This is a genomic window from Nonomuraea montanisoli (assembly GCF_013363975.1).
Classification (GTDB): Bacteria; Actinomycetota; Actinomycetes; order Streptosporangiales; family Streptosporangiaceae; genus Nonomuraea; species Nonomuraea montanisoli.
In genome coordinates this window covers 1-51,625 of sequence record NZ_JABWGN010000013.1, presented here as the reverse complement: position 1 = coordinate 51,625, position 51,625 = coordinate 1, and the positions used below count along the sequence as shown (strand labels likewise).

Below are 51,625 nucleotides of genomic sequence, written 5' to 3'. Positions count from 1 at the left end.
CGCACCTCGGAGGTGCGGGCCCGTCGCTCGTCCGGCTCACTCGGCGGGCAGCTCGTCGGTCCACTCGGCGTCGATCGTCGCCCTCTCACCGGTGGTGGTGGACGCGATGCCTCCCGTGAGGGGCGCCCAGACGGGCGTGTTGCGCACCCGTGCCGTCTCAGGGTCCACGACCACCTCGCGGTTCTCGCCGAACATCGGGACCCGCAGGCGCCGCCCGCCGTCGGTCTCGCCGAGGTCGGTGACGTCCGGCCGGGCGGCGAGCGCCCGATAGGCGGCGGCGCGGACCTGGGGTGAGACGGGCGCCTCGCTGACCAGCGAGATCAACGTCACCACGGCGAAGCCGTCCAGCTCGGCCTCGCTGGGCGAGCCCGCGCTGGTGCGGACGTCGCTCGCGGCGACGGCCGACCGCAGCCGCGTGTAGAGGGCCTCCTCGTCGGTGGGCAGCCCGCGCAGCTCGTCGAAGCTCAACCGCAGCGGCCCGACGTTGAAGGGCTGGGACTCCGTGGGGAAGCGGAAGAGCTTTCCCTCGCCCTTCAGGTGCTCGCCCTTGATCCAGAACTGCCCGTCCTTCCGGTACCAGTACTCCTCCGGTGGCCGCTCGCCCACGGTGACCGTGATGTGCCAGTACGTCCCCGAGCCCTCCGGGGTGCGCTCCGCGGTGGTGGCGGCGACGAGCAGCACGTCGCGCGCGGTCGCCACCGCGGGCGACTGCCCGCCGGGGCGGGCGACGGCGACCACGACCGCGGCGGCGACGGCCGCCGCGGTCACCGGGACCAGCAGCCAGCGCGCCCGCCGCCGGGGGACACGACCGCCCATCCGGGCGTGGAGCTGCTGCCGCCGCCGGGCGACCGTCTCGGGGGACGGCTCGGGCTTGGCGAGCAGGGTGCGGATCTCGCGCAGGTCATCCATGGTCGTCCTCCTTGGCCGTCGTGGCCATCGCCTGATGGATCTTCTTGCGGGCACGGTTGAGCCGGGAGCCGACGGTTCCGTAGGAGACGCCGAGCGCGTCGGCCACCTCCTGATGGGTCAGCTCCGCCAGGTAGACCAGCGTCACCACGTCACGCTGGCCCCGGTTGAGCGTGGCCAGGGCGCCGGCCAGGCGGGGCGCCATGCGCTGCGCCGCCACGGACTCCACGACCCGGCCCTCGTGGCTGTCGGCGGGAGGCTCGGCGGCCGTACGGGCCAGTGCCCGGTAGTGGCGCGCCTCCTTGCGCCGGTGGCGGGCGATCAGGTTCGTGGCGATCCCGAACAGCCAGGGCCGCAGCCCCCCGCGCGCCGGGTCGAAGCGCCCGCGGTCGCGGAAGGCCAGGCAGAACGTCTCCGCCGCGATGTCCTCACCGGCCTGCACGTCCACGCGGCCGGCCGCGTACAGGTACACCTCGCGGAAGTACCGGTCGTAGACGGCCGTGAACTCCTCCGCGTCCAGCCGGAAGCGGGCGACCAGATCATGGTCGTCCACCTCCGCGCGCGTCTCGGTCGACACACTCTCACCCTCCTGTGAACGGTTGTCATCCTCCCTTCACCGAACCCCGGCGGAGCTTTCCCGCCGGCGCCGAAACCCCGCTGCCTCGTCCGGCGCGGGGTGGGAGGATCCCGGCATGTGGTTCTTCACGACGGACGTCGCCGAGTACGCCGCGGCCGCGGAGCCCTTCCTGCTGTGCGATCCCGTGCGCAACACCGTCCCGCTGACCGTGCTCGCCAACATCCGCGACGGGATGCCGGCCCGGGGCGCGGTCTTCGGCTGGTACACGTCCTGGGGCGAGGTGTGCGGCGCCGCGTTCCGCACGCCGCCCCGCGCGCTGGTGCTCGCCGACATGCCGGTCGACGCGGCGGCCGCGCTGGTCGAGGAGTACGAAGGAGAGATCCCCGGGCTCGTGGGACCGCGGGCGGCGGTCGACGCGGCCTGCGCGCGGCTCGGCCGCTCCGGTGACGTCCGCGCCGAGCGCCTCTACCGGCTCGGCACGCTCAAACCGCCCGGGACGCCGGGACGGGGCCGGGTGGCCACGGCCGGCGACCTGCCGCTGATGGTGGCCTGGCTGGACGCGTTCGGCGCCGAGGTGGGCATGGACCTGGGTGACACGGTCGAGGTCGCCACCCGGCGGCTGGCCCGGCGTGAGCTCGTGGTGTGGGAGGCGGACGGCGTGCCCGTCTCGATGGCCGGGGTGTCGCCCGCGATGGGCGGGGTGTGCCGGATCGGGCCCGTCTACACGCCCCCCGCCTGCCGGGGGCGCGGCCACGGCTCGGCCGTAACCGCGTACGCCAGCCGCCTGGCCCTCGACGAGCGGGGCGACGAGGTGGTGCTGTTCACCGACCTGGCCAATCCGACGAGCAACGCCATCTACCAGGCCGTCGGCTACGAGCCGGTGTCCGACTACGCGCACGTGACGCTGGCCGGCGCGTCGTAATCTGTGCTCATGCCACGCTACGAGTTCCGCTGCCGTGCCTGCGGCTCCACCTTCGAGGTGTCCCGTCCCATGTCCGCCTCCGGCGACCCCGCGTCCTGCCCGGAGGGCCACGACGACACGGTCAAGCTGCTGTCGACCGTGGCCATGACCGGCGGCGGCTCCGCCCCGCGCCCGGCGGGCGGAGGCGGCGGCTGCTGCGGGGGCGGCTGCTGCTCCTGACCCGGGCGCCGCGCACAGTACGGCGGGAGGAGGGCCGACCTGTCGGGCGGCCACACGTCGCGCCCTTCCCCGCTCGCCCTCCGGCTCGCCTGCCGCGTCCTCCTCCCCTGAGTCCGGGAACGCCTGGACTGAGTCCGGGAACGCCTGGACGACCGTCCAGACGAACGCCTAGACGGTCGCGGGGCCGTACCCGCCGCCGCCTCCCGACTCGCAGCGCAGCACGTCCCCCGCCGTCACCGGCAGCGCGTTCACCTTGAGCATCCGGCGCTCGTCCGTCCTGCCCGGGTTGAGCGTGACGCGCGGCGGGGCGCCCGCCTCGCCGCCCGCCAGCCCCCACGCCGGGGTGACCGACCGCTCGAACCACAGCGACAGCGAGGTGTCGGAGCAGAACTCGTACTCGCGGACCACGCCGTCACCGCCCCGCCAGCGCCCCGCGCCGCCGCTGCCGGGCCGCACCTCGTAGCGGGTGACCCGGACGGGGAACAGCGTCTCCAGCACCTCGATCGGCATGTCGCGCAGCGAGCCGTTGACGTTGTTGATCAGGCAGGTCTCGCCGTCGCCGCCCTCCCAGGCGCCCCAGCCGCCGACCGTGGCCTCCTGGGAGACGTACAGCTTGCCGGTGCGCGGGTCGGTGCCCGTGAACTGGACGATCATGGAGTCTCCGTACGAGGCCGCGGCGGCCCGCTCCGGCATCACCGGCGCCAGCGCCCTGACCACGAGGTCGATGAGCAGGCCGAGGTGCGAGTAGTAGTACTGGCAGGCGGCGGGGGAGCGGGCGGCCAGCATGGAGCCGGGCCGGGTCTCCACCGACAGCGGCCGGAACGAGCCGCCGTTGAGCGGCACGTCGCCCGACACGAGCAGCTTGTAGCCCACCCGCACGGCGGCCACCGCCTGGGCGGCGCCGCAGTTGACCGGGCCGAGCGCCTGGTCGGCGCAGTCGGTCAGGTCCACGTGCATCGCGTCGCCGGACACCGTGATCGCGACGTTCACCGGGAGGGGCGTCGCGAGGTCGATGCCGTCGTTGTCGAGGTGGCCGCCGGCCCGGTACACGCCGTCGGGGATGGCGGCGATCGCGGCCCGCTCCATGCGCTCGGTCTGGGCGAAGATCTCGTCGCGGGCGGCCATGACCGTGTCGAGGCCCCACCGGCTGACGATCTCGGTCAGCCGCCGCTGCCCCATGAGGACGCAGCTCACCTGGGCGCGCAGGTCGCCGAGCGTGGCGTGCGGGAAGCGGACGTTGGCCCCGATCACCTCGTGCAGGTCCACGCAGGGCCGACCGCCCTCGTACGCCTTCACCGGGCCGAGCCGCAGCCCCTCCTGGAAGATGGAGGTGGAGTCCATGGAGCCGCCGGGGTCCTTCGAGCCGACGTCCAGCCAGTGCGCCCGCGACGCCGCGAACCCGGCCAGGTCGCCGCCCACGAAGATCGGCCCGTACACGGTGACGTCGTTGAGGTGCGTGCCGCCGATGTAGGAGTCGTTCAGCACCCACACGTCGCCCTCGCGCCAGACCTCCGGCCCGTGGCGGCGCTCGGTCTCGCGGGTGCACACCTCCAGGTTGCCCAGGAAGATCGGCAGGCCGGACGACTGCCCGAGCACGTTGTGGTCGCGGTCGAGCAGCGCGACCGCGCAGTCCTTGGCCTCGTAGATGACGGGCGTGTAGGAGCTGCGGATGAGCGTGGTGTTCATGTCCTCCGCCGCCTGCACGAGCGCGCAGCGGATGATCTCCGTGGTCACGGGGTCGATCACTGGTCCACCTTCACGATGAGGAAGCCGTTGTCGTCGACCGTGGCCAGGCACCCGGGCGGGACGACCGTCGTCGCGGTCTCCTCCACCACGATGGCCGGCCCGGCCAGCTCGCCGTCGAGGTGCGCGCGGCGCAGCACCGGCGTGCGGTGCACGGCGCCGTCGAACACCACATCCCGTACGGCCGGCGCCGCCTCCCCGGTGACGTCCGGGGCGCCGGCCGCGGCGCGGGGGAAGGAGCCGAGCCCGGTGCTGCGCAGCATGACGAACTCCACCGGCGCCTCAGGCGTGGCGTGGCCGTAGCGGCTGGTGTGGGCCTCGGCGAAGCGGGCCGCGATCTCCGCCGGGAAGCCGGGCCCGGCCGGTTCGCCGGCCTCGCGCAGCGGGATGGTCAGCGTGTAGTCCTGGCCCTCGTAGCGCACGTCCACGGCGTGCTCGACCCGGCGCCGCTCCGCCGGCACGCCCTGCTCGGCCAGCGCCTCCAGGACCTCGGCCTCCAGGGCGGCGAGGCGCCGCGCCATGTCGGCCCCGTCGAGGACGTCCTGCGGCCGGAAGTACGGGTGCGTCAGGTCCCGCCGCACCTCGGCCTCCAGCATGCCCCAGGCGGAGAACGCGCCGGGGAAGCGCGGGACGACGACCTCCGAGATGCCCAGCTCGCGGGCGATGAACACGGCGTGCATGGCGCCCGCCCCGCCGAAGGCGACCAGCGAGAACTCCCGCGGCTCCACCCCGTGCTCCACGGTGAGCGTGCGGATGGCCTGGGCCATCTTGGCGTTGGCCACGGCGCAGATCCCCTCGGCCAGGTCCAGCGGGTCGAGGGCCAGCTCCTCCCCGAGCGCGGCGACGGCGGCGCCCGCCGCCTCCACGTCGAGGTCCATGAGCCCGCCCGCGAACCACTCCGGGTCCACCCGGCCCAGCACCACGTTCGCGTCGGTGACCGTGGGCCGGGTGCCGCCCCGGCCGTAGCAGGCGGGCCCGGGAACGGCGCCGGCCGACTCGGGGCCGACCCGCAGCGCGCCCGCCTCCGCGTACGCGATGGAGCCGCCGCCCGCGCCGATCGTGTGCAGGTTGACGATGGGCATCAGCACGGGATGGCCCTCGATGCGCGCCTCGGCGCTGACGTCGGGACGGCCGTCGACGACCAGCGACACGTCGAACGACGTGCCGCCCATGTCCACGCAGATCGCGTTGCGGCGGCCGAGCAGCCGGGCCGCGGCGACCCCGCCCATGGTGCCGCCCACCGGCCCGGACAGCAGCGTCTGCAACGGCCGGCGCATGGCGTAGGCGGCGTTGACCAGCCCGCCGGAGGATTGCATCACGTGGACGGGCACGCCCAGCCCGCGCTCGGCGAAACGCCGCTCGATCTCGGCCAGGTAGCCGCGGACGACGGGCCCGGTGTACGCCTCCAGCACGGCCGAGGAGGTGCGCTCGTACTCGCGCCACTCGCGGGCCACCTCGTGCGACAGCACGACGAGGACGTCGTCGTGCTGTCGCACGCGTTGGGCGTCGTCGTGCTGTCGCACGCGTTGGGCGTCGTCGTGCTGTCGCGCGCATGGGGCGCCGCCCAGCTCCTCCCGCAGGATCTCCCCGGCGCGTACCTCGTGGCGCGGGTCGGCGTACGAGAACAGCAGGCACACGGCGACCGCGTCGAACCCCTCCTCGCGCACCCGGCGGGCCGCCCGCCGCACGCCCTCCTCGTCCAGCGGGACGAGCTCCTCGCCGCGCCAGTCGAGCCGGCCGTCCACCTCGGCCACGTCCTCGCCGGGGACCAGCGGGGCGGGCTTGCGGTAGCGCAGGTCGAACATGCGATCGCGGTTGCCGCGGGCGATCCGGTAGACGTCGCCGGCTCCCGTGCTCGCCAGCAGCAGCACCCGCGCGCCCTTGCGCTCCAGCAGGGCGTTGAGCCCCTGGGTGGTGCCGTGCACGAAGTACGAGATCCGGGAGGGGTCGTCGACGACCCGGCCGAGGGCGGCGAACACGCCCTCGGCCAGGTCGTGGGGGGTGGTGGACGCCTTCGACGCGACGACGGACCCGGTCGTCTCGTCGTAGCGGACGACGTCGGTGAAGGTGCCTCCGATGTCCATGGCGACGCGATAGCTCATGCCGTGAACGGTATGCGCTCGGCGCCGCGCGGGTGCGACGCGTCGGTGTCTACGCCGCCCTGGCGCGCTTGCGGCGCTGGAACGGCAGGAAGCGGTCGGCCAGGTGGGGGCGGGACGGGGTCAGCGTCGGTTCGACCGCGAGGACGCGGTCGAACCGGAACGCCCGGATGGCCCCACGCATCCGGCACACCCCGACGAGATACCAGTATTCGCGGTGGACCAGGCACGTCACCGGCTCGACGTCGCGGACCGTGACGTGGCCCCCGGCGTCGCAGTAGTGGAGGCGGATCATCATGCGGCTGGTGATGGCGTCGGCGATGAGCCGGGCCCGGGAGGCGACCTCCACGGGCAGCGGGTCGGTGAGCGTCGAAAGCGTGGTGGCGATGACGTCGTCGTCGAGCTCCAGGTGCTCGAGAGCGTGCTGCAGGCCGCGCCTGGCGGTGACGGCCTGGGGGCCCGTGCCGAGGTGGGCCAGGGAGAGAGCGAGGGCGGCGATCTCGGCGGTCGTCAGCGGGCGGGTGGTGGGCTTCACGACTCTAGCCATACCCCCACGATAGAGACCGCCACCGACAATTTTCGAAAGCGTGTACGTAAGGAAGGGGACACTGACCCCGGGGACAGCCGCGCCCGGCACCCCTCGGACGGGGGCGCCGGGCGGCGGGAAGGCGGAGGTCAGCGGGAGAGCTGGGTGAGGTCGCGCGAGGCGCCGGTCGAGGCGGACGTGGTCATCGCCGCGTACGCCTGGAGCGCCACGCTGACCGGGCGGTTGCGATCGCGCGGACGGTAGCCGCCGAGGTCGGCCAGCAGCTTCTCGCGCCGCGCCGCCAGCTCGGCCTCCGGCACCCGCAGCTCCATCGAGCGCGCCGGGATGTCGATGTCGATGATGTCGCCGTCCTCGACGAGCGCGATCGCGCCGCCCTCGGCGGCCTCCGGCGAGGCGTGGCCGATCGACAGGCCGGACGTGCCGCCGGAGAAGCGCCCGTCGGTCACCAGCGCGCACGCCTTGCCGAGCCCCCTGCCCTTGAGGAACGAGGTCGGGTAGAGCATCTCCTGCATGCCGGGGCCGCCCTTCGGGCCCTCGTAGCGGATGACCACCACGTCGCCCTCGCGCACCCGCCCGCCGAGGATGCCCTCGACGGCCTGCTCCTGCGACTCGAACACGACGGCCGGCCCGCTGAAGCGCCAGATCGACTCGTCGACCCCGGCGGTCTTGACCACGGCGCCGTCGCGGGAGATGTTGCCGTAGAGCACGGCCAGGCCGCCGTCGGCGGAGTAGGCGTGCTCGCGGTCGCGCACGCAGCCCTCGGCGCGGTCGAGGTCGAGGGAGTCCCAGCGGTTGTCCTGGGAGTACGGCTTGACCGTGCGGACGTTGCCCGGCGCGGCGTGCCACAGCTCGATCGCCTCGGGCCGCACCTCGGGCGAGCACGGGTCCCACTGGGCCAGGAGCTCGCCCAGCTTGAGCCCGTTGACCGTGGGCAGGTCGCGGTGGAGCAGCCCGGCGCGGTCGAGCTCGCCCAGGATGGCCGGGATGCCGCCGGCGCGGTGGACGTCCTCGACGTGGTACTTGCTCGTGGCGGGCGCCACCTTGCACAGGCACGGCACGCGCAGCGAGATCTCGTTGATCTCCTTGAGGCTGAAGTCGACCTCGGCCTCGCGGGCCGCGGCCAGGATGTGCAGGATCGTGTTGGTCGAGCCGCCCATGGCCACGTCGAGCGCCATCGCGTTCTCGAAGGCCTCGCGCGTGGCGATCGAGCGCGGCAGCACCGACGCGTCGTCGTCCTCGTAGTAGCGCCGGGTGATCTCGACGAGCTGCCGGCCGGCGTCCTCGAAGAGCTTCTTGCGCGCCCGGTGGGTGGCCAGGATCGTGCCGTTGCCGGGCAGCGCCAGGCCGATGGCCTCGGCCAGGCAGTTCATCGAGTTGGCGGTGAACATGCCGGAGCACGAGCCGCAGGTCGGGCAGGCCTGCTCCTCCATCTCCAGCAGCTCGGCGTCGGAGACGGAGTCGTCGGCCGCGGCGATCATGGGGTCGACCAGGTCGAGCTTGCGGCCGGGCGTCTTGCCGGCCTCCATCGGGCCGCCCGAGACGAAGATCGTCGGGATGTTCAGCCGGAACGCGGCCAGCAGCATGCCGGGCGTGATCTTGTCACAGTTGGAGACGCAGATGAGCGCGTCGGCGCAGTGGGCGTTGACCATGTACTCGACCGCGTCGGCGATCAGCTCGCGCGAGGGCAGGGAGTAGAGCATGCCGCCGTGGCCCATGGCGATGCCGTCGTCGACGGCGATCGTGTTGAACTCGCGCGGGATCGCCCCGGCCTCGCGGATCGCGGCGGAGACCACGTCGCCGACCTCGCGCAGGTGCACGTGACCCGGCACGAACTGGGTGAAGCTGTTGGCCACGGCGATGATGGGCTTGCCGAAGTCGCCCCCGGCTACACCGGTGGCGCGGAGCAGGGCCCGCGCGCCGACCATGTTCCTGCCGTGGGTGACCGTTCGTGACCTGAGGGCGGGCATTGTGCTTCTCCCATCGCTTTCCGATCCTCACATCGTACGGCCATCGCCCGGCTGCTGAGACAGCGCGTCCAGCACTCGGACATTCCCCGCTCGCCTCCTGGGACGCGGCGGAGGTAGCGCCACCGCACCCCCAAATCAGTCCAAAGGAGGCGTAAGCTACTCTTTGTACTGACTGGTCAGTTCAAAGAGAGAGGAGTCGTCGTGATCGTCGCCAAGGGCCTGTCCGTGGAGGGGGTCTACGCCGGCGTCTCCCTCGAGGCCGGGGCCGGCGCCCTCACCGCCGTCGCCGGTCCCGCCGGCAGCGGCCGCACCAGCCTGCTCCTCACGCTGGCCGGGCGGATGAAGCCCACGGCGGGCACTCTTGCCGTGGCCGGGCACGTCAAACCCCGCGCCATCCGCAAGGTGGCCGCTCTCGCCCTCGTGGACGGCGTGACCGACCTCGACCGGTCGCTGACGGTGGGGGAGCACCTGCGCGAACGCGGGCGCGGCCCGTACCCGAAGCTGATCGAGAAGGCCGGCCTGGACGCGGGCGAGCGGACCCTCGTCCGCGAGCTCGACCGGGAAGGACAGGTGCGGCTCGGCGTGGCCCTCGCCCTGCTCGACGACCCGAAGGTCATCGTCGCCGACAACGTCGACGCCGGCCTGCCGCCCGACCGGCAGGAGGCGCTCTGGACCCTGCTCGCCGGGCTCGACCGCGCCGTGGTCGCCTCGTGCGTGACCCCGCCCGCCCGCTACGACCACCTCGTGGAGCTGTGATGAGAGGAATGCTGCGGTCGCGACTGCCCCGGATGGCGCTGGCGGCGGTCATCGTGCTGCCGCTGCTGTACGCGGGCCTGTACCTGTGGTCGTTCTGGGACCCGCAGGGCAACCTGGACCGCGTGCCCGTCGCGCTGGTCATGGAGGACCGGCCCGCCACGGCCGGGGACAAGAACCTGCACGCCGGCCAGGACCTGGCCGAGGAGCTGCGCGAGCGGCACGTCTTCAACTGGCACGAGGCGACGCCCCGGCAGGCGGCCGACGGCGTCAGGGACGGCAGCTACTACCTGTCGCTGACCATCCCCGCCGACTTCAGCTCCCGCCTCGCCTCGCCGTCGGACGACGCCGCCACGCCCGCGCCCGCCCAGCTCGGCGTCCGCGTCGACACCGGCCGCAGCTACATCATCGGCAGCATCTCCGACGCCGTGTTCAACGAGGTGCGGGCCGCCGCCGAGCGCACCGCCGTCCACGACTACTTCGACCGGGTGTTCATCTCCATCGGCGACATCCACGACAAGACCACCGAGGCCGCCGACGGCGCCGACAAGCTGCACGCGGGCACGGTCAAGGCCGGCGACGGCGTCTCCAGGCTCAACTCCGGCCTCGGCACCGCCGAGGGCGGCGCCCGGCAGCTCTCGACCGGCCTCGACACCGCCGGGAGCGCCACCGCCCGGCTGCGCGACGGCTCCGCCAAGATCACCGACGGCATCACCCAGGCGCAGCGCGGCATCGGCGCGCTGCGCGGCGGCCTGACCAAGCTGCGCAGCCAGGGCACCGCTCCGCTGCGGCAGGGCGCCCGCGAGGCGGCCGGCAAGGTCCACGCCCAGACCCGCACGGTCGACCAGCTCGCCGACAGGTACGTCCCCCTCCTCAACCAGTACGGCCCCGAGGTGGCCCGCGCCGCCGAGCGGGTCGCCGACCAGGCCGACAAGCTCCAGGACCCCGAGGCCGCCGAGCTGAGCGCCGCCGCGCGCGAGCTGGCGACCACCGCCCGCAAGATCGCCCAGGTCGCCCCGCAGCTCGGCCCGCGGGTGAGCCAGGTCAGGAAGCAGGTCGACCAGCTCGACGCGGGCCTCGCCAAGCTCGCCGCCGGAGCCGCCAAGATCGACAGCAGCGTCGGCAAGGCCGGTCAGGGCGCCGACAAGCTGTACCAGGGCGCCACCCGGCTGCGCTCCGGCTCGGCCCAGGTCACGAGCGGCCTCACACAGCTCGGCGGCGGCCTGACCCGGCTCGGCGACGGCGCCGACCGGCTCACCTCCGGCGTGGACCGGCTGCACGACGGCGCCGGCCGGGTCGACAAGGGCCTGTCGAAGCTGGCCGAGGGCTCCAAGGACCTCGCCACCGGCCTCGGCGACGGCGCCAGGAAGATCCCCGACTACGACGCCCAGGAGCGCGACGCCCGCGCCGACATGATGAGCGACCCCGTGCGCCTGGACAAGGACGTGGACAACGAGGTGCCCAACTACGGCACCGGCTTCGCCCCGTTCTTCCTGCCCCTGGCGCTCTGGGTGGGTGCGATGATCGCGTACATGGTGCTCAAGCCCCTCAACCAGCGGCGGCTGGCCGGCACGACGGGCGCGGTGCGGATCGCGCTGTCCGGCTGGTTCCCGGCGCTCGCGCTCGGCGCGGCGCAGGTCGGCGTGCTGGCGGCCGTGCTGCGGTTCGGCCTCGGCCTGGAAGCGGCGAACTGGGCCGGCGTGATCGGCCTGCTCCTGCTGGCCGCCGCGGCCTTCCTCGCGGTGGTGCAGGCGGTCAACGCGCTGATCGGCCCGCCCGGCCGGGTCGTCGCGCTGGCGCTGCTCATGCTCCAGCTCACCTCCGCGGCGGGCACGTACCCGATCGAGACCTCGCCCGGCTTCTTCCAGACCATCTCGCCGTGGCTGCCGATGAGCTGGGTCGTGGCGGCGCTGCGCCGGCTGATCAGCGGCGGCGACCCGACCGTGGTCTGGCAGGCGTGCGGCGTGCTCACCGCCTTCCTCGTGCTGGGGCTCGCGCTCACCACGCTCGCCGTCGAGCGGGGCCGCACCTGGACGCTCAAGCGGCTGCACCCGGAGCTGTCGCTGTGAGCCGGCAGGACACCCGGTCGAAGGTGTTCGCGGCGGCCGTCGACCTCATCGCCGAGCAGGGCTACACCGCCACGACGGTCGAGGCCATCGCCGAGCGCGCCGGGGTGGCCAAGGGCACCGTCTTCTACAACTTCGGCAGCAAGGAGGCGCTGTTCGGCGCGCTGCTGGAGCACTCGATCGGGCGGCTGGCCGACGCCCTGGCCGCCGCCGACACCGGCGCGACCGCCCTGGAGGCGCTCGACTCGGTCGTCCTCGGCCAGCTCCGCTTCTTCGAGGAGCACGGCCCGCTCGCGCGGGTGCTGCTGGCCGAGATGTGGCGGACCGCCTGGCAGCAGGCCGTGGCGCAGCTGCGCGACCAGGCGCTCGGCGTCTACGCGGGCGTGCTGCGCCGGGCCGTGCAGGGCGGGGAGGTCAGGGCCGACCTCGACGTGGAGACCGCGGCCACCGCGGTGTTCGGCATGGTGCTCACGGTCTCCATCGAACGGCGCGCGCTCTACCCCGACCGGCCCGTGGAGCGCACCCACGCCACGCTGGTGGAGCTGCTGCACGGCCGGATCAGGTGACTGAGGCTCCCGGGAGGGTCAGTCCTCGCCGTAGCGGGCCGGCAGGACCTCGGCGGCGATCTCGTACAGGCGCTGGATCTCCTCGTCGGTCAGCGCCCGCTCGCGCTTGGTGATCCACTTACGGGCGCGCCCGCCCTCGTAGACGTCCACCCCGCGGATCGTCATGATCTTCCAGGGCACGGCCGGGCCGTAGATGGCCAGGGAGGGCACGACCTGCACGTCGCGGCCGTACGCCTTGCTGATCAGCTCGCTGGCCGCCGACGCCTCCATCTTCGCCTCGGCGAGACGGGCCTTCTTGTCGAACGGGCCGTGGAAGAGCTTCTTGCCCATCTGCACGCGGACGGGCAGCTGCTTGTCCCACTTCTCGGAGTCGACCGCGTACACGCCCGTCGGCCCGACCACGAGGTGGTCGATCTGCGCCTCGGTGTCGGGGATCGCCCGCGCGTGCAGGGTGCGGTAGCCGTTGCGCTCCAGCTTGCGCAGCTGGGCCTCGGTGCGCCGCTCCGCGACGGACGAGCGCCGCCAGGCCGGCACGGTCGAATGGGACCGGGCCCGGTAGACCGCGTCGGCGATGGCCGCGAGGATGCCCGCGGTGACGCCCAGCCGCCAGTCGTTCAGCAGGAAGCCCGCGACCAGCGCCACGGCCACCGCCAGCAGCGCGCGGTTGCGCAGGTTGCGGTAGCGGGGCTGCTCGATCAGGCTGCGCACGGACACGCGCACGACCGGCACGGAGGCGGGGTCCGCCTGCGCGGCACCGGTCTGCGCGGCACCGGCCGGCTCGGCGTCGGTGTCGGTGTCGGGTCGGTCGCTCACCCAGATGGGCGACGTGCTGTGACCGTCATCACGCTGGTGGTCGGAGTCCACGCGACTCACCGTAGCCGGTGGCGATCGTCGATTCCTAGTGTTGCCCCGTCCATAGTTTTATGGCTCAGGTCACCGTGTCCTGCGCCGGATTTCCGGGTATCTATTACGTTCTTCGCCGGAGATCCCTAGTGTGCGTAACGTGCGAGACCTTCACGAGCTCTCCGCGCTCGAGCAGGCGCAGGCCGTCCGCGACCAGGTCATCTCGCCGGTCGAGCTGACCCGCCACTACCTCGACCGGATCGAGCGCCTCGACCCCCGCGTGGGCGCCTACGTGACCGTGACCGCCGAGCGAGCCCTCGAACAGGCGCGTCACCTGGAGAAGGAGCTGCCCGCCGGGCCGCTCGCCGGGGTGCCGATCCCGATCAAGGACCTCAACCTGGTCAAGGACGTGCCGATCATGTTCGGCTCGGCGACGTACCGGGAGTTCGTCTCGCCCGTGGACGACACGGTCGTCGAGCGGCTGCGCGACGCCGGGACCGTCATGCTGGGCAAGACCGCCACGCCCGAGTTCGGCCTGCCGTGTTACACCGAGACCGCGCTCTCGCCGCCCGCGCGTTCGCCGTGGGACCCCGCCACCTCCGCCGGCGGGTCGAGCGGCGGCGCGGCGGCCGCGGTGGCGGCCGGCCTCGCCCCCGCCGCGCAGGGCAGCGACGGCGCCGGCTCCATCCGCATCCCCGCCTCCGTCTGCGGCCTGTACGGCATCAAGCCGACGCGCGGGCGCATCAGCTTCGCGCCGATCATCCCCGACCTCGCGGGCCTGTCCACGAACGGGCCCATCGCCAGGACCGTCGCCGACGCCGCCGCGCTGCTCGACGTCATGGCGCACAACACCCCCGGCGACCACTACCTCGCGCCGCCGCACGAGGGCACGTTCCTGGAGGCCGCCCGCCGCGAGCCGGGCCGGCTGCGCATCGCCCGCCACGCCGACCCGGTCGTGCCCGGCGCGGTCGTGGAGCCCGAGGTGCTGGCCGCGTACGAGGAGGCCAGTGCCACGCTCGCGGCGCTGGGCCACGAGATCGTCGACATCGTCCCGTCGTACGGGCCCGACCTGGTGCCGCACTTCGTCACCCTGTGGTGCACCTTCGCGTGCATGCACCCGGTCGCCGACGACAAGACCGGGATGCTGCGGCCGCTCACCGCCTGGCTGCGCGAGCGCGGCTTCGCCACCCCCGCGCCCGCCTTCCTGCAGGCGCAGGCGGCGCTCCAGCTCGCCACCCGCGCGGCCCTGGCCGCCACGGCCGGCTACGACGCGATCCTCACCCCGACGGTCACCCAGCCGCCCCGGCCGGTGGGCTGGTTCGAGGACGTGGACGGGCCCGAGGAGACGTTCGAGCGGATGAGCCGGTTCGCGGCCTTCCCGGCCCTGTACAACGTCACCGGGCAGCCGGCCGTGAACCTGCCGCTGCACTGGACGGACGGCGGGCTGCCGATCGGCGTCATGCTGGCCGGGCGCGTCGGCGGGGAGGACACCCTGATCTCGCTGTCGGCCCAGGTCGAGGCCGCGCGCGGCGGCTTCTGGGGAGAGCGCCGCCCGGCCGTGTGGTAGGCGGCCCAGGAGGGGGCTGGCCGGGGCCGGGAAGCCGGTCTACGTTCGAGGGGTGAACAGCGCGCTGGCAAGCATGGGCGCACTCCTCGGGGTGTCGCTGGGGCTGTTCGTCCTGATCAGCATGATCGTGATGACGGCGGGGCGTGGCGCGCCGCGCCGGGAGGAGCCCGGGCCCGTGTGGCTCGGCGGCCCGGGGCGCGGCGAGCACGGCGTGAGCACCTCCGGCCTGGTGCTCGCCGACCGGACGCCCGCCTGGGCGCCCGGCACCGAGACCGACTGGGTGGCCGCGGCCGGGACCACCGAGCCCGGCCGGCGCACCGGCGGCGCCTCCGCGGGGTGGTGACGGCGATGCGCGGGCTCAGCACGGCCCAGGCCGACGACGTCAGGCAGGCCCTGCGCGCCGCCGAGCGGCGCAGCGGGCTTCGCTTCGGTCTCTTCCTCGGCCCGCCCGCGGGCGGGCGGCGGCACTTCGCCGAGCGCCTGCACGCCGCCCTCGGCGACGAGGCCCCCGACGCGGTCGTCGTCCTCGTGGACGTCGGCGGGCGGGCGCTGGAGATCGTCACGGGTGAACGCGCCCGGCGGCGGCTGCCCGACGGCGCCTGCCGGCTGACCGCCATGTCGATGGCCACCGCGTTCGGCGCGGGCGACCTGGTGGGCGGCCTGCTGTACGGCATCGCCGCACTGGGGGAGCAGGCCACGGTACGCGGATAGCCGGCCCCGGACGGCATGCGGGGGGCTCCTGAGCCGGCGTCGGAGGGCAGGGCGCCGAGCGGACCTGCCCTCTGACGGCGTCGGAGGGCAGGACGCCGAGCGGGCCGGCTTCAGACGGCGTCGGAGGGGATGCGGTCGAGCAGGGTGACGACGTGCTCGCTCACCCCGGCCAGCAGCGTCGAGGGCTCGATGGGCGCCTCGGCCACGGCCGCGAACAGCGACGGCAGCCCCGGCAGCGGGAACCCGTCGTCCTTCGTGGCCGCCGCGCCGATCGCGTTCTTGTCCAGGGCCGCGCGGCTGCGCTCCCACGCCTCCAGCACCTCCTCCGGCGACGGCACACCGAACCCGTGGCCGACCGGGGCCGCGTGGCGCAGCCGTACCAGCGGGGTGTCGGCGAACGCCAGAGCGGTGCGGGCCCGCACGGAGAGGCCGGCGCGCGGCTCCGGCGGGATCCAGTGCATCGCCGTGCACGGGTTGCGGCAGGTGGCGACGCACACGGCCAGCGCGCCGGCCACCTGGCTGTGCTGCCGGTCGAAGTACGCGCGCCAGCCCTCGGCGGGCTCGACCGAGACCCGCAGGGTCCGGTTGGTGGCCGACTGCTCGGACTTGGTGTGGTCGCAGTCGCGGTCGCCGATCACGCCGAAGCGGCTGCCCGGGGCGCTCAGCCCGTCGGGCCAGCGGGCCGGGTCGCCCGCGTGGCCGAGGTGCGGCTCGAAGGCCAGCAGCGGGAGGTACTCGCTGGCGATGTGCACGGCGGCGATCATCGGGCTCAGCTCGCGGCGCTGCCAGCGCACCGCGATGACCTCCAGCAGCAGCCCGTACGCGGGACGCAGCGACTCCAGCGCGCCCCGCGGCTGCTCGCGCGGGGTCTGCGGCATGTGGCACGCCCGCGCCCGCCGCCTCAGCTCCGCCGGGACCGACCGCGCCTCGGCCGCGAAGTCCTCGGCGTCGAGGGAGAGCAGCCGGTGCCCGAACTCGCACACGTCCGCCACCTCCGCCGACGGGGCGAGCGCGGCGAGATCGGCGAACGCGTGGCGGCGGGCCAGGGTGACGAGCAGATCGTGCGTGGACTTCACCCGCTCACCCTCTCACGCGCCGGCCCGTTCCCCGGCAAAGCGGACGTCACCCTCACGGACGGCTTCCCGCCTTCCACGACGGCGCTGACGGGCGCTCCCCGCGAGGCTCAGGGGCAGGGGGAGCGGACGCACTGGATGTCGCCCGGATCGCGGGTCGGCGTCGGATCCGTGCTCGGCTCCTGCGGATCGGGCGTCGTCGGCTCCGGGGTGGGCTCCGGCTCGCGCGTGGTGGGCGTCGCCGTGGGAGCCGTCGGGGTGGGGCTCGCCGTGGGCACGGTCGCCGTCGGCGAGGCCGTGGGGGTGACGGGGGTGCGCGTGCCGCTCGGCCGCGGACCGGCCGTCGTCTTGGCCGGCGGCGCCGAGTGCCGCCGGGGCGCGGGCGGCTCGGCCGCGCTCGTCGTACGGCTCTGCGCGGTGGGCGCCGGCGGGACCGTGCCCGGGTCGGCGGCGCTCTCCTGACGCGTCCAGACGGACCCGGCGACGGCCACGGTGACCGTGACGGCCGCCGCCGCCGACGCCAGCCCGCTCAGCAGCCCGCGACGGCGCCGCGAGGAGGGCCGCGAGGCCGGCTCGGCCAGCGCGCGGCGCGCCGCCGCGGCCAGCTCGGCGGCCGACGGCCAGCGCATGTCGGGCGCCTTGTCCAGCGCCCGCTGCACCACCTGCCGCGGCCCCGCCGGCACCTCCGGCGGCAGCGCGGGCACGGGCGCGTGGAGGTGCTTGTAGATGATCTGCACGGGCGTGTCGCCCTCGTACGGCAGGCGCCCGGTCAGGCACTCGTAGGCCACCACGCCCAGCGCGTAGACGTCGACCGCGGGCGTGACCGCGCTCGCCGTGGCCAGCTCGGGAGCGCAGTAGGCGGCCGAGCAGAGCATCGCGCCGGTGGCGGTGAGCTGCCCGGCCGAGACGGAGTGCGCGATGCCGAAGTCGGTCAGCGCGACCCGCCCGTCGGGCCTGACCATGAGGTTGGCCGGCTTCACGTCGCGGTGGACGATGCCCTGCTCGTGGGCGGCGGCCAGGGCGTCGGCCACCTCGGCGACGAGCCGCATCGTCTCGGCCGGGGACAGCGCCCTGGCACGCAGGATCCGGTCGAGCGACTCGCCCTCGACGAACTCCATCACCAGGAAGCTGACCCGCCGCCCGCCGACCTCGCACGTGCCGTAGTCGTAGACGTCGACCACGCCGGGATGCCGCAGCGTGGCCATGGCGCGCGCCTCGTTCTGGAACCGGCGGGCGAACGCCGGGTTCTCGGCCAGCGCGGGCATCATCACCTTGACGGCGACGGTGCGGCCGAGAACCGTGTCGGCGGCACGCCAGACCTCGCCCATGCCGCCGCCGCCGACGCGGTCGGTGAGCAGGTAGCGGTCATTGAGCGTGGTCCCGGGGCCGAACACGCCATCGAGGCTAACACCGGCAGGCCCATGACCTGGCCGGAATCCGCGACGGAGAGCTCGGCTCCCGGGAAGCCGCGTCGATCGCTACGACACGGAGTCCGCGTCGATCACTACGACGCCGAGTCCGCGCCGATCACTACGACGCCGATTCCGCGTCCTTGGCCCGGTTGCGCAGGGCGCGGCTCACGCCGTCGGCGCCTTCGAGGATCAGGCGGCGCAGCGCCTGCGGCGGCTGGTGCTCGGCGAGGTAGCGCTCGGCCGCCTCCACCGTCTCCGGCTCGATGAGCAGCGCCGGGAAGCACCCCACCGCGAACGTCGACGCCTGGTCGAAGGTCCACTCCTTGTAGATCCGCCCGACCTCCGCGAAGTACTTGTCGCGGTACGCCTCCAGCAGCTCGACGTGGTTCGCGTCCTGGAAGCCGTTGATCGTGGTGCGGGCGATGTGGTTGGCCAGCTTGCCCTCCACGATCCGCTCCCACGCGGCCGCCTTCGCCTCGGCCGTCGGCACGGCGGCCCGGCACATCGCCGCCGAGCGCTCGCCGGTGGCCGTCGGGTCGCGGCGCAGCTCGGCCTCGATGTCGGCCTCGCCCAGCACGCCGCCCGACACCAGCGCGTGGACGAGGGTCCAGCGCAGGTCGGTGTCGACGGTCACGCCCTCGGGCACCGCGGAGCCGTCCAGGATGCCGCCGACCAGCGCGAGATCACCCTCGGAGGTGGCCACCGGCGCGAACGCCTGCAGGAACGCGAGCTGCTGGTCCGAGCCCGGCTCGGCGCCCTCCAGCAGCGAGCGCAGCTCGGTGGCGAGCAGGGCCAGGCCCTCCGCCCGCCAGGCCGGGTCGGCGTACTGCTGCACGGCCAGCCGCGCCTGCCGCAGCACGGCCTGCAGGACCGTGATGTCCTTGACCGTGGCCACGCCCGACACCACGAGCCGCACGTAGTCGCGGGTGGACATCTCGCCGTCGCGCGTCATGTCCCACGCCGCCGACCAGCACAGCGCGCGCGGCAGCGACTCGGTGAAGCGGGCGATGCCGCCGTCGACCAGCGTGCGCAACGACCGCTCGTCCAGGCGGATCTTGGCGTACGTCAGGTCGTCGTCGTTGACGAGCACCAGGTCGGGCTGCTCCTCGCCGACCAGGTCCGCGACGGCCGTGCGCGCGCCCACGACGTCGAGCTCGACCCGCTTGACCCGGGTGAGCGCGTCGCCGTCCAGCTTGTACAGGCCGATCGCGACGCGGTGCGAGCGCAGCGTCGGGTAGTCGGCCGGGGCCTCCTGGAGCACCTCGAAGGTCTCGTACCGGCCGTCCTCGGTCAGCGTGAAGGAGGGCCGCAGGGTGTTGACCCACGCCGTCTCCAGCCACTCCTTCGACCAGGACGACAGGTCGCGGCCGGAGGTCCGCTCCAGGGCGTTGAGCAGGTCCTTCAGCTCGGTGTTGCCCCAGGCGTGCTCGCCGAAGTAGTCGCGCACGCCGGCCAGGAAGTTGTCCAGCCCGACGTAGGCGACGAGCTGCTTGAGCACCGAGGCGCCCTTGGCGTACGTGATGCCGTCGAAGTTGACCTCGACCGCCTGCATGTCCGGGATGTCGGCGGAGATGGGGTGCGTGGAGGGGAGCTGGTCCTGACGGTAGGCCCAGGACTTCTCCACGTTCGCGAACGTCGTCCACGCGCCCTTGCCCCAGCGCGTCGCCTCGGCCTGCGCGAGGACCGACATGTACGTGGCGAACGACTCGTTCAGCCACAGGTCGTCCCACCAGCGCATGGTGACGAGGTCGCCGAACCACATGTGCGCCATCTCGTGCAGGATCGTCTCGGCGCGCCGCTCGACCACCGCGTCGGTGACCCGGGAGCGGAAGACGTAGTCCTCCAGGAAGGTCACGCAGCCGGCGTTCTCCATCGCGCCGGCGTTGAACTCCGGCACGAAGAGCTGGTCGTACTTGCCGAACGGGTAACGGACGCCGAACACCTTGTGGAAGAAGTCGAAGCCCTGCCGGGTGACCTCCAGGATGTTGTCGGCGTCGAGGTGCTCGGCGAGCGAGGCGCGGCAGTAGACGCCGAGCGGGATGCCGTCGTGCTCGGAGGTCACCTTGTGGTACGGCCCGGCCACGAGCGCGGTGATGTACGTGGACATGACCGGCGTGGGCGGGAACTCCCACCGCTTGGCGGCCTGCACCGAGCCGTGCCTGCCGTGCTCCTCCGCCAGCTCCTCCACGCCGGAGGCGGCGGCGTTGGAGACGACCTCCCAGTCGGCCGGGGCCAGCACGGTGAGCTGGAAGGTGGCCTTGAGGTCGGGCTGGTCGAAGCACGCGTACATGCGGTGCGCGTCGGCGGTCTCGAACTGGCTGTGCAGGTAGACCTTCTGGTCGACCGGGTCGACGAAGCGGTGCAGCCCCTCGCCGGTGCGCATGTAGGCGCAGTCGGCGTCGACGCGCAGCTCGTTGGAGGCGGCCAGACCGGGCAGCGGGAAGCGGCCCTTCTCGGCGTCGTACGTCGAAACGTCGAGCTCCTCGCCGTTGAGGGTGACGCTGCGTACCCGGGCGCCGTGCAGGTCGATGAAGGTGGACGCGCCGGGTTGCGTGCCGGCGAAACGGACGGTGGTGACGCTCTCGAACCGCTCGTCCCCCTCGGTCAGGTCGAGGGCGACCTCGTATGACTCGACATTCAGCAGCCGGGCGCGCTCGCGAGCCTCGTCCCGAGTCAGGTTGCCTGCCAAGTTGTACTCCTTTTCACCACTCCGTCGGGGTTGTCGGTATCCTGTCACGGTGGAATAGGCACCGACGCACCCAGGTTATGGCCCCACATGACTACCAGGACTCCTGTCGATCTGTGGTTCGATCCCTCCTGTCCGTTCGCCTGGGCCACATCGCGCTGGCTGATCGAGGTCGAGAACGTCCGCTCGATCGAGCCGCGCTGGCGTCTCATGAGCCTGAAGCTGCTCAACCAGGACAAGGACGTCCCTCAGGACTACAAGGACCGCACGGTCCGCGCCATGGGGCTCGTCCGCGTGATCGCCGCCGCCCAGCAGAAGTACGGCGACCACGTCACCGGCACGCTCTACACCGAGATGGGCACCCGGCTGCACAACGAGGGCCGCTCCAAGCAGCCCGACTCCTACCGTGAGATCGCCGAGGAGTCCCTGGTGGCCGCCGGTCTCGACGCGGAGCTCGTCTCCGCCATGGATTCCGAGGACCACGACGAGGCCATCGCCGTCTCGCACGACGAGGGGCTCGGCCTGGTCGGCGACGACGTCGGCACCCCGATCATCCGCGTCGGCTCCAACGCCTTCTTCGGCCCCGTCATCACCCGCGTCCCGCGGGACGAGGAGGCGGGCCGGCTGTGGGACGGCGTGCTCCTGGTGACGGCGTTCGAGGACTTCTTCGAACTCAAGCGCACCCGTACCCGTTCGCCCCAATTCGACTGAATCGCGTTCTCTGAATCGCGTTCTACAGCCTGCGTCAACTCCGGTCAGGCCGGCACGGATGCCCGGGGAGGTTTCCTTACCTCCCGGGCACAACTTCGTACGCTTCTGACGAACTCCCGTCATCCCCGCGGCCTCGCAATGTCGGGAGAGGCGCGGGAACATGGGGCCATGCGCAAGCTCTACATCGGCGGCGCCTGGACCGCGTCGGTCTCGGGCGAGGCGATCGAGGTCGTCAACCCCGCCACGGAGGAGATCATCGACCGGGTGCCCGCGGGCGCGCCCGCGGACGTCGAGGCCGCGGTCCTGGCGGCACGCGGGGCGTTCCCCGCGTGGTCGGCCGCCGGGCCCGAGGACCGCGCCAAGGTCCTCGCCGCCGCGGCCGAACTGCTCGAACGGCGCTCCGCGGACGTCGCGGAGACCATCGCGACCGACATGGGCGCGCCGCTGCGCTTCGCGCTCAAGGTGCAGACGCTGATGCCCGCGGGAGTGCTCGCCTCCTACGCCCGGATGGCCGCGAGCCACCCGCGCGAGTCGCGCGTCGGCAACTCCCTGGTGCTCCGGGAACCGGTCGGCGTCGTCGCCGCGATCACCCCGTGGAACTACCCGCTGCACCAGATCGTCTGCAAGGTCGCCCCGGCGCTCGCGGCGGGCTGCACGGTCGTGCTCAAGCCGAGCGAGGTGGCGCCGCTGGCCGCGTACGCGCTGGCCGAGATCTTCGACGAGGTCGGCCTGCCGCCCGGGGTGTTCAACCTGGTGAGCGGGCGCGGCCAGGTCGTGGGCGCGGCCATGGCGGCGCATCCCGAGGTGGACATGGTGTCGTTCACCGGCTCGACCGCCGCGGGCCGCCGGGTCGCCGCCCTCGCGGCCGAGGGCGTCAAGCGGGTCGCGCTGGAGCTGGGCGGCAAGTCCGCCAACATCATCCTGCCCGACGCCGACCTGACCAAGGCCGTCACCGCGGGCGTGGCCAACTGCTTCGTCAACTCCGGCCAGACCTGCACCGCCTGGACCCGCATGATCGTCCACCGCGACCAGTACGACGAGGCGGTCGGCCTGGCCGTCGAGGCGGCCCGCACGTACACGGTCGGCGACCCCTTCGACGACACCACGCGCCTCGGCCCGCTCGTCTCGGCCGTCCAGCGCGACCGCGTGGTCCGCTACATCAACCGCGGCCAGGAGGAGGGCGCCCGGCTCGTCACGGGCGGCACCGAACGGCCCCTGCCCCGCGGCTACTACGTAGAGCCGACCGTCTTCGCCGGGGTCGAGCCCGGCATGGCCATCGAGCAGGAGGAGATCTTCGGCCCGGTGCTGTCGGTCATCCCGTACACCACCGAGGACCAGGCCGTCCGCATCGCCGACGGCACCCCCTACGGCCTGTCGGGCGCGGTGTGGGCGGGCACGGAGGAACGCGCCGTCGCCGTGGCCCGCCGCCTGCGCACCGGGCAGGTCACGATCAACGGCGGCCGGTTCAACCCCTCGGCCCCCTTCGGCGGCTACAAGCAGTCCGGCCTCGGCCGCGAGCTGGGCGAGGCCGGCCTTGAGGAGTACTTCGAGCTCAAGAGCCTCCAGCTCTGACCCCCGGGCGGGTCAGAGCATCAGCCCGCCGGTGGCCAGGAGGTTCTGGCCGGTGATCCAGCCGCCGTCCGGCCCCGCCAGGAACGCGACGACCGAGGCGATGTCGTCCGGCCGGCCCAGCCGGCCGAGCGCCGTGAGCGCCGTCGCCCGGCCCAGCGCCTCCGGCGGGTTGCTCGCCCGCAGCAGGTCGGTGTCCGTGGCGCCCGGCGAGACGGTGTTGGCCGTGATGCCGCGCGGGCCCAGCTCGCGCGCCGCCACCTTGGCGAGCTGCTCGACCGCCGCCTTGCTGGCCGCGTACAGGCCGACGCCCGGCGCGGCCATCGCGGTGTTGAGCGTGGAGATGTTGATGATCCGGCCGCCGTCGCGCATGACGCGGGCGGCCCACTGCAGGGCCAGGAACGTGGCGCGGGTGTTGACGGCGAACACCCGCTCGTACGTCTCGTCCGTCACCTCCGCCAGGAGCCCCTGGCCGGTCATCGCCGCGTTGTTGACGACGATGTCCACGCCGGGCAGCAGCTTCTCCGCCTCGGCGAACAGCCTCTCCAGGTCGTCGCGGCTGCCCTGGTCCGCCTGGACGGCGTGCGCCCCCGTCCGCTCGGCGACCCGCGCCGCGGCCTCCGCGTTGCTGTGATAGCTGAAGACCACCTCGGCGCCGTCGGCGCGCAGTCGCTCGACGATCGCCCTGCCGATGCCCCGGGACCCGCCCGTGACCAGTGCGCCCTTGCCGGAAAGCTGGCTCATGCCGCCAATCTATGCCTTCAGCATGATCTTGCGGGCCTCGTTCCTGGGCAGCCGGTCGACGTACAGCCTGCCGTCGAGGTGGTCGCTCTCGTGCTGGAAGCAGCGGGCCAGCGAACCCCGGGCCTTGATCCGCACCGGGCGGCCGAGCCGGTCGAGCCCCTCGACCGTGACCCCGGCGGCCCGGGGGACCGGCGCGTAGATGGGCCTGCCGCTCTGCCGGTCGGGCACCGACAGGCAGCCCTCCTGGTCGAGGACCTCCTCGGGGTCGTCCACGGTCAGCACCGGGTTGATCACGTGCCCCTTGCGGCCGCTGATGTCGTAGACGAACAATCGCCGCGACACGCCGATCTGGGGGCCGGCCAGGCCGACGCCGTCCACCGCGTACATCGCCTGGAACATCTCGTCGATCAGCCGGCGCAGCTCCTTGTCGAAGCCCTCGACGGGCTCGGCGGGCGTACGCAGGACCGGGTCGCCGATCGCGCGGATCTCACGCATGGACGCTCAACTTCCGTAAGAGGCGGTCATGGTTGGCAGTCCTTACTGTAGCGAGTGGCCGCGCCGCCCACATCTCCTCGCGGGGGCCTGTGGAAGACTGGTCGCGTGCGCGTCTACATCGGTGCCGACCATGCCGGCTATGAGCTCAAGAACCATCTCGTGTCGTGGCTGAAGGACCACGGCCACGAGGTGACCGACTGCGGTCCCTTCGTCTACGACGCCGAGGACGACTACCCGGCGTTCTGCCTGCGGGCGGCCGAGGGCGTGGCGGGCGACCCGGCGAGCCTGGGCGTGGTGATCGGCGGATCCGGCAACGGTGAGCAGATCGCCGCCAACAAGGTGCGCGGCATCCGCGCGGCGCTCGCCTGGAGCGAGGAGACGGCCAGGCTCGCCCGCGAGCACAACGACGCCAACGTGGTGAGCGTCGGCGCCCGCATGCACTCCACCGAGGAGGCGACCAGATTCGTCGAGGTCTTCCTGACCACGCCGTTCTCCGGCGCCGAGCGGCACAGCCGCCGCATCGCCCAGGTCGAGAGCTACGAGACGATCGGCCAGCTCCCCTCGCTGCCGTAGCGTCGGGCGCTCCGGGGCCGGCCCCGGAGCGTCACGTCCGGCGCCGGGGCTCGCGCCTCGGCATCTCGTCACGCAGGGGCCGCCGGTCGGCGGCCTCCTGCTGCTCCTTCGACGGCCGTGACACCTCGCGGGCCCGCATCGCGGTGACCGCCGTGATCTGCAAGCTCTGCAGCGCCATACCGTCGAGACTACGTCAGAAGGTCAGCCCCGCCCACGGCTTCGGGCTCCAGGTCATGGCCGCGGCCAGCTCCCGCACCGCGCCGGGCGTGCGCTCTCGCAGCAGCCCGGCGTCGAGCTGCGCCACGAGCAGCCCGTCGCCCAGGTACGCCGAGCCGAGCGCGGCGACCGGCAGCGACACGTCCGGCTCCTCCTCCACCGGCTTGCACTCCGCGCCCGCCGGGTCGGCGGTGAGCCGCCAGCGGCGCGCGTTCCAGGGGCACACCTCGTCCTCGACCTCGACGACGAGGTCCACCGGCGCCGCGTAGGAGCGCGCGGACAGCGCCTTGTCCACCTCGACGACGCGTACCCACAGCTCGTCGCTCCAGCGGGCGCGAAGCCGGCGCGCGTCGGCCAGCAGCGCGATGATCGGGTCGTCCACCGGCCTGCCCTCGGCCTCGACGCGGGTGATCAGGTCGCGGTCGAGCACCCCGCGCCACAGCAGCGCGTACGCGGCCGGGTCGGCGGCGAACAGCTCCCGCAACTGCAGCTCGCCGTCGGGCAGCCCGTCCTCGTCCCACGACGGCCTGATCCGGAACAGCGCGTACCCGCGCACGCCCCCGTCGTCCTCGGCCACGATCGCGCGCAGCGGCCCGGCGCCGCGCTGGTCGGCGTCGGTGTCGGCCAGCACGGCGTCCCAGGTCGCGCTCCTGCGCGCGTACAGCCCGGGCCGCCGGGTCACGACGGAGGCGAACACCCGCGCGAAGTCGGCGCGGCGCTCCTCAGGGGTCACCACGCGCATGCGGAGCGCCGGGTCGTGGGGCGCCCCCGGGACGAAGGCCGTCTCGTGGGTGCGGATGCCGAACCTGAGCTGGCTCGCGGCCCTGCCGTACCCGAACCGGCCGTAGATCGCGGCCTCGGAGGCGTACAGGGCGGCGACGCTCTCCCCGCGCTCGCGCACGTCGGCGAGCTGGCGGCGCATCAAGGAGGACAGGATGCCGCGCCGGCGATGGGAGGGCAGCACGCTCACGGCGGTGACGCCCGCCACCGGGAGCTGCCGCCCGCCGGGAACCGTCATGGTGAGACTGAAGGCGGCCGTGAGGCCGGCGATGTCGTCGCCGTCGAAGGCGGCCAGCGTCCGGTCGAACTCCGTCTCGGCCCGGAACCGCTCATCCTGCGCAGGTGAGGGCCGCCAGCCGAACGCCTCCTGCAGGACCGCGGCGGCCGCGCCCCACTCGGCTTCACCGATCGGGCGGATGGGATAGGTCATCCGTCCACGGTAGGAGCGGCCGAAGGCGAACGGCCACCCAATAACCCCTGTACATGATCTAGGCGTTGGTCAAGTGGGCTGCCCAAACCGGGGTCAGACCGATACAGTCACACGCATCATGAGTTCCCGACCGGCGCCGCTGATCCCGCCACGGCTCCGCGCGCTCCTGGTGCGGGTGCCGCTGCTGGTGCCCGCTGTCCGATTCGTCCGCCGTTCTCTCTCCCGTGACCGCAACCTGCTCGTCACGCTCATCATGCTGACGCTCCTCGTCGGCCTGCTGGCGGCGCGCGTGTCCACCGAGTGGTTCTCGCCGTCGCTGCTCATCCTCGTCACCCTCGTGGGCGGTCTCCAGCTACGGCTGGCGAGCCTGGCCAAGCTGCTCGGCGCCGTCGTGGTCGCCCTGGGCTACGTCGCCCTCACCCTGGGCGTGGGCCGCATCGGGCTCGGGCTCATGGTGACGATCGGGTTCACGACCGTCCTCGCCGTGCTCATGGCGCGCACCCGCGGCAAGCTCGGCGTGCAGGGCCTGCGCGGCGACGCGATGTTGCTGGAGCTGCGCGACCGGCTGCGCGGCCAGGGCGAGCTGCCGCCCCTGCCCAAGGACTGGGGCGGCCGCGTGGTGCTCAAGCAGGCGGGCGGCTCCTCCTTCGGCGGCGACTTCCTCGTCTCCAAGCGCGACGGCGACCAGGTGGACATCGCCCTGGTCGACGTCTCCGGCAAGGGCGTCGACGCGGGCACCAGAGCGCTGATGCTGTCCGGCACGTTCGGCGGCCTGCTCGGCTCGGCGGACGACTTCCTGGCCGCCTGCAACGCCTACCTGCACCGGCAGCGCGGCGACGAGGGCTTCGTGACCGCCGTCCACGTGCGCCTCGACCTGGCCACGGGCGACTACACGATCACCTCGGCCGGGCACCCGCCCGTGGTGAAGTTCGACGCGGGCGCCGGCAACTGGCAGGTCGCCTCGGCCAAGGGCGTGGTCCTCGGCGTCGTGCCCGACCTGCACTGCGAGCCCGACAGCGGCACCCTGCGCAAGGGCGACGCCCTGATGTTCTTCACCGACGGGCTGATCGAGCAGCCCGGGCGCGACATCGACGCGGGCCTGGACAAGCTGCTCGGCGAGGCGGAGCGGCTGCTCACCTCGGGCTTCCACGACGGCGCGCGGGCGCTGGTCAACGCCATGTCCTCCGGGCACAACGACGACTGCGCGCTGGTGCTCATCTGGCGGCCGTGACCGCCGGCGACCTCCGCGGCGCGACCACCCGACCATGACGAACCACACGGGTGAATGGTGAATGCCGTCACTGGCCGGCGGATCTCCGTCCTGGGATCGTCGTACTGCTTGCCCATGTGCCCGGACCCCGGGGGAGCGGCGCGGCTTCTTCCGGGGTCCGGCTTTTCCCTCCAGGACGCCGGCGAACGGGGGGTCAGAGCCAGCCGGAGTCGCTGGCGATGCGGATGGCGTCGACGCGGTTGCGGGCCCCCGTCTTGCAGATGACCCGGGACAGGTGGTTGCGCACCGTGCCGACCGACAGGCAGAGCTCGTCGGCGATCTCCGCCGAGCGGGCCCCGCCGGCGGCGGCGCGCAGCACGTCCAGCTCGCGCCGGGTCAGCGGGTTGGCCGCCGACTGGAGCGCGGCGGCGGCCAGCTCGGAGTCGACCGCGCGCCGGCCCGCCGCCACCTGCCGCAGCCCGTCGGCCAGCCGCTCGGGCGCCACGTCCAGGCTCATGAAGCCGAGCGCGTGCGCGGCGAACGCCCGGCGCACCTGCCCCGGGCTGGGCTGGGCGGACAGCACCAGCGCCCGGCAGCCGGGCGCCTTCTCGTGCAGCGCCGCCACCACCGGCAGGCCGCCCGCGCCGGGCAGGTCGAGATCGACGACCGCCGTGTCGGCCCCGGACGCCAGCGCCGCCGGCACCACGTCCTCGGCGCCGCCGACGTCGGCCACGACCCGCATCCCGGGCTCGGCGCCGAGGGCGGCGACCAGGCCGCGCCGTACCAGGGGGAGGTGCTCGGCGACCAGGATCCGGATCAAGGCGCTCCCTTCGTCATACCCCAGGGTGATCGTATGATCGCATACTGTCAACGAAGTCTCTCGGTTCCCCAAAGGGGGCGCAAGCCAATCAGGTGTGGAGAGTTCGACTAGTCTTGTGTGGTCGGGACCATCCGTTTACCTGGAGTGCGCCTAGATGAACTGGCTGTTCGTCGCCGGGATCGCCGTCTTCCTCATCGGACTGATGGTCTCCATCGCGCTGCACGAGATCGGACACCTCGTGCCGGCCAAGATCTTCGGGGTCCGGGTGCCCCAGTACATGGTGGGCTTCGGCACGACCGCCTGGTCGATCCGCCGGGGCGAGACCGAGTACGGCATCAAGTGGATCCCGCTGGGCGGCTACATCCGCATGATCGGCATGCTGCCGCCGCGGCCGGGCGACGCCCCGGGCAAGCTCCGCGGCACCTCGACCGGGCCGTTCCAGGGCCTCATCGAGACCGCCCGTGAGGCGTCCATGGAGGAGGTCCGGCCCGGCGACGAGGACCGCGTGTTCTACCGGAAGAAGTGGTGGCAGAAGGTCATCATCATGTCCGGCGGCCCGGCCATGAACTTCGTGCTGTCGTTCATCCTGTTCTCGATCCTGCTCGTCGGCATCGGCCTGCCCACCTACGCCCCGATCGTCTCGCCGCAGACCAACACCTGCGTCATCCCGGTCAGTGAGAAGCGCGCCGAGTGCCGTCCCACCGACCAGCCGACCCCCGCCGCCAAGGCCGGGCTCAAGCCGGGAGACAAGATCGTCTCCTTCGACGGCCAGAAGATCTCCACCTGGGACGACGCCACCCGCCTCATCCGGGGGCACGGCGCCGGCACCGTCGCGCTGGGCATCGTGCGCGACGGCAAGCAGGTCACGCTGCCCGTCACGCTCATCGCCCAGGACCGGCCGTCACTGACCGACCCGAACAAGGTCGACAAGAACGTCGGCTTCCTCGGCGTGCTGCCCACCCAGGTGATGGAGAAGCAGAGCTTCGGCATGGTCGCCGGCTACATGGGCGAGCTGACCGGCCGGGTCGCCGGGTCGCTGCTCGACCTGCCGGAGAAGATGGTCGGCATCTGGCACGCCGCCTTCTCCGGGCAGGAGCGCGACCCCGAGGGCCCCGTCGGCGTCGTGGGCGCCGGGCGCCTGGGCGGCGAGATCCTCTCCTCGGACATGACCACCGAGATGAAGGTCTTCAACGTGGTGAACCTGCTGGCCGGGTTCAACCTGGCGATCGGCATGTTCAACCTCATCCCGCTGCTGCCGCTCGACGGCGGCCACATCGCGGGCGGCCTGTGGGAGGGCATCAAGCGGGCCTTCGCCCGGATCACCCGCCGGCCGGAGCCCGCGTACGTGGACATCGCCAAGGTGCTGCCGCTGACGTACACGCTGGCCCTCGTGATGATCGTCATGGCCGGGCTGCTGGTCTACGCCGACCTGTTCAACCCGCTCAAGCTCACCGGCTAGGCCGCCCGCCGTCCCCGGCGGGCCGGTGTCACGCCGCCCGCCGCGCGCGGCGGGCCCGTGGACGGCGGAACAGGAAGAACGCGCCCACCCCGCACAGCACACCGACGCCGACCGCCCCGCCGCCCACCCAGAGCAGGGACTGGTCGATCGGCGGGTGGGCGACGGGCGAGCCGACCGGCCCGTTGCCGAAGTACTCCTTCCCCTTGTACGGCACGGCCGCGGTCTTCGCCGCCGTCGCCGTGGACGCCGCCTTCACCGCCGCCTCCGCGTTCACCAGCCCGAAGCCGAGGAACGGGGTGTAACCGGCCGGCGGCTTGCGGGCCGTCCGGACGAGGATGTCGCGCACCTGCCGGGGCGTCAGCTTCGGGTTGGCCGACAGCATCAGCGCCGCGGTGCCCGCCACCAGCGCGCAGGCCGGCGAGGTGCCGTCGCCCGCCTCGAAGCCGCCGCTGTTGCGGGCGGCGTAGATGTCGACGCCCGGCGCGGCGATCGTGTTGTACGTGTGCACCTGCGAGAAGTCCGCCCGCGTGCCCTCCGGCCCCATCGCCGCCACCGCGATCACGCCCGGATAGCCGGCCGGGTACGACATGGTGTTGTTGGCGTCCACCTCCAGCGGGTCGGTGGAGCCCCCGTTGCCGGCGCTGGCCACGAGGATCGCGCCCTTGCCGACGGCGTAGTCGACGGCCGCGGCCGTGTCCTCCTCGTAGCCGCCCCAGCCCCACTCCGAGGTGCCCAGCGACATCGACACGACCCGGGCGCCGTGGTCGACGGCGTAGCGGATGCCCTTGGCCAGGGCGTTGCCGGCGCGCTCGCTCTCCTTGTCGGCCCCGATCTTGCCGTCCTTGGCCGCCTTCTCCGCCCGCTTGCGCGCCGGGTCCTCGCGGTCCCAGATCACCCGTACGGACAGCACCCGCGAGTCCGGCGCCACGTGCAGCACACTGGAGGCCATGGCCGTGCCGTGCCCGCCCCAGTAGCTCTGGCCGGGACGGGCGCCGCCGCCGATGAAGTCGGGGCCGCCGGTCACCCTGCCCCTGAACTCCGGGTGGCCCTTCATCACGCCCGTGTCGAGGACCGCGACGGTGACGCCCTTGCCCTCGGTGAGCCGCTGGGCGCCCGGCACGCGCATGGCCGTCCGCTCCCAGCCGCGGGGCGCGTCGGCCAGGCCCGGGACCGCCGCGCCGGCGACGAGTCCGGTGGTCAGGACGGCCGTGGCCGCCACTCTCCTGATCATGCGCCCACCTTCGGGATCTGGTTGTTCAGCCGGTAGACCAGGTTGTCGGCCAGTCCCTCGGCCGTGGAGGTCCACGCCGAGCGGTCGGCCTTCTGCTCCAGCGGCCGGTTGCCCCAGGGGTCGGGCAGCCTGCCGGGGCGCCTGCCGTCGGCCGGGCCCGCGGTGACCGCCACGAACAGCGGTGTGTACATGTCGAACACGGCCCTGCCGCCGTCGCCGGTGCGGGCCGCGTCCTTCCACTGCGTGCCGGGGGCCGCGAGGGCGCGCACGACGTGGTCCTGCTCGTCCTGCCCCTCGCGGACGATGTCGCCGAGGTCGTCCTTGGCGGAGACGTCGCGGAAGGCGACGATCGCGACGGTCGCGGCCGTGCCGCCGGTGTCGTCGACGTACGTCGCGCGCAGGGCCGCGACGCAGCCGCGCTGGGCGGCGAGCTTGGCCAGGCCGCCGGACAGCGCGGCGCCGCACGAGGTGTCGGAGGAGATGGCGGCCCTGGTCCAGCCGCGCTCGGTGTCGGGGCCGTCGCCCTTCTTGTCCGGGTCCTGGTGGCCGATCGTGGCGGGGAGCAGCTTCTCGACGGGGACGTTGCGCCACAGGTCCATGGAGAACTGCTTGCTGCGGATCTTCTGCTCGCTGTTGCGGAAGGCGTGCTGGACGAGCAGGCCGCCGCCGAGCGCCGACAGCAGGCCGAACCCGGCCACGAGCACCCCGGCGATGATCCGTCCCGCCCCTCGCCTGGGCGGCCCGGAGTCGGGCGCCTGCGGCGGCGGGCCGTAGGGACCGGGCGCGCCCTGGGGCTGCCCGTACGGCGCCGGCCCGCCCTGCGGCGGCCCGTACGGTCCCGGCCCGCCCGGCGGCGGGTACGCCTGCGGCTGGTACGGGGCGGGATGTCCGCCGGGCGGCTGCGGGGCGGGATACCCCGGCCCCTGACCAGGCGGCGGGTACGTCATCGTCTCTCCAGTGGTGCGTCACAGGCGCCCCTCAAACCACAAGGGGCGCTTTACGAGTGTTTGACCTTATCGGTCACAAACGACATGGCAGGCCGAGGGGTTCCCGGCTCCTGGCATGGGTCTGGAAACCGGTACGGGAGCGGGCAAACGCCGTGCAACCGCCACGCAAGCGCTCTCGTGTGTCCTGTGATCGCCCAAGTCGTACAGGCGAGTAAGGAACACGCAGATGGCACAGAAGGGAAAGCTGCTCCCCGTCGGGGCGGCGGTGGTGGGGAGCGGTCTCGTCCTGCTGGGCGCCGGGGTCGTGGGGATGATGACGTGGCCCATGCCCGGATGGGCCGGCGTGGCGTTCTCCGCCGGCATGACGCTCACCGTCCCCGGCGCCTTCCTGGTCGTCTTCGGCCTGATCAACCGCTCGATGGGCGCGGCCATGTCGTCCATGGACGGAGCCCTCCGGCCGGCCGGCTCGGGCGGCGTGTTCGGCATGATCAGGGACCTGGCCGGGGGCGACCGCGATCTGCTCCGCAACGGGTCGCCGGCGAGCGCCGTCGTCCTGTCGATGCGCGACACGGGCGTGACGGTCAACGACCTGCCCGTGGCCGTGTTCGAGCTGGAGGTCCACCGGCCGGGCGCGGAGCCGTACCGCGCGGCGCACCGCGAGCCGATCCCACGCCTGCTCGTGGGCGCGGTCCTGCCCGGCTCCCACCTGGCCGTCCGCGTCGACCCGAACGACCCCGGCCGCCTGACGGTCGACTGGTCCCAGGCGGCGGGCCCGGCCTCCCGGCCGTCCGCGGCCGGCCGGCAGGTGTCGGCCGCCGACATCCTGGCCCGGGGCGTGCCCGCCACCGTGACCATCCTCGGGACGTTCTCGATGAACGGCATGACCACCGACGACGGCGACCCGGTCATGGGCTTCGACCTGCGGGTGACCGGCCCGTACCGGCCGTACGAGGTGCGCCTGGCCCACCGGGTCCCGCGGCCGCACCTGACCCGGCTCGTGCCGGGCACCGTGCTTCCCGCCAAGATCGCCCCTGAGGACCCGCAGAAGGTCGCCATCGACTGGGAGGCGGACAGCCCCGTCGGCGAGCCGCAGGTGCTCTGAGTCCGGGCGGCCATCGGCGAGGCCCCGGGTACACCTGAGGGAAGGACCCGACGGAGGGGGTGACCCGGGCATGACGGCGCTGCTGGTCACCTCTGCGGCGATCTTCCTGTGGGGGGTCGTGTCGGGGCGCCTCCAGCGCGCCGACCTCACCGCGCCGATCGTCTTCGTCGTCGCCGGCTGGCTCGTCGCCGAGGCCGGCCTGGTCGGCCCGCCGTCCGTGACCGCGCGGACGCTGAAGCCCCTGGTCGAGATCACCCTGGTGTGGGTGCTGTTCTCCGACGCCGCGGGCGTGCCCCTCAGCCAGGTGCGCCGCGACCTCGGCCGGTACCTGCGCCTGCTGGCCGTCGGGCTGCCCCTCACCGTCCTGGCCGGATGGGCGCTGGCGGACCGGCTCTTCCCGGCCCTCGGCATCTGGCTCGCCCTCCTGGTGGGGGCCGCGCTCGCGCCGACCGACGCCGCCCTGGGGCTTCCGGTGGTCACCAACCCCGCGGTGCCCGTGGACGTCCGGCGGCTGATCACCGTCGAGAGCGGCCTCAACGACGGCGTCGTCACGCCCGTGGTCGTCCTGGCGATCGCCGGCGCCGCCTCGGCGGAGGGGCTCGGGGGCGCGCACGGCTGGGCGGCGCTCGCCGAGCTCGGCATCGGCGTGCTGGTGGGCGCCGGCAGCGGCCTGGCCGGCGGCGGGCTGCTGCGCTGGGCGCGCCGCCGGGGATGGGCCGCCGACGACTGGGCCGGCATCGCCGTCCTGGCCCTCGCGATCGTCGCCTACACGGCCTCGCTCGCCGTCCACGGCAACGGGTTCGTCGCGGCCTTCTGCGGGGGGCTCGCCTTCGGCGCGGCGGCCGGTCCGCGGGGCCCAGCCGAGCTGGTGTTCCTGGAGCAGGCCGGCGGCCTGGTGTCCCTGCTCGTCTGGCTCGCGTTCGGCGCGATCGCCGTCCCGCTCGTGGCCGGCCGGGTCGACCCCGCCGTCGTGGCGTACGCGATCCTGAGCCTCACCGTGCTGCGGATGGCGCCCGTCGCGCTGGCCTGCGCCGGCGCCGGGCTCGGCCGCGCCACCGTGCTGTTCGTCGGCTGGTTCGGACCCCGGGGACTCGCCTCGCTGGTCTTCGCCCTCCTGGCGGTCGAGGAACTGGGGACCGCCGCGGGCGACGCCGCCGCCGTCATCGGCCTGACCGTGCTCATGAGCGTCCTGCTGCACGGCCTCAGCGCCAGGCCGCTGGCCGCCCGGTACGTACGGGCCGTCACGCGCGCCGGCGACGGCCACGACCGCGATGGCTGACGGCCCGCCCGGATCGCGTCAGTTCATCGAGATGTGCACGTGGTCGAAGTGGTTCTCGGTGATGCTGCCGCGGTCCTCCATGGCCCTCCAGCCGGAGCCCATGTTGATGCGCTGCTGCCAGATCACGTACTTCACCCCGAGCTTGGCCCTGTTCTCCAGCGCCCAGGCGGCGACGCGGTCGCCGAGCGCCTTGTTGGCCGCGCTGGGCATGGTGCCGCCCGTGCTCATCATGAAGTCGCACGCCCGCCCCAGCGGGTGCTCGCCGCTCGACCCCGAGCGGAAGCAGCCGACCGTGAACGGCAGCGAGAAGTTCTTCTCGACCAGCGCGCGCATCGCCCGGGTGCGGGGGGTGATGTTGTCGGTGCCCGAGGGCAGCTCGGGCGCCCAGGTGCCGTCGGAGCGGCGGCCGGTGCTGACCGGGACGAGGTCCTTGAGTTTCTTCTCGATGTCGTCGATGACGTCCTGCGCCTCGTCGCGCCGCCTGTCGACGTCCGCCGCCTCGGTCCGGATGCGGGTGGCCAGCGCGGTGGCCTCCTCGGCCGCCTTCCGCTGCTCGTCGCGGGCCTGGGCGACGTTCCGCACGACCGCCTGCTGCTCGGCGATCATCTGCTCCAGGACGGCCGCCCCGGTGGTGTTCCCGGGGAACACGAAGCCGAGCACGGCCGGGTCGCCGCTCTGGTAGCGCATCTGGGCGATCTGGGCGACCCGGCTCTCCGCCGCGGCGACGGCCTGCTCGGCCGCGGTCAGCCGCTTGCCGGCCGTCTCGGCCGCCCGCTGGGCCTTGGCCAGCTCGACCCGCTTGAGGTTGTAGCTCTCGATGAGCTTGTCGACCTTGGCGTTCAGTTCCTTCAGCTCGGCGCGCAGCTCGGACTCGCTGGGCTTGGGGGCCGCGGTCGCGCTGGCCGCGCCGAAGGCGATGACGGCGATCACGAGGCCGATGACGAAATTGATGGCAAAGCGCGTGGGGGGCGCGGACGCCACGAAGGATTCCTCTCCCTCTGCCGGCCGGGTTAGCTGACGGGTTCGGGATGGGAGGTCCCTACCACGGACGACGTGGATTCACCCCAGGTACGGTGGGTCCCCGGCTCCCGGGCGACGCGCCCGGGATTAGGCGGTCCCGGCCGTGACGACCGGGACAAAAGGGATGTTAGTGGTAAAACTCCAGTAATGCGACTCCAAGCGGAGATCAATCAGTGATCTACCTGTGATCGGAGCAGCCGCGCCGCCTCCTCGGGCAGCACGTCGTTGACGAACGCGCCCATCGCCGACTCCGAACCCGCCAGGTACTTCAGCTTGCCGGGCGCCCGCCTGATGCTGAACAGCTCCAGGTGCAGGTACCCCAGCTCGCGCTGCTGACGTACCGGAGCCTGGTGCCAGGACGCGACGTACGGCATGGCGACGCCGAACATCCCGTCCAGCGCCCGCAGCACCGAGGTGTAGAGCGGCGCGAAGGCGGCCCGCTCCTCCTCCGTGAGCGCGGCGAGGTCGGGCACCTGCCGGTGCGGATAGACGTGCACCTCGTACGGCCAGCGCGCCGCGGCCGGCACGAACGCCGTCCACAGCTCGTTGGCGGCCACCACCCGCGTCCCGGCGGCGCGCTCGGCCGCCAGCACGTCCGCGAACAGGTTGCCCCCGTGCCGGGCCGCGTGCCGCGCGGCGGCGCCGAGCTGGAGCCGCGTGCGGGGCGTGACGTACGGGTAGGCGTAGATCTGGCCGTGCGGGTGGGTCAGCGTGATGCCGATCTCCTCGCCGCGGTTCTCGAAGCAGAAGACCTGCTCCACGCCGTCGATCGCCGACAGCTCCGCCGTGCGGTCGGCCCACGCCTCCATCACCAGCTCGACCTGCGCGTCGGAGAGCCGGGAGAACGACGAGGAGTGATCCGAGGTGAAGCACACCACCTCGCACCTCCCCACGCCCGGACGGACCTCGCTCAGACCACCCACGTCCCCATATGTCCCGAGATTCATGGAGAAAGAGGGAAAGCGGTTCTCGAAGACCACCACGTCGTAGTCGTGCGCCGGGATCTCCGAGGCCCGGGTGTCCGACGACGGGCACAGCGGGCACTCGTCCGCCGGCGGCATGAACGTGCGCGTCTGCCGGTGCCCCGCGACCGCGATCCACTCCTCGGTCAGCGGGTCGTAGCGCAGCTCGGACGCCACCGGGCGCGGATCGAGCGGCCGGCGGTCGATCGCGCCGCGGTCGGCGTCGTCCCTCCGGTCGAAGTAGATCAGTTCCCGGCCGTCGGCCAGATGGGTGATGGTGCGCTTCACGGCTACCCCTCAGCGATGATCAGTTGTCCGGCCCGTTCGGCCAGCTCGGTACGTGCGTCCTCGGGCAGCCCCGCGTCGGTGATGACGAGGTCGGCCTCGGCCAGCTCGGCGATCGTGCTGATGCCGACCGTGTTCCACTTCGTGTGGTCGGCGGGGACCACCAGCCGGTGCGCCGCGGCCACCAGCTCCCTGTCGGTCTCCGCCTCCAGCAGGTTCGGCGTGGTGAACCCCGCCCGCACGCTCATGCCGTGCACCCCGAGGAAGAGCGTGTCCACGTGCAGCCTGCGGATCGCGGCCACCGCGACCGGCCCCACGAGCGCGTCGGACGGGGTGCGCACGCCCCCGGTCAGCACGACCGTGCGGTCGGGACGCGGGTTGCGGTGGAAGACGTCGGCCACGGGCACCGAGTTCGTGATGACCGTCAGCTCCGGCACGCCCGTCAGGTGGTGGGCCAGCGCCCACGTCGTGGTGCCCGCCGACAGCGCCACCGCGGTGCCGGGCCGTACGAGCTCGGCGGCGACGCGCGCGATGGCCTCCTTCTCCCGCTGCTGGCGGGCCGACTTGGCGGTGAAGCCCGGCTCCTCCGTGGATCCCTGGTCCAGGGCCGTCGCGCCGCCGTGGACCTTGGCCAGCAGGCCGCGCTCGGCCAGCACCTCGAGGTCGCGGCGGATCGTCATGTCGGAGACGCCGAGCTCGCGCACGAGGTCCGCCACCCGGACGCCGCCGCTGCTGCGCACGCGCTCGAGGATCGTCTGCTGCCGCTGCTGTGCGAGCACGCCCGCTCCTTCCAACAGATTCCACCAAATTATGACATGACGGTGTTGGGGAATGTTGACCAGCCTCACTCTTGTGCCGCGAGCGGCGGCGGGAGACGTTGGAGACGCACGCGCATCCGCTCCGGCACGAGGAGGCCCGCATGGCCAGGCGCGCACGCAAGGGCAGGGCACGCAAGAAGAAGAAAGCCAACCACGGCAAGCGCCCCACGGCACGCTGACACCCGCCCGGCTGAGGGCCCGCACGGGCGCGCTCAGCCGGGAAGGGGTTCCGCCGGTGGGAAAGGGTGGCGGGCCGGTCAGCCGGGAAGGCGGGCCAGCGCCTCGTCGATGCGCTCCTGCGGCAACGCGAAGTCCTCCATCGCCCCCGACAGGTAACGGTCGTAGGCGGCGAGGTCGAAATGGCCGTGACCGCACAGCGCCGTCAGGATCACCTTCGCCTCGCCGCTCTCCTTGCAGCGCAGCGCCTCGGCGATGGTCTCGGCCAGCGCGTGCGTCGGCTCGGGCGCGGGGACGATCCCCTCGGTACGGGCGAAGCGGACACCGGCCTCGAAGCACTCGGTCTGCGACACGCTGACCGCCTCGAACATGCCCAGCTCGTACATGTGCGACAGCAACGGCGACATGCCGTGATAGCGCAGGCCGCCCGCGTGGATCGGGTCGGGCACGAAGTCGTGGCCCAGCGTGTGCATCTTGAGCAGCGGGGTGAACCCGGCGGTGTCGCCGAAGTCGTAGGCGTACACGCCCCGGGTGAACGACGGGCAGGCGGCCGGCTCGACGGCCCGGATGACCGGGTCGATGCGGCCGGCCAGCTTCTCCCGCAGGAACGGGAACACCAGCCCCGCGAAGTTGGAGCCGCCGCCGGTGCAGCCGATGATGACGTCGGGCGCCGCGCCGAGCTGCGCGAGCGCCTCCTCGCCGATCACCGTCTGGTGCAGCAGCACGTGGTTGAGCACCGAGCCGAGCGCGTACCTGACGTCCTCGCCCGCGCCGGCCACCTCGACCGCCTCGCTGATCGCGATGCCCAGGCTCCCGGTCGAATCGGGCGAGTCGGCCAGCACCCTCGACCCGGCCTTGGTGAGGGGCGAGGGGCTGGCGTGCACCGTCGCGCCGTACACCTGCATGAGGGAGCGGCGGTACGGCTTCTGGTCGTAGGAGGCGCGCACCATCCAGACCTCGCACTCCAGCCCGAACTGCGCGCACGCGAACGCCAGCGCGCTGCCCCACTGACCGGCGCCGGTCTCGGTGGTCAGCTTCCGCACGCCCTCACGGGCGTTGTAGTACGCCTGCGGCACGGCGGTGTTCGGCTTGTGCGACCCGGCGGGGGAGCCGCCCTCGTACTTGTAGTAGATGCGGGCGGGGGTGCCGAGCGCCTTCTCCAGCCGGCGCGCCCGCAGCAGCGGCGTCGGCCGCCACAGCCGGTAGACGTCCAGGACCTCCTCGGGGATCGCGACGAACCGCTCGCCGCTCACCTCCTGGCCGATCAGCTCCATCGGGAAGAGCGGCGCGAGATCGCCGGGACCCACGGGCCGCCGGGTCGCCGGGTGCAGCGGCGGCGGAGGCGGCGCGGGCAGGTCCGGCACGATGTTGTACCAGTGGCTCGGGATCACCTCTCCAGTCTGCGCCGGAGCGGCCCGTCGTACCAGGCCACGCGCCGTGCCGGCCGGGCGCTTCGAGGGACACCGTCCCGTCAGCCCGGCCCTTCCGGTGCCGGGCGTCCCGGCCGGTCAGCCCGGCTCTTCGAGCGCCGGGCGTCCCGGCCGGTCCGCCCGCACGACGACGTCGGCGCTCTGACGGGGCCGCGCCTCGCGCTCGTAGCGCGCGTAGGCGGGCAGCCGCCACCGCTCGTCCGCGCCGGTGCCGCGCGCCAGCGCCGCCTCCGACAGCCACAGGTGGACGCTCAGCTCGGCCGGCAGCCCCCGCCCCAGCAGCAGCGTCCCGTCCAGCAGCAGCACCCCGCCCTCGGGCAGGCTCTCGTACGGCAGGCGGTACGCCCGGTCGGCCCGGCTGTCCCACAGCGCCGGCAGCACCTTGCCCGTGCCGCCCGGCTCCAGCGGCCCGAGCACCTCCCGGACCAGCGCCCCGGTGTCGAGCCAGTCGTCGTAGAACACGTCGGGATCGGTCCGTCCGTGCTCCAGGCGCAGCGACGCGGGCCGCAGGAAGTCGCCGGCGGACACCCGCACCACCGCCCGGCCGCGCACCCTGAGGAGCGCGCCCAGCGCGTCGGCCAGCCGTCCCGGCCGGCTGGGCGGCGCCCCGTCGAGCAGCACCCGCGCCCGCCGGTCGCGCGGGAGGGCGTCGATCCGCCCGGCCAACTCCTCCGCCAGCGCCTCCGGCGAGATCGGTCGCACACGCATCACCCCGAGCCTACGCGGTCTCCCCGGGGACGATCAGTTCCAGGAGGCGACGGCGAGCGGCGTCCAGACGTACTCGATCACGGGAAGCTCGAAGCCCGCGGGAAGCAGTTCCATGAACTCCCGCGAGGGCCTGCCGCCGCACCGCTCGTAGAAGGCGATGGCCGGCGCGTTGTCCTTGAGCACCTCCAGGTAGACGGCCCTGCCGGGATGGCATTCGGCCGCCCAGGCGAACGCGCGCCCCATGAGCCGGCGGCCGATGCCGGAGCGCTTGAGCGCGGGACGTACGTGGAGGTTGTCCAGCAGGATGCGCCCGTCGGGCTGCCCGGCCAGATAGACGAACCCCTGGACGGCCCCGTCCTCCTCGGCGACCAGCAGCAGGTCCTCGCCGGAGCCGGTCCGGCCGGGACCGAGCCGGTCGGTCCACAGCGCGGTCCGCTCCTCCAGGAGGGGGCCGTCGAGGTAGGAGCCGGGCATGATCCCGGCGTAGGCGCTCCGCCAGCTCTCCGTGTGCAGGGTCGCGATGACGCCCGCGTCGTCCGGTGTGCCCGTTCTGAAGTGCATAGGGGCAGATTCTTCCATGGTGGGCGATCTGCGAAGGTCACCCGCCATGATCGCCGAGAAGTGCGCGGCCCCGGGAACGCGAGAAGGCCCAAGCCGGGGATCATCTCCCTGACCTGGGCCTTCGTGTCTGGAGCGGACGACGGGAATCGAACCCGCGTAGCTAGTTTGGAAGACTAGGGCTCTACCATTGAGCTACGTCCGCACGAACCGGTCGTGGTCTGGTCTAGACTTCAACCGGTCGTCAGGGCGTAAGCGTACCGGAGTCCCGGAGCGTGTGCGCACCCGACGCCAACGGGGCGTGGCGCAGCTTGGTAGCGCGCTTGCTTTGGGAGCAAGAAGTCGCAGGTTCAAATCCTGTCGCCCCGACTTTGCCACGTACGAGGCAACCCGAGAGGTGCCCGTGGCGTCCTCTTGAGGGGGCGACCCCGAAGCTTTCAGGGGTGACCGGACCCCGTGACGCCAGAGCCCGCGATTCAGGAGTCGGCGCGGAACAGCGCCCAGACGGCCTTGCCGCCCCGTGCCAGCGGGTCCCAGCCCCAGCACTGGCTGTAGGTCTCCACGATGTACAGCCCGCGCCCGTTCTCCGAGACGAAGTCGGGCTCCTTGGGGGTGGGCACCTCGTCGCTCGGGTCCGCCACGGCCAGCAGCACGTGCGGCGCCACTCTCATCAGCAGCAACTGGATGCCCTGCGGGGCGGTGGAGTACATCGCGTACCTGACCGCGTTCGTCACCAGCTCCGACACCACCAGCGCCGCGTCGTCGCTCAGCTCCGACAGGCCCCAGTTCCGCAGCGTCGAACGCGTGACGTCGCGCGCGGTCTTCACCGAGTCGGCCTGGAAGGGGAGGGGGCACGAGGTCGTGTACGGCTTGCCGGTCGTCAGCAGGCTGTCGAAGCCCACCTCCCGGGTGATCTGCAGGCAGTCGGCAGTGGTCAAGGAATCCTCCACCATCCCGCCGATACCTCCCGCAGCCCTCGATTTGGTGCATGTTTGGCCAAAATGCACTAGACCATCATGGGTCACGGATCCGGGAACCTGCAAGACCCAAATGCACGTGCATGTGCAATGTGCAGCAGCATGGGCGGTTACTGGTAGGGGTATCCGAATCGGACACCAGGTTGAGACCTTGTCATACCCGTCGATGTGGTGTCACTGTGTGTGCGGACCTTGATAGGAGGCAGAGTGACGCAGAACCAGCCGGGTTCCGGCCCTACGGCGCTGCGTATTCTCCTGGGCTCCCAACTGCGCCGGCTCAGGGAGGCCAAGGGCGTCACCCGCGAGGAGGCGGGCCACCTGATCAGGGGTTCCGAGTCCAAGATCAGCCGCATGGAGCTGGGCCGCGTCGGGTTCAAGGAGCGCGACGTCGCCGACCTGCTCACCCTGTACGGCGTGACGGACGCCGAGGCCCGCGCCGCCGTCCTCGACCTGGTGACCAAGGCCAACGAGCCCGGCTGGTGGCACCGCTTCAACGACGTCCTGCCCACCTGGTTCCAGGCATACGTCGGCCTGGAGGAGGCCGCCGAGCGGATCAGGACGTACGAGGTGCAGTTCGTGCCCGGCCTGCTGCAGACCAAGGAGTACGCCCGCGCGGTCGTCACCGCCGGAGCGGCCGGCGTCGGCCCCGACGAGATCGCCCGCCGCGTCGACCTGAGGCTCGAACGTCAGCGCATCCTCGACCGGCCCGGCGGCCCGATCTTCTGGGCGGTCATCGACGAGGCGGCGCTGCGGCGGCCCATCGGCGGCGCCGAGGTCATGCGCGCCCAGCTGGAGCACCTGGCCGACCTGATGCGCCAGCCCAACATCACGATCCAGATCATGCCGTTCAGCTTCGGCGGCCACAGCGCCGAGGGCGGCGCCTTCAGCATCCTGCGCTTCCCCGACCGCGAGCTGCCGGACGTCGTGTACGTCGAGCAGCTCGCCAGCGCCCTCTACCTCGACAAACGCGAGGACGTCGACCGCTACACCGAGGTGATGGAGCGGTTGTGCGCCGTCAGCACCACTCCCGACGAGACGGCCGCGTTGCTGCGGACGATCGCCGAGGAGTTCTGAGGCCTGTTCGGGGGCCCGTCACGTCGCTGTCGGGTGCGCACCTGCCCTAGACTGGCCATCGGCGCTCGTATCCCGCCGTTGCGGAGCATGCCTCAGCGCCGCTCATGTGGGCGCGGCGCGTGAGCCGTACCGAATGGACGCGCCCGCGATCACTCGAAGCTTGATCAAGGAGACCACCCCGTGAAGACCGCTGTCGAGGAGCTCAGCCCGACTCGGGTGAAGCTCACTGTCGAGGTGCCGTTCGACGAGCTGCGCCCCAGCCTGGATGCGGCGTACAAGAAGGTCGCGCAGCAGGTGCGGGTCCCCGGGTTCCGTCCCGGCAAGGTCCCGGCTCGCATCATCGAGCAGCGCTTCGGCCGCGCGGTCGTGCTGGAGGAGACCCTCAACGACGCGGTGCCCAAGCTGTACGGCCAGGCCGTCGACGAGGTCGACGTGTTCCCGGTCAGCCAGCCCGACATCGAGGTCACGAAGATCGACGACGGTGAGCAGATCGAGTTCACCGCCGAGGTCGACATCCGGCCCAACTTCGACGTTCCCGAGTACAAGGACGTCGAGGTCACCGTCGACTCCGCCGAGGTCACCGACGCCGACGTCGACGCCCAGCTCGACGCGCTGCGCCAGCGCTTCGCCACGCTGACCGGCGTCGAGCGCCCGGCCACCTCCGGCGACTTCGTCGTCATGGACCTGCGGGCCGAGATCGACGGCAAGAACATCGAGGAGCAGCAGGCCAGCGAGGTCTCCTACGAGGTCGGCGCCGGCTCGGTGCTCCAGGGCCTCGACACCGCGCTCGAGGGCATGTCCGCGGGCGAGGAGAAGACCTTCCGCACCGAGCTCGTCGGCGGCGAGAACGCCGGCGAGGAGGCCGACGTCATCATCAACGTCAAGTCGGTCAAGGAGAAGGTCCTGCCCGAGCTCGAGGACGAGTTCGCGCAGCTCGCCAGCGAGTTCGACACGCTGGAGGAGCTCAAGCAGAGCATCCGCGAGCAGTCCCGCCGCAACAAGCTGATCGACCAGGTCGTCCAGGCCCGTGAGAAGGCCCTCGACGCCCTGCTGGAGAAGATCGACATCCCGATCCCCGACAGCGCGCTCAAGGCCGAGGTCGACGCCCGCAAGCACAACCTCGAGCACCAGATCGCCGAGAGCGGTCTGAGCCGTGACGCGTTCTTCCGTCTCTACCAGACGACCGAGGACGAGCGCTTCGCCGAGTTCGAGACCAGCTCCCGCAAGGCGATCAAGGTCGGCTTCGTCCTCGACAAGATCGTCAAGGCTGAGGAGCTCGGCGTCAGCGAGCAGGAGCTGACCAACTTCGTGGTGCGCCGTGCCATGGAGATGGGCGTCCAGCCCAACCAGCTCGCCCAGCACCTGGCCGACAACGACCAGCTCACGCTGGCCATGGTCGAGATCGTCCGCGACAAGGCCAAGGCCGCGGTCGGCGACGCCGCCAAGGTCGTCGACAGCGACGGCAACGAGGTCGACCTCAAGGCCATCTACACCGAGATCAACGGTGAGCCGGTCGTCGAGGAGGACGCCGAGGCCGACAGCGCCGAGGCCGCCGCCGAGGCCGAGGCCGAGGACAAGCCGCAGGCGTGACGCCCGTCGCGGCGCGCGCCTGAGGCGCGACGCCGCACGGCCCGCCCGCGCCCGAGCCCGCCCGCCCGTCGGTCAGCGTCCGGATCCCAGATCCCGGATCCGGCTCCCGGCCCGGGTTCGGCTACGGGTCCGGCCCGCGATCGCCCGCCCGCCAAGGGTTCGGTGGGCATGGCGATCGCACCGGCGTGTGCGGCCGCAGCGGTCGCTGCGTGAGCCCGCGCGCCGGCACGGTACGCGCACATCTACGACGAAGCCCCCAAATCCCGTGATTTGGGGGCTTCGTCGTTTTATCCGGCAGAAATCCCTTTTCTTGGGCAGAACAGGGCCCATGGGAGACCACCCGTTCGTCGCGATCCTGGCCTTCGGCATCGCGCTGCTCGTCCCCGGCGTGCTGTCCAAACGCCTGAACGTGCCGGGACCGATCCTGCTCGTGCCCTTCGGCGCCCTGGTGGGCCTCCTGCCCGCCATGCGCGGGCTGCACGTGCAGCCCGAGGTGGTCCTCAACGTCTTCCTGCCGCCGCTGATCTACCGGGCGGCGTTCCTGACCGCGCCCCGGGAGAGCCGCCAGGACGCCATCCCCATCACCGTCCTCGCCGTCGGCCTGACCACCGCCACGGCCCTGTGCGTCATGGTGGCCGCCGGCCTGGCCGTACCCGGCCTGCCGTGGGCCGCCGCGCTCGCCCTCGGCGCCGCCATCGCCCCCACCGATCCCGTCGCCGCCACCTCGGTGCTGCAGCGGGTCGGCGCCCCCCGGCGCCTCGTCACCATCCTGGAGGGCGAGAGCCTGCTCAACGACGGCGTCGCCCTCACCCTGTTCGGGCTGGCCCTGTCCGGACTGTCCGGGCCCGTCACCGTCGCCGACGGCGTCGTCGAGCTGCTGCGCGTCGTCTGCGGCGGCATCCTGTACGGCCTGGCGCTCGCGTGGGTCATCGGCAAGGTGCGCCGCGTCTTCCACGACCCCGGCAGCCAGATCACGCTGTCCCTGCTGACCCCGTTCCTCGCGTACCTGCCGGCCGAGCAGCTCCACGTGTCCGGCGTGCTCGCCACCATCGTCACCGGCTTCACGCTCGGCATCAGCCCCCAGGGCGTGCTCCAGCCCGCCTCCCGGCTCACCGGCCAGGTGTTCTGGCGGGTGCTGTCCCATCTGCTGGAGTCGACCCTGTTCGTCCTGCTCGGCGTGCAGGTCATGGACGTGTTCCACGAGGTGCGCGACCGGCCCTGGACACAGCTCGCCCTGACCGCCGTGGTGATCGTGGCCGTCGTCATCGTGCTCCGCCTCGCCTGGACGACGCTGGTCCTGGCCCCCGTACGGGCGGGGCGGCCCATCGAGCGGCGCCAGCGCGTGGTCCTCGGCTGGGCCGGGATGCGCGGGGCCATCACGCTGGCCATCGCGCTGTCCATCCCGCTGGACGCGCCCAACCGGGCCCTGCTGATCTTCCTGGCGGCCTGCGTGGTCCTGGTGACCCTCGGCGGGCAGGCCACGACGCTCGCCCCGCTGCTGCGCCGGCTCGGCGTCGGAGAGCCCGAGGAGGAGGTCCAGGAGGAGGCCATGGCCCGCGAGGCGATCCTGGAGGCCGCCCTGGCGCGCCTGGACGACCTGGCCGCCGACGACCGGGTGGACGACCGGACGGCCGAGGTGTTCCGCCAGCTGTTCGAGCTCCGCCTCGACCGGGTCAGGGAGGTCCTCGGCGAGACGGAGGGCGGAGAGGGCGAGACGGCCCCCGAGTCGCACCACAAGGGGCTGCGGAAGGAGCTGGTCCGAGCCCAGCGCGAGAAATTGCAGCACCTTTACCGCAAGGGCGTGATCGGCGCCGACACCATGCGCAGACTCGACCACGAGCTGGACGTGGAGGAGCGCCGCAGGGTCTCCGGAGGGGCCTGACCCTACCTGCGCCGTCAGCGAACAGTCCATGGACCGGGCATGACCTGTGGGCGCCGCGCGTTAAGGTCACAAGCAAAGCCAATCGATTACGACGCATCGGAAGGTGACGCTGTGACCAGCCCGCCGACCTTCTATCAGCCTGAGTCGCGAGGCCGTGAGAACGGCTCGTCCTTCCGGCTTGAGGACCAGCTTTACCAGCGCCTGCTGCGCGAGCGCATCATCGTGCTCGGCCAGGAGGTCAACGACGAGATCGCCAACCGCATCTGCGCGGAGCTGCTCCTGCTCGCCGCGGACGATCCCACCCGCGACATCACGCTCTACATCAACTCGCCGGGCGGCTCCGTCAGCGCCGGCATGGCGATCTACGACATGATGGAGTACGTGCCGAACGACGTCTCCACCGTCGTGATGGGCATGGCGGCCTCGATGGGCCAGTTCCTGCTCACCGCCGGCACCAAGGGCAAGCGTTACGCCCTCCCGCACGCCCGGGTCATGATGCACCAGCCGTCGGGCGGCATCGGGGGCACCGCGGCCGACATCGCCATCCAGGCCGAGCAGATGCTGTACGTGAAGAAGACGCTGGCCGAGCGGATCGCCTTCCACACCGGTCAGCCGCTGGAGCAGATCGAGTCCGACTCCGACCGGGACCGCTGGTTCACGGCCGACGAGGCCAAGGACTACGGCTTCATCGACCACGTCGTGCGCAGCGCCCGGCAAGTGCCCTCGCAGGGCCCGGTCTCCTAGGGGGAGCTGAAGTGAACATCGACAGTCGTTACGTTCTCCCTTCGTTCGTCGAGCGCACGTCTTACGGCGTGAAGGAGATGAACCCGTACAACAAGCTCTTCGAGGACCGCATCATCTTCCTCGGGGTGCAGATCGACGACGCGTCGGCCAACGACGTGATGGCCCAGCTGCTCACGCTGGAGTCGCTCGACCCCGACCGTGACATCAGCATCTACATCAACTCGCCCGGCGGCTCCTTCACGGCCATGACGGCGATCTACGACACGATGCAGTTCGTCCGGCCGGAGATCCAGACCGTCTGCCTCGGCCAGGCCGCGTCCGCCGCGGCCGTGCTGCTGGCCGGCGGCACCCCGGGCAAGCGCTTCGCGCTGCCCAACGCCCGGGTCCTGATCCACCAGCCCTCCACCGAGGGCGGCGGCCAGGGAAGCGACATCGAGATCCAGGCCAGGGAGATTCTCCGGATGCGCAGCCTCCTCGAGGAGATCGTCGCGCGGCACTCCGGGAAGTCTCCTGCCGAGGTCCGCAAGGACATCGAACGCGACAAAATTCTCAACGCGGACGAGGCAAAGGCGTATGGTCTGATCGACGACATCATCCCGTCGCGGAAGAAGCGAGCTCAGGCGGTTGCTTCCTGACGAGATGTGACGCACCGGGGCGCTGCCCAATAGGGCACGTTCCGGTGCGACTCGCCGCCAGGGGGCTCACTGAGGGCCCAGAAGACGGTAACGTCGAAACCTGAGCGGTTCGGACCGGGTCCGGAGGACACGGATCGCGGCAGCAGGGCGGTCCCACGCAAAGGAGTATCTGGGGTGGCACGCATCGGCGACGGGGGAGACCTGCTGAAGTGCTCTTTCTGCGGGAAGAGCCAGAAGCAAGTCAAGAAGCTCATTGCCGGTCCAGGCGTCTACATCTGCGATGAGTGCATCGATCTCTGCAACGAGATCATCGAGGAGGAGCTCTCCGAGTCCTCCGAGCTCAAGTGGGACAACCTGCCCAAGCCGAGGGAGATCTACGAGTTCCTCGACGCCTACGTCATCGGTCAGGACAAGGCGAAGAAGGCGCTCTCGGTGGCGGTCTACAACCACTACAAGCGGGTGCAGTCCGGTGACCGGGGCAGAGACGACGGCCTGGAGCTGGCCAAGAGCAACATCCTGCTCCTCGGGCCGACGGGCTCCGGCAAGACGCTGCTGGCGCAGACGCTGGCCAAGATGCTCAACGTGCCTTTCGCCATCGCCGACGCCACCGCGCTCACGGAGGCCGGCTACGTCGGCGAGGACGTCGAGAACATCCTGCTCAAGCTCATCCAGGCCGCCGACTACGACGTCAAGAAGGCCGAGACGGGCATCATCTACATCGACGAGGTCGACAAGATCGCCCGCAAGAGCGAGAACCCGTCGATCACTCGCGACGTCTCCGGCGAGGGCGTCCAGCAGGCGCTGCTGAAGATCCTGGAAGGCACCACCGCCTCGGTGCCCCCGCAGGGCGGTCGCAAGCACCCGCACCAGGAGTTCATCCAGATCGACACGACCAACGTCCTGTTCATCTGCGGCGGGGCCTTCGCGGGCCTGGAGAAGATCATCGAGTCCCGGGTCGGCAAGAAGGGCATCGGCTTCAACGCCGTCATCCGCTCCAAGGAGGAGATCGACACCGTCGACATCTTCTCCGACGTCATGCCCGAAGACCTGCTCAAGTTCGGCATGATCCCCGAGTTCGTCGGCCGCCTGCCGGTCATCACCTCGGTGCACAACCTCGACCGCGAGGCGCTCGTGCAGATCCTCACCGAGCCCCGCAACGCGCTCGTCAAGCAGTACCGCAAGCTGCTGGAGCTCGACGGCGTCGAGCTCGAGTTCACCGACGACGCGCTGGAGGCCATCGCCGACCAGGCGATCCTGCGCGGCACCGGCGCCCGCGGCCTGCGCGCCATCCTGGAGGAGGTGCTGCAGTCCGTGATGTACGAGGTGCCCTCCCGCAAGGATGTCGCCCGCGTCGTCATCACCCGCGAGTCGGTGCTGGAGCACGCCATCCCCACGCTCGTACCTCGCGACCAGCTCGCCGCCAAGCAGCAGCGCGCGCCGCGCGAGAAGTCGGCCTGAGCCACCGGGCACCGGCCCGAGCTCTCGCCCCGCGTACGCCCCATGGTGGACAACCATGGGGCGTCTCCCTTTTCCGCCTCCCTAGAATGGGGCACTGTGACAACGCCAGAGCTGCCTACCCAGTACACCCCGGCCGACGTCGAGACCCGCAGTTACGAGCGGTGGGTATCCGAAGGCTATTTCCACGCCGACGCCGGCAGCTCGCGCGCGCCGTTCAGCATCGTCCTCCCGCCGCCCAACGTGACGGGGGTGCTGCACGTCGGTCACGCCCTCGACCACTCCATCCAGGACGCGCTCACCCGCCGTGCCCGCATGCAGGGCCGCGAGACGCTGTGGCTGCCCGGCATGGACCACGCCGGCATCGCCACCCAGAACGTGGTGGAGCGCGAGCTGGCCAAGCAGGACCTGTCCCGCCACGACCTCGGGCGCGAGGCGTTCATCGAGCGCGTCTGGGAGTGGAAGGAGGAGTCCGGCGGCCGGATCCTCGGCCAGATGCGCAAGCTCGGCGACGGCGTCGACTGGGAGCGCGAGCGCTTCACCATGGACGAGGGCCTGTCGCGGGCCGTCCACACCATCTTCAAGCGGCTCTTCGACGACGGGCTCATCTACCGCGCCGAGCGCATCATCAACTGGTGCCCGCGCTGCCTGACCGCGCTGTCCGACATCGAGGTCGAGCACAGCGAGGACGACGGCGAGCTCGTCTCCATCCGCTACTCCGACGAGATCGTCGTCGCCACCACCCGGGCCGAGACGATGCTCGGCGACACCGCGGTCGCCGTCCACCCCGCCGACGAGCGCTACGCGCACCTCATCGGCACGACGGTGGAGGTGCCGCTGACCGGGCGGATGATCCCGGTCGTCGCCGACGAGCACGTCGATCCCGCGTTCGGCACCGGCGCGGTCAAGGTCACCCCCGCCCACGACCCCAACGACTTCGAGATCGGCCGCCGCCACTCCCTGCCGTCGCTGACGGTCATGGACGAGCGGGGCGTCATCACGGCCCACGGTCCGTTCGAGGGGCTCGACCGGTTCGAGGCGCGCCCCGCGGTGGTCGCCGCGCTGCGCGCCGAGGGGCGGATCGTCGCGGAGAAGCGGCCGTACGTCCACTCGGTCGGCCACTGCTCGCGCTGCAAGACCGTGGTCGAGCCGCGGCTGTCGCTGCAGTGGTTCGTCAACGTCGCGCCGCTGGCCAAGGCCGCCGGCGACGCCGTGCGCGACGGGCGCACCCGCATCCACCCGCCGGAGCTGGCCAAGCGCTACTTCGACTGGGTCGACGACATGCACGACTGGTGCATCTCCCGCCAGCTGTGGTGGGGCCACCGCATCCCGGTCTGGTACGGCCCCGACGGCGAGGTCGTGTGCGTGGGCCCGGACGAGACCCCGCCCGAGGGCTACACCCAGGACTCCGACGTGCTGGACACGTGGTTCTCCTCGGGCCTGTGGCCGTTCTCGACGCTCGGCTGGCCCGAGGCGACACCCGAGCTCGCCCGCTTCTACCCGACGTCGGTGCTGGTGACGGGCTACGACATCCTGTTCTTCTGGGTGGCCCGGATGATGATGTTCGGGCTGTACGCGATGGACGGCGAGCCGCCGTTCCGGGTCGTGGCCCTGCACGGCATGGTCCGCGACCAGTACGGCAAGAAGATGTCGAAGTCGTTCGGCAACGTCGTCGACCCGCTCGACTGGATCGAGCGCTTCGGCGCCGACGCCACCCGCTTCACCCTGCTGCGCGGCGCCAACCCCGGCGCCGACGTCGCGGTCAGCGAGGAGTGGGCGGCCGGCTCGCGCAACTTCTGCAACAAGATCTGGAACGCCACCCGGTTCGCGCTGATGAACGGCGCGACCACCGGGTCCCTCGACGGGCTCGACCTCACGCCGGCCGACCGGTGGATCCTGTCGCGCCTGCAGAGCGTCATCTCCTCGGCCGACGCGGCCTTCGAGGAGTTCGAGTTCGCCAAGGCGTCCGACCTGCTCTACCACTTCGCGTGGGACGAGGTCTGCGACTGGTACCTCGAACTCGCCAAGATCCAGCTCGGCGAGGGGCTGGAGCACACCCGTCTCGTGCTCGGGCACGTCCTGGACGCCCTGCTGCGGCTGATGCATCCGCTGGTGCCGTTCGTCACCGAGGAGCTGTGGCGGGCCGTGACGGGTGGCGAGTCCGTCGTGACGGCGCCCTGGCCGGTGGTGGAGTCCACCTACGTCGATCCCGAGGCCGAGAAGGAGATCGGGGCGCTGCAGGAGCTCGTGACCGAGGTCCGCAGGTTCCGCTCCGACCAGGGGCTGAAGCCGGGGCAGAAGGTCGCGGCGCGGCTCGGCCTGGCCGGCACGGCTCTGACCGGGCAGGAGAGGGCGATCCGCTCCCTGCTGCGGCTGACGGAGCCGGGCGACGGATTCTCGGCCACCGCGCGCCTCGCCGTGGGCGGGGTGACGGTCGAGATCGACACGGCGGGGGCCATCGACGTGGTCGCCGAGCGCAAGCGGCTGGAGAAGGACCTGGCCGTCGCCCGCAAGGAGGCCGCGCAGGTGGCGGCCAAGCTGGGCAACGAGCAGTTCATGGCCAAGGCTCCCGAGGACGTGGTGGCCAAGGTCAGGGGGCGTGCCGAGCAGGCCCAGGCCGACATCGCGCGCCTTGAGGCACAGCTCGCCGGCTTGGGTGTTTGAGACCTCCCGGCAGGGGGAAGGCTCTCTTCTTACTGAAGTTGGGTCTTGGGACCCCGCGCGGACTGGTAGAGTTTTCCGCGCGGGGCCGGTTGGCCCTGATCTCCCTCTGGCTCATCCGGGCTTCTGGCTGCGTTCACCTCTGGTTGGACAAAGGCTGAATGTTCGAGTAAGTTAGGGGAGTTGCCCCGAAGCGGGGCAGGTCCGGAATCTACCGGATCGGGCGGTTTGACAAGAACCTTCCGAATCTGATAGAATACCGGCAGACGGAATGTGCGCCTCTCGCAGGACCGGGGAGAACGCGTCCGTTTCTTGAGAACTCAACAGTGTGTTAAAAGCCAGTGCATGAACAATGCATGACCCCGTCATATCGGCGAAAGCCGGTGACGGATTCCTTTTTAGTTGGGTATCAGACCTTTAATGGAG

Annotated in this window: 47 protein-coding genes, 2 tRNA genes and 1 riboswitch; of the genes, 24 read left to right on the top strand and 25 right to left on the bottom strand. The window is 72.2% G+C overall.

Translation table 11 applies throughout. From position 1 onward, the window contains the following. Positions 1–36 precede the first annotated feature (36 nt). Together HTZ77_RS31420 and HTZ77_RS31415 are read right to left on the bottom strand one after the other, a co-directional pair. Positions 37–909, bottom strand: a complete 873-nt coding sequence (locus tag HTZ77_RS31420) for a CU044_5270 family protein (protein ID WP_175593355.1) — start codon at positions 907–909, stop codon at positions 37–39. Then, positions 902–1,483 (bottom strand): RNA polymerase sigma factor, encoded by a 582-nt coding sequence (locus HTZ77_RS31415; RefSeq protein ID WP_175593354.1) that lies wholly within the window; start codon positions 1,481–1,483, stop codon positions 902–904. Before HTZ77_RS31415 ends, HTZ77_RS31420 begins: the two co-directional genes overlap by 8 nt. A gap of 115 nt (positions 1,484–1,598) precedes the next feature. Here HTZ77_RS31415 and HTZ77_RS31410 point away from each other — a divergent pair, with 115 nt between their 5' ends. Then, on the top strand, positions 1,599–2,405 hold the full coding sequence (locus tag HTZ77_RS31410; protein WP_175593353.1) for a GNAT family N-acetyltransferase: 807 nt from the start codon (positions 1,599–1,601) through the stop codon (positions 2,403–2,405). 9 nt (positions 2,406–2,414) lie between these two features. Next, positions 2,415–2,624 (top strand): FmdB family zinc ribbon protein, encoded by a 210-nt coding sequence (locus tag HTZ77_RS31405; protein WP_175593352.1) that lies wholly within the window; start codon positions 2,415–2,417, stop codon positions 2,622–2,624. A gap of 168 nt (positions 2,625–2,792) precedes the next feature. On the opposite strand, the gene HTZ77_RS31400 is transcribed toward HTZ77_RS31405, so the two are convergent. The 4 genes from HTZ77_RS31400 to ilvD form a co-directional block, all read right to left on the bottom strand. Continuing rightward, complete coding sequence (locus tag HTZ77_RS31400) at positions 2,793–4,370, bottom strand: hydantoinase B/oxoprolinase family protein (RefSeq protein WP_175593351.1); 1,578 nt, start codon at positions 4,368–4,370, stop codon at positions 2,793–2,795. After that, on the bottom strand, positions 4,367–6,469 hold the full coding sequence (locus tag HTZ77_RS31395) for a hydantoinase/oxoprolinase family protein (RefSeq protein ID WP_175593350.1): 2,103 nt from the start codon (positions 6,467–6,469) through the stop codon (positions 4,367–4,369). The genes HTZ77_RS31400 and HTZ77_RS31395 overlap by 4 nt, the downstream gene beginning before the upstream one ends. A 49-nt stretch (positions 6,470–6,518) precedes the next feature. Further along, positions 6,519–7,013: a helix-turn-helix transcriptional regulator gene (locus HTZ77_RS31390; RefSeq protein WP_175593349.1), complete on the bottom strand. Its 495-nt coding sequence runs from the start codon at positions 7,011–7,013 to the stop codon at positions 6,519–6,521. A gap of 128 nt (positions 7,014–7,141) precedes the next feature. Further along, positions 7,142–8,980 carry a dihydroxy-acid dehydratase gene (gene ilvD, locus HTZ77_RS31385; protein WP_175593348.1) on the bottom strand — a complete coding sequence of 613 codons (1,839 nt, stop codon included), beginning with the start codon at positions 8,978–8,980 and terminating at the stop codon, positions 7,142–7,144. A gap of 201 nt (positions 8,981–9,181) precedes the next feature. On the opposite strand from ilvD, the gene HTZ77_RS31380 reads away from it, so the two are divergent. Genes HTZ77_RS31380 through HTZ77_RS31370 form a run of 3 tightly spaced genes read left to right on the top strand, consistent with a single transcriptional unit; the run spans position 9,182 to position 12,365 of the window. Then, on the top strand, positions 9,182–9,736 hold the full coding sequence (locus HTZ77_RS31380; RefSeq protein WP_175593347.1) for an ATP-binding cassette domain-containing protein: 555 nt from the start codon (positions 9,182–9,184) through the stop codon (positions 9,734–9,736). Then, complete coding sequence (locus tag HTZ77_RS31375; protein WP_175593346.1) at positions 9,736–11,802, top strand: YhgE/Pip family protein; 2,067 nt, start codon at positions 9,736–9,738, stop codon at positions 11,800–11,802. Before HTZ77_RS31380 ends, HTZ77_RS31375 begins: the two co-directional genes overlap by 1 nt. Beyond that, the gene (locus HTZ77_RS31370; RefSeq protein WP_175593345.1) at positions 11,799–12,365 is read left to right on the top strand and encodes a TetR/AcrR family transcriptional regulator; all 567 of its coding nucleotides are present in this window, start codon (positions 11,799–11,801) and stop codon (positions 12,363–12,365) included. Before HTZ77_RS31375 ends, HTZ77_RS31370 begins: the two co-directional genes overlap by 4 nt. 18 nt (positions 12,366–12,383) lie before the next feature. On the opposite strand, the gene HTZ77_RS46765 is transcribed toward HTZ77_RS31370, so the two are convergent. Continuing rightward, entirely contained in the window at positions 12,384–13,229 is an 846-nt protein-coding gene (locus tag HTZ77_RS46765) for a nuclease-related domain-containing protein (RefSeq protein WP_175593344.1), read from the bottom strand. 139 nt (positions 13,230–13,368) lie between these two features. On the opposite strand from HTZ77_RS46765, the gene HTZ77_RS31360 reads away from it, so the two are divergent. From HTZ77_RS31360 to HTZ77_RS31350, 3 genes are read left to right on the top strand one after another with little or no spacing between them, the layout of a single operon-like run. Next, on the top strand, positions 13,369–14,775 hold the full coding sequence (locus tag HTZ77_RS31360; protein ID WP_175593343.1) for an amidase: 1,407 nt from the start codon (positions 13,369–13,371) through the stop codon (positions 14,773–14,775). 52 nt (positions 14,776–14,827) lie between these two features. Next, complete coding sequence (locus HTZ77_RS31355) at positions 14,828–15,118, top strand: hypothetical protein (RefSeq protein WP_175593342.1); 291 nt, start codon at positions 14,828–14,830, stop codon at positions 15,116–15,118. Between the two features lie 5 nt (positions 15,119–15,123). Next, entirely contained in the window at positions 15,124–15,486 is a 363-nt protein-coding gene (locus tag HTZ77_RS31350) for a TPM domain-containing protein (protein WP_175593341.1), read from the top strand. A 110-nt stretch (positions 15,487–15,596) separates the two neighbouring features. Here HTZ77_RS31350 and HTZ77_RS31345 read toward each other — a convergent pair whose 3' ends face one another. From HTZ77_RS31345 to pepN, 3 genes are all read right to left on the bottom strand, one after another. Beyond that, positions 15,597–16,562 (bottom strand): hypothetical protein, encoded by a 966-nt coding sequence (locus HTZ77_RS31345; protein WP_175593340.1) that lies wholly within the window; start codon positions 16,560–16,562, stop codon positions 15,597–15,599. A gap of 107 nt (positions 16,563–16,669) precedes the next feature. Continuing rightward, entirely contained in the window at positions 16,670–17,953 is a 1,284-nt protein-coding gene (locus HTZ77_RS31340; protein ID WP_205304017.1) for a serine/threonine-protein kinase, read from the bottom strand. 136 nt (positions 17,954–18,089) lie between these two features. Beyond that, a complete protein-coding gene (gene pepN / locus HTZ77_RS31335) occupies positions 18,090–20,660 on the bottom strand; it encodes an aminopeptidase N (protein ID WP_175593339.1) in 2,571 nt (856 codons plus the stop codon). Between the two features lie 87 nt (positions 20,661–20,747). On the opposite strand from pepN, the gene HTZ77_RS31330 reads away from it, so the two are divergent. Further along, positions 20,748–21,368: a mycothiol-dependent nitroreductase Rv2466c family protein gene (locus HTZ77_RS31330; protein WP_175593338.1), complete on the top strand. Its 621-nt coding sequence runs from the start codon at positions 20,748–20,750 to the stop codon at positions 21,366–21,368. 168 nt (positions 21,369–21,536) lie between these two features. Continuing rightward, positions 21,537–22,940 carry an aldehyde dehydrogenase family protein gene (locus HTZ77_RS31325; protein WP_175593337.1) on the top strand — a complete coding sequence of 468 codons (1,404 nt, stop codon included), beginning with the start codon at positions 21,537–21,539 and terminating at the stop codon, positions 22,938–22,940. 12 nt (positions 22,941–22,952) lie between these two features. Here HTZ77_RS31325 and HTZ77_RS31320 read toward each other — a convergent pair whose 3' ends face one another. Both HTZ77_RS31320 and def read right to left on the bottom strand, forming a co-directional pair. Beyond that, positions 22,953–23,681, bottom strand: coding sequence for an SDR family oxidoreductase (locus HTZ77_RS31320; RefSeq protein ID WP_175593336.1), 729 nt, complete (start codon positions 23,679–23,681; stop codon positions 22,953–22,955). Between the two features lie 9 nt (positions 23,682–23,690). Beyond that, positions 23,691–24,176, bottom strand: a complete 486-nt coding sequence (gene def, locus HTZ77_RS31315; RefSeq protein WP_175593335.1) for a peptide deformylase — start codon at positions 24,174–24,176, stop codon at positions 23,691–23,693. Positions 24,177–24,281: 105 nt separating this feature from the next. Between def and HTZ77_RS31310 the strand changes: the two genes are divergently transcribed. Then, complete coding sequence (locus tag HTZ77_RS31310) at positions 24,282–24,749, top strand: ribose-5-phosphate isomerase (protein ID WP_175593334.1); 468 nt, start codon at positions 24,282–24,284, stop codon at positions 24,747–24,749. Positions 24,750–24,780: 31 nt separating this feature from the next. Here HTZ77_RS31310 and HTZ77_RS31305 read toward each other — a convergent pair whose 3' ends face one another. Further along, complete coding sequence (locus HTZ77_RS31305; RefSeq protein ID WP_175593333.1) at positions 24,781–24,927, bottom strand: hypothetical protein; 147 nt, start codon at positions 24,925–24,927, stop codon at positions 24,781–24,783. A 15-nt stretch (positions 24,928–24,942) separates the two neighbouring features. Next, a complete protein-coding gene (locus HTZ77_RS31300; protein ID WP_175593332.1) occupies positions 24,943–26,175 on the bottom strand; it encodes a GNAT family N-acetyltransferase in 1,233 nt (410 codons plus the stop codon). A 118-nt stretch (positions 26,176–26,293) separates the two neighbouring features. Here HTZ77_RS31300 and HTZ77_RS31295 point away from each other — a divergent pair, with 118 nt between their 5' ends. Continuing rightward, positions 26,294–27,406, top strand: a complete 1,113-nt coding sequence (locus HTZ77_RS31295) for a PP2C family protein-serine/threonine phosphatase (RefSeq protein WP_175593331.1) — start codon at positions 26,294–26,296, stop codon at positions 27,404–27,406. A gap of 193 nt (positions 27,407–27,599) precedes the next feature. On the opposite strand, the gene HTZ77_RS31290 is transcribed toward HTZ77_RS31295, so the two are convergent. Then, on the bottom strand, positions 27,600–28,205 hold the full coding sequence (locus tag HTZ77_RS31290; RefSeq protein ID WP_175593330.1) for a response regulator transcription factor: 606 nt from the start codon (positions 28,203–28,205) through the stop codon (positions 27,600–27,602). A 154-nt stretch (positions 28,206–28,359) separates the two neighbouring features. Here HTZ77_RS31290 and HTZ77_RS31285 point away from each other — a divergent pair, with 154 nt between their 5' ends. Beyond that, positions 28,360–29,664 carry a M50 family metallopeptidase gene (locus HTZ77_RS31285; protein WP_175593329.1) on the top strand — a complete coding sequence of 435 codons (1,305 nt, stop codon included), beginning with the start codon at positions 28,360–28,362 and terminating at the stop codon, positions 29,662–29,664. Between the two features lie 28 nt (positions 29,665–29,692). Here the strand turns inward: HTZ77_RS31285 and HTZ77_RS31280 are convergent, their stop codons facing one another. Continuing rightward, positions 29,693–30,895 carry a S8 family peptidase gene (locus HTZ77_RS31280; protein ID WP_175593328.1) on the bottom strand — a complete coding sequence of 401 codons (1,203 nt, stop codon included), beginning with the start codon at positions 30,893–30,895 and terminating at the stop codon, positions 29,693–29,695. Next, positions 30,892–31,842: a hypothetical protein gene (locus HTZ77_RS31275; RefSeq protein ID WP_175593327.1), complete on the bottom strand. Its 951-nt coding sequence runs from the start codon at positions 31,840–31,842 to the stop codon at positions 30,892–30,894. Before HTZ77_RS31275 ends, HTZ77_RS31280 begins: the two co-directional genes overlap by 4 nt. Before the next feature lie 226 nt (positions 31,843–32,068). On the opposite strand from HTZ77_RS31275, the gene HTZ77_RS31270 reads away from it, so the two are divergent. Together HTZ77_RS31270 and HTZ77_RS31265 are read left to right on the top strand one after the other, a co-directional pair. Beyond that, the gene (locus tag HTZ77_RS31270; RefSeq protein ID WP_175593326.1) at positions 32,069–32,944 is read left to right on the top strand and encodes a hypothetical protein; all 876 of its coding nucleotides are present in this window, start codon (positions 32,069–32,071) and stop codon (positions 32,942–32,944) included. 70 nt (positions 32,945–33,014) lie between these two features. Beyond that, complete coding sequence (locus tag HTZ77_RS31265; RefSeq protein ID WP_175593325.1) at positions 33,015–34,223, top strand: cation:proton antiporter domain-containing protein; 1,209 nt, start codon at positions 33,015–33,017, stop codon at positions 34,221–34,223. A gap of 18 nt (positions 34,224–34,241) precedes the next feature. On the opposite strand, the gene HTZ77_RS31260 is transcribed toward HTZ77_RS31265, so the two are convergent. The 3 genes from HTZ77_RS31260 to HTZ77_RS31250 form a co-directional block, all read right to left on the bottom strand. Then, complete coding sequence (locus HTZ77_RS31260; RefSeq protein ID WP_175593324.1) at positions 34,242–35,204, bottom strand: coiled-coil domain-containing protein; 963 nt, start codon at positions 35,202–35,204, stop codon at positions 34,242–34,244. 4 nt (positions 35,205–35,208) lie between these two features. Then, a riboswitch (cyclic di-AMP (ydaO/yuaA leader) is annotated at positions 35,209–35,347 on the bottom strand. A 66-nt stretch (positions 35,348–35,413) separates the two neighbouring features. After that, complete coding sequence (gene galT / locus HTZ77_RS31255; RefSeq protein ID WP_175593323.1) at positions 35,414–36,493, bottom strand: galactose-1-phosphate uridylyltransferase; 1,080 nt, start codon at positions 36,491–36,493, stop codon at positions 35,414–35,416. A 2-nt stretch (positions 36,494–36,495) separates the two neighbouring features. Next, complete coding sequence (locus HTZ77_RS31250) at positions 36,496–37,269, bottom strand: DeoR/GlpR family DNA-binding transcription regulator (RefSeq protein ID WP_175593322.1); 774 nt, start codon at positions 37,267–37,269, stop codon at positions 36,496–36,498. A gap of 140 nt (positions 37,270–37,409) precedes the next feature. Here HTZ77_RS31250 and HTZ77_RS48835 point away from each other — a divergent pair, with 140 nt between their 5' ends. Then, on the top strand, positions 37,410–37,487 hold the full coding sequence (locus tag HTZ77_RS48835) for a 50S ribosomal protein bL37 (RefSeq protein ID WP_372513659.1): 78 nt from the start codon (positions 37,410–37,412) through the stop codon (positions 37,485–37,487). 78 nt (positions 37,488–37,565) lie between these two features. On the opposite strand, the gene HTZ77_RS31245 is transcribed toward HTZ77_RS48835, so the two are convergent. The 4 genes from HTZ77_RS31245 to HTZ77_RS31230 form a co-directional block, all read right to left on the bottom strand. After that, complete coding sequence (locus HTZ77_RS31245) at positions 37,566–38,876, bottom strand: TrpB-like pyridoxal phosphate-dependent enzyme (RefSeq protein ID WP_175593321.1); 1,311 nt, start codon at positions 38,874–38,876, stop codon at positions 37,566–37,568. 117 nt (positions 38,877–38,993) lie between these two features. Next, positions 38,994–39,623: a nucleoside/nucleotide kinase family protein gene (locus tag HTZ77_RS31240; protein WP_175593320.1), complete on the bottom strand. Its 630-nt coding sequence runs from the start codon at positions 39,621–39,623 to the stop codon at positions 38,994–38,996. A gap of 33 nt (positions 39,624–39,656) precedes the next feature. Continuing rightward, positions 39,657–40,184 carry a GNAT family N-acetyltransferase gene (locus HTZ77_RS31235; RefSeq protein WP_175593319.1) on the bottom strand — a complete coding sequence of 176 codons (528 nt, stop codon included), beginning with the start codon at positions 40,182–40,184 and terminating at the stop codon, positions 39,657–39,659. Positions 40,185–40,312: 128 nt separating this feature from the next. Continuing rightward, positions 40,313–40,386: transfer RNA gene (locus HTZ77_RS31230), tRNA-Gly, on the bottom strand. A gap of 90 nt (positions 40,387–40,476) precedes the next feature. On the opposite strand from HTZ77_RS31230, the gene HTZ77_RS31225 reads away from it, so the two are divergent. Then, a tRNA-Pro gene (locus HTZ77_RS31225) sits at positions 40,477–40,550 on the top strand. A 107-nt stretch (positions 40,551–40,657) separates the two neighbouring features. Here the strand turns inward: HTZ77_RS31225 and HTZ77_RS31220 are convergent. Next, positions 40,658–41,119: an ATP-binding protein gene (locus tag HTZ77_RS31220; protein WP_235995491.1), complete on the bottom strand. Its 462-nt coding sequence runs from the start codon at positions 41,117–41,119 to the stop codon at positions 40,658–40,660. A gap of 246 nt (positions 41,120–41,365) precedes the next feature. On the opposite strand from HTZ77_RS31220, the gene HTZ77_RS31215 reads away from it, so the two are divergent. The 7 genes from HTZ77_RS31215 (at position 41,366) to HTZ77_RS31185 (ending at position 51,202) form a co-directional block, all read left to right on the top strand. Then, positions 41,366–42,232, top strand: a complete 867-nt coding sequence (locus HTZ77_RS31215) for a helix-turn-helix domain-containing protein (RefSeq protein WP_175593317.1) — start codon at positions 41,366–41,368, stop codon at positions 42,230–42,232. A gap of 180 nt (positions 42,233–42,412) precedes the next feature. Then, positions 42,413–43,822 (top strand): trigger factor, encoded by a 1,410-nt coding sequence (tig, locus tag HTZ77_RS31210; RefSeq protein ID WP_175593316.1) that lies wholly within the window; start codon positions 42,413–42,415, stop codon positions 43,820–43,822. A gap of 328 nt (positions 43,823–44,150) precedes the next feature. Beyond that, positions 44,151–45,704 (top strand): Na+/H+ antiporter, encoded by a 1,554-nt coding sequence (locus tag HTZ77_RS31205; protein ID WP_175593315.1) that lies wholly within the window; start codon positions 44,151–44,153, stop codon positions 45,702–45,704. A 111-nt stretch (positions 45,705–45,815) separates the two neighbouring features. Next, entirely contained in the window at positions 45,816–46,448 is a 633-nt protein-coding gene (locus HTZ77_RS31200; protein WP_175593314.1) for a ClpP family protease, read from the top strand. An 11-nt stretch (positions 46,449–46,459) separates the two neighbouring features. Further along, the gene (locus HTZ77_RS31195) at positions 46,460–47,083 is read left to right on the top strand and encodes an ATP-dependent Clp protease proteolytic subunit (RefSeq protein WP_175593313.1); all 624 of its coding nucleotides are present in this window, start codon (positions 46,460–46,462) and stop codon (positions 47,081–47,083) included. A gap of 174 nt (positions 47,084–47,257) precedes the next feature. Continuing rightward, a complete protein-coding gene (gene clpX / locus HTZ77_RS31190; protein ID WP_175593312.1) occupies positions 47,258–48,541 on the top strand; it encodes an ATP-dependent Clp protease ATP-binding subunit ClpX in 1,284 nt (427 codons plus the stop codon). A 42-nt stretch (positions 48,542–48,583) separates the two neighbouring features. Beyond that, positions 48,584–51,202, top strand: coding sequence for a valine--tRNA ligase (locus HTZ77_RS31185; protein ID WP_235995489.1), 2,619 nt, complete (start codon positions 48,584–48,586; stop codon positions 51,200–51,202). Positions 51,203–51,625: the final 423 nt, after the last annotated feature.

Bases quoted from the DNA above. Each gene is read 5' to 3' on its own strand.
- HTZ77_RS31185 (WP_235995489.1), top strand. From the start codon at position 48,584: ATGGTGGACAACCATGGGGCGTCTCCCTTTTCCGCCTCCCTAGAATGG.
- HTZ77_RS31205 (WP_175593315.1), top strand. From the start codon at position 44,151: ATGGGAGACCACCCGTTCGTCGCGATCCTGGCCTTCGGCATCGCGCTG.
- HTZ77_RS31305 (WP_175593333.1), bottom strand. From the start codon at position 24,927: ATGGCGCTGCAGAGCTTGCAGATCACGGCGGTCACCGCGATGCGGGCC.
- HTZ77_RS31375 (WP_175593346.1), top strand. From the start codon at position 9,736: ATGAGAGGAATGCTGCGGTCGCGACTGCCCCGGATGGCGCTGGCGGCG.
- HTZ77_RS31390 (WP_175593349.1), bottom strand. From the start codon at position 7,013: ATGGCTAGAGTCGTGAAGCCCACCACCCGCCCGCTGACGACCGCCGAG.
- HTZ77_RS31270 (WP_175593326.1), top strand. From the start codon at position 32,069: ATGGCACAGAAGGGAAAGCTGCTCCCCGTCGGGGCGGCGGTGGTGGGG.
- HTZ77_RS31240 (WP_175593320.1), bottom strand. From the start codon at position 39,623: ATGCGTGTGCGACCGATCTCGCCGGAGGCGCTGGCGGAGGAGTTGGCC.
- ilvD (WP_175593348.1), bottom strand. From the start codon at position 8,980: ATGCCCGCCCTCAGGTCACGAACGGTCACCCACGGCAGGAACATGGTC.
- HTZ77_RS31295 (WP_175593331.1), top strand. From the start codon at position 26,294: ATGAGTTCCCGACCGGCGCCGCTGATCCCGCCACGGCTCCGCGCGCTC.
- HTZ77_RS48835 (WP_372513659.1), top strand. From the start codon at position 37,410: ATGGCCAGGCGCGCACGCAAGGGCAGGGCACGCAAGAAGAAGAAAGCC.
- HTZ77_RS31300 (WP_175593332.1), bottom strand. From the start codon at position 26,175: ATGACCTATCCCATCCGCCCGATCGGTGAAGCCGAGTGGGGCGCGGCC.
- HTZ77_RS31320 (WP_175593336.1), bottom strand. From the start codon at position 23,681: ATGAGCCAGCTTTCCGGCAAGGGCGCACTGGTCACGGGCGGGTCCCGG.
- HTZ77_RS31280 (WP_175593328.1), bottom strand. From the start codon at position 30,895: ATGATCAGGAGAGTGGCGGCCACGGCCGTCCTGACCACCGGACTCGTC.
- HTZ77_RS31420 (WP_175593355.1), bottom strand. From the start codon at position 909: ATGGATGACCTGCGCGAGATCCGCACCCTGCTCGCCAAGCCCGAGCCG.
- HTZ77_RS31265 (WP_175593325.1), top strand. From the start codon at position 33,015: ATGACGGCGCTGCTGGTCACCTCTGCGGCGATCTTCCTGTGGGGGGTC.
- HTZ77_RS31350 (WP_175593341.1), top strand. From the start codon at position 15,124: ATGCGCGGGCTCAGCACGGCCCAGGCCGACGACGTCAGGCAGGCCCTG.
- HTZ77_RS31325 (WP_175593337.1), top strand. From the start codon at position 21,537: ATGCGCAAGCTCTACATCGGCGGCGCCTGGACCGCGTCGGTCTCGGGC.
- HTZ77_RS31235 (WP_175593319.1), bottom strand. From the start codon at position 40,184: ATGCACTTCAGAACGGGCACACCGGACGACGCGGGCGTCATCGCGACC.
- HTZ77_RS31410 (WP_175593353.1), top strand. From the start codon at position 1,599: ATGTGGTTCTTCACGACGGACGTCGCCGAGTACGCCGCGGCCGCGGAG.
- HTZ77_RS31275 (WP_175593327.1), bottom strand. From the start codon at position 31,842: ATGACGTACCCGCCGCCTGGTCAGGGGCCGGGGTATCCCGCCCCGCAG.
- HTZ77_RS31405 (WP_175593352.1), top strand. From the start codon at position 2,415: ATGCCACGCTACGAGTTCCGCTGCCGTGCCTGCGGCTCCACCTTCGAG.
- HTZ77_RS31330 (WP_175593338.1), top strand. From the start codon at position 20,748: ATGACTACCAGGACTCCTGTCGATCTGTGGTTCGATCCCTCCTGTCCG.
- HTZ77_RS31395 (WP_175593350.1), bottom strand. From the start codon at position 6,469: ATGAGCTATCGCGTCGCCATGGACATCGGAGGCACCTTCACCGACGTC.
- HTZ77_RS31285 (WP_175593329.1), top strand. From the start codon at position 28,360: ATGAACTGGCTGTTCGTCGCCGGGATCGCCGTCTTCCTCATCGGACTG.
- def (WP_175593335.1), bottom strand. From the start codon at position 24,176: ATGCGTGAGATCCGCGCGATCGGCGACCCGGTCCTGCGTACGCCCGCC.